We start from the raw sequence: 57,671 nt of genomic DNA on the forward strand, positions 1-57,671 counted from the left end.
CGGCATCGCCCGCCTGCACAACCTTGCCCTCGCCGGGTGACGGGGAAACGCACAGGTCATCCAGCATGCCGGAGATCATTTACGGGACAACCCTTAGCCCTGTCCGCGAAGTCCCGCCTGCCCGGCCCCGGCCCCTCGGCCCCGGCACCCGCCTCCCCGTACGGCTCCGCGAATCCCGCACAGCCGAACCCGCGACATCACCAAGCACCGTCCGCAACAATGGAGTTCGTCGAGGTCACACACCACGGGGGAGCGAGCAGCGCCATGGACGGGTTGATGGAGTTCGAGACCGCCGGCGGCGCGCGCGTCGTCGTGGAGGGCGTCGACGACGAGTCCGGCGCCCGGCTCGTGTCGCGCGGTGACGGCCCCGACCGGGCGACCCGCACCTTCGAGAACGCGCTGGACGGGGTCCGCGCGGCGGCGGACTCCGCGTTGCGGGTCTTCCGGGACGGGTCGCTCAAACCGGACACCGTGGAACTCGAATTCGGCGTGAAACTCACCGCGGAGGCCGGAGCGGTGATCGCCAAGGGGTCGACGGAGGGGCACCTGGTGGTGAAGCTCAGCTGGTCACCCGGGCGGGTACCCGCGGATCAGGAGGCCGCCGACCGGTCATGAGCAGCGCTGCCTGGCACGCCCGGATCGTCTGCGGGAACGAGGTCGGCGCGGGCTTCCTGGTCTCCCCGCGCCGCGTGGTCACCTGCGCCCATGTCGTGCGGTGGAGCGGCAGATCGGCGGTGACGGTGGCCTTCCCCAACAGCAGGGAACTCAGCGCGCTGCCGGCCGCCGTGGCCGTCCACGGCGGCTGGTCCGGCGGTGCGGCCGACCCCGGTGACCTGGCCGTCCTGGAGCTGGACCGCGAAGTACCGCTGGCACCGGCCGAGTTCGCACCGCCCGGCGCCGAGCTGGGCGACCCCGCCCCCACCCTGGTGGCGTACGGCTTTCCCAGGGGGTACGACGAGGGCATGCTCGCCCGGTACCAGGCCGTGCCCGGCCCGCTGGTCTCGGACGAGTGGCGCCAGCTGGAGGCCGTGACGGCCCACGGGCAGCCCCTGGCCGCCGGGTTCAGCGGCGCGGCGGTGACGCTGGCGGACGGCCGGGTGGTCGGCATGGTGTCGACCGTCGCGAGCGAGCGGGACATCCGGGTCGCCCGGATGCTGCCGACCCAGGTCATGGCCCGCTATCACCCCGAACTGGGCGAGCGGGTGCCCACCCCCGACCACCACCCCGACGCCGTACGCCGGCTGTACACCCTGGTGCGCCGGGCGGTGGCGGAAGGGCTGGGCTGCGACGCGAACCGGCTGTACGTCGACGCCGTCGGCCCCTTCGGCCCGCCGCTTCCCGGGCCCGGCTTCACCTCGCTGGGCGCGGCCGCCGGGTATGTGCAGTGGGAGGTGCCCGGCGCGGAGGCGGTGACCCGGTTCGCCGAGCGGCTCCAGGAACTGCTGGACCCGCCCTCCCCCAAGCCCGCCGCGGCCACCGCGGCTACCCGTACTGCTACCGCTGCCGGTGCGACTGCCGCTGCCACTGCCGCCGTCTCGTCGTGGTCGCCGATCCTGGTCGAGATCGACCACAGCGGCGCCGGCGCCGACCAGGTCACCGTCGAGGTGTCCGCCTACCGCGAGGGCCAGCGACGGCGTGTGGGCTCGGAGCGCCTCGCGCGCGGCGCCGTCCGGGAGTACGTCCAGCGGCACATCGACGACGCCTTCGCCCAACTCGCGCCCGGAGCCGAGGAGTTGATCACCTTCGCACTCCCTCGTGAGTGGCTGAACGAGCCGGTGGCGCGCTGGGAGTGCGGCGCGGCGGACTCCACCCCGCTGGGCTGCGCCTATCCTCTCGTCGTCGTGGACCGGTCCCGGCTCCGCAGCGGGCAGCTGCGTCATCGGCTCGCCAAGAAGTGGCACAAGCTGGACGACCGTTCCCGCACGCAGCTGCACCGCGTGGACTGCGGCTCCCCGGAGCGCGCGCCGAGCCTGCGCAAGCGGCTGCGCGACGCGGACGCCGACCTGGCCGGCTACTCCTTCCCGCCCAACGCCGCGCGGTCGCACTTCGAGGCCGGACTCAACACCCCGGTGCCGGTGCTGCTGTGGCCGCGCACGGGCTGCGTCGACGCCCAGCACGAGGGCCCCTGCTCCGGCGCCGCGTTCCTCGACGCGCTCAGCGCCTCGGTCGCCGACGTCCCGCCCACCGAACTGCCGCGCCGCGTCCGCGAGTTACGGGAGACCGCGGACGCGGACGACGATCCGGAGCGGCACTGGGCGACGGACGTCCAGCTCCTGTGGGACGACCCTCGCTGCTTCCCCGAACCCGCCGCCAGCCTGCACTCCCCGGTCGCCTGAGCCGCCGTACCCCACGGAGAAGAGACCCATGCCCCTGTGGCCCGTCTACACCGGCACCAACGAGCCGCACGACGGCATCACCCTGCTGCCGCCGCCCCCGCCCTGGCGTGCCTTCAACGGCGGCCCGGTGCTCGATCCGCCGGACGCGACCGCCGACGCCGACGCCGTCTCCCCGGACCGCACCCACCGCGCCGAGACGTACCGGGCCACGTCACAGACGGTCCAACTGGTCAACGCCGCCCTCTACTTGAGGCGCCCGCTGCTGGTGACGGGCCCGCCCGGCACCGGCAAGTCCTCCCTCGTGTACGCGGTCGCCCGCGAGCTCGGGCTCGGCCCGGTCCTGCGCTGGAACATCACCAGCCGGAGCACGCTCCACGACGGCCTCTACCAGTACGACCCGCTGTCCCGGCTGTACGCGGCCCGGAACGCACCCGCGGCGGAGGCCGGCATCGAGGACCATCTGCGCCTCGGCCCGCTCGGCACCGCCCTCCTCCCTTACGCCCGCCCCCGCGCCCTTCTCATCGACGAGATCGACAAGAGCGACCTCGATCTGCCCAACGACCTGCTGAACGTCCTGGAGGAGGGACAGTACGAGATCCCCGAGCTGATCCGCACCGCCCGCGAGACCCCCACCGCCGAGGTGATGATCGACGGCACCGACCAACGGGTGGCGGTGGAGGGCGGCCGGGTCCGCTGCCGGACCTTCCCGTTCGTGGTCCTCACCAGCAACGGGGAGCGCGAGTTCCCGCCCGCCTTCCTGCGCCGCTGCGTCACACTGCGCCTGCGGCAGCCCGACGACCGTCATCTCGCCGACATCGTCCGCGCCCACTTCGACGGGGAGCCCGACGCCTACGCACAGACCCTGATCAGCCGGTTCCTGTCCCGGGTGGGCGGTGGTGACCTGGCCACCGACCAGCTCCTCAACGCGATCTACCTGGCCCGCTCCTCCGGCCTGGACATCGACTCCCTGGACGAGCTGGCCGAGCAGCTGATGCCGTATCTGAGTGAGGCGTCGCCGACCGATGCCTTCTGAGCGCGCCGGTCGGCGCCCGCCGCTGGTCCGCCTGGCCGACGTGCTGGCCGAGGCGTCCGGCGGGGTGCGCCCGACCCCGCTCGAACTGGCCGAACTCCTGTGGCTGGCCCGCCACATGGAGCCCGCCGAGGCGGCCCCGGAAGCCGCCGCCGAAGAGGTGCGTGCCCCTGACGCCCCCTCGCCGACACCGCCTCCTCCACGGGAGCAGCCGCACGACGGCACCCCGAGCCCACCCCGGCCCACGCCCGTGGCACCCCCGCGTGCCCCGCTCCACCTCCCCCCCCCGCAGACGCCGGCCCCGGCCCCGGCCCCGCCCGCCGTCCCGCACGCCACCCTCCTGGCCCCCGCGCCCCCGATGCTGCGCCACCCGCTGGCCCTCCAGCGCTCCCTGCGCCCGCTCAAACGCCGTACCGACGCGCCCGACCGCCTCGAACTGGACGAGCGGGCCACCGCCGACCGCATCGCCCGGCTGGGCGCCGCCCCCGAGTGGTGGCTGCCCGTGCTGCGCCCGGCACGGGAGCGCTGGCTGCGGCTGAACCTGGTGTACGACGCCGGCCCCACGATGGCGGTGTGGCGCCCCCTGATCCGTGAACTGCACACGACGCTCGCCCAGTCGGGCATCTTCCGCACGGTCACCGTGCACCGCGCCGACCCCGACGGCAGCGTGCGCCCCGGCACCCCGACACCCACCGACGGGCGCACGGTCACCCTTCTGGTCAGCGACTGCATGGGCCCGCAGTGGCGCCAGGGCCCGGTCGGCCCACGCTGGTTCGGCACGCTGCGTCGCTGGGCGCACCGGATGCCGCTGGCCGTCGTACAGCCCCTGCCGGAACACCTCTGGCGGGACACGGCCCTGCCCGCCGCCCCCGGCCGGCTGTCGGCACCGCATCCGGCGGCGCCCTCGGCCTCCCTGGTCTTCCTGCCGTACGACGAGCCGGAGGCCGAGCCCGACGGCGCGGTCGCGGTGCCCGTGCTGGAGCCGGGCCCGGACTGGCTGGCGAACTGGGCCTCGCTGGTCGCGGCGCCGCGCGGCCGGGAGGTCCCCGGGGCCGCGGCCCTGCTGCACGGACCGCCGGGCGACTCCGACGACCGTACGGACCTCACCGTCCTGTCCCCCGAGGAACTGGTCCTGCGCTTTCGCGCGACGGCCTCCCCGGAGGCGTTCCGGCTGGCCGGCCATCTCGCGCTGGGCCGCCCGGACCTGCCGGTCATGCGTCTGGTCCACGCCGGCCTCGAACCGCGCCCCCGCCCCCAGCACCTCGCGGAGGTCATCCTCAGCGGCATGCTCACGGGCGTGCCCGGCCCACCCGGGTCGTACGCCTTCCGGGACGGGGTGCGGGAGCTGCTGCTGCGCAGCCTGCCGCGGACGGCACGCGAGCGGACGACCGAACTGCTGGCCCACGTGGGCGGGTTGATCGACGAACGGGCCGGCGTGGCACCGGGCGAGTTCCGGGCGTCGACCCCGGCGGCGTCGGGTACGGCGACCGTGGCGGACGCCGAGCCGTTCGCCACGGTGCGTCCGGAGAGTGTGGAGGCGCTGGGCGGAGGCCACCGGGCGCCGGTTCCGGAAGAGGGTTCGGGTTCAGGACCGGGACCCGCCCCTGAACCCGCGACGGAACCCGCGACGGAACCCGCTCCCAGGCTCGTGGGCGGCCGTTACCGGCTGCTGGAGAAGCTGGCGCCCTACTCGGAGCAGTGGCGGGCCCAGGACACGGAAGCGGACCGGATCGTGACCGTGCGGCTGATCAAACCGGTCACGGTTCCCGACTGGCGGGCCGCGTTCCACCGGGACGCACAGGCACTCCGAGACCTCGACGACCGCCATGTGGCGACCGTGCACGACTTCGGCTTCGACGCGGACTCGGCCTACCTCGTCACGGAGCACCTGGACGGCATCGACCTCAACTCCCTGGTGGCGGGCAGCGGTTACGATCTGCCGGCGCCCCTGATGGTGTCCGTCGCCGCCCAGCTCACGCAGGCCGTCATGGCCCTCCACGACGCCGGTGTCACCCACGGCGGCCTGATCATGTCGCGGGTCGTCCTGCTGCCCGACGGAGCACTCAAGCTCGCCCCGACGGGTCGGCCCTCGGGGACGATCGCCGAGGACCGACAGGCACTCGGCGCGCTGCTGTTCCAGCTGGCGGCCGGCTCGTCCCCTCCGAAGGGCTGGCTGCAGCCCGACCGACTGGTTCATCTGCCGCCCGTCCTCCGGGCACCGTTCGCGGAGGCACTCACCGCACTCATGTCCGCGGACCGCATGAGGGAGGGCCTGGACCGACTCGTCGAGCTGAGCCGGTCCCCGCTGCCCCGTGAGTCGTACGACCAGCTCCGCTACCAGGTCCTGGGCCCGCTGCGGGCCGGGTTCCCGGACCACCCCCTCCATGTGCCGCCGTCCTGCGCCGCCATGCTCGCCATGCTGCTGTTCAAGCACGGCCGCGCCGCGACCCACGACGAACTCAGGGACGGGCTGTGGGACGCGGACGACAGGCCGGCGGACACCAGGGCCGAACTGAGCAGGATGGCCTCCCGGCTGCGGATCTCACTGGGCTCCGGCGCCCTGGCCTCGCACTCCGGCGGCCGTTACGCCCTGCACACCAGCGTGGACTACGTGGACATCGTCCACTGCGACGAACTGGTCCGCCGGGCCGACGAGGCCCGCGGGGCCGGTTCCTTCGCCGACGCCCGCGCCCTGGTCACCGAGGCGCTGAGCCTCTGGAGCGGCGACGACGCCCTCGCGAACGTCCCCGGACCCGCCGCCCGCACCGCCCGCACCCGCCTCCAGCAGCTCCGCCTCGGGCTGCTGCGGGGGCGCGCCGAACTCGACCTGGAACTCGGCGAGTTCGAACGGGCCGCCACCGACCTCGCGGAGCTGCTGCGGCTCCACCCGGCCCGTGAGGACTTCCGTCGCCTCTACCTCATCGCCCTGCGCCGCCAGGGGCGCGTCGAGGAGGCCCTGGAGGTGTACGAGGAGTACGAGCTGTCCGGCGGGCAGAACCCCGAACTGCTGGCCCTGGGGCGGGAGTTGCGTGACGAGTTCGGCGACGCCCCGGACGGCTCGGCGGACGGCGCCGCGTACGACGAGCCGTCCGACACGGCCAACGGCACGGCCACCGACACCGACATCGCGTACGGCTTCGTCGCCGCCCCCGACGAGCTGCCGGAGGGCTTCGTCCCTCCGGAGGACGACCACCCGACGCTCCGGGAGGAGCTGTCCGAGCACGTCCCGCTCCCCCAGGACTACGTACCGGACAGCCTGTTCGCCGTCGAGGACACGCTGTCGGGCGGGCAGGTCGAGGACGCGTACGACGAGCCCCCGCCGGACCTCGATGTCGAGGAGGAGCCGGACACCGACCAGCGTGACTGCGTCGGCTTCGAGTTCGTGGACGGTCCGCCGACCGACGAGGCCCGCGCCGAGCTCCGCCGCCTGGTCATGATCCTGGTCGAGGCGAGCGGTTTCGAGACGAGCGAGTATCTGCTCAGGGACACGGACCGCGGCTTCACGCTGCTGCTGCGGCCGTACCTGGACGGAGCCCCTCTCCTCCGGGCGACGGTGGCCGGGCTGCCGGAACTGCTGGGCCGCCTGGAGGGCCGGCGTCTTCGGGTCGACTTCTGGCAGGCGCGGTTCGGGCCGGCCGAGGGCGAGGTGCACAGCGACCGGCCCGACACCGAGACGGTCACTGCCGCGCTGAACGTGTCCGGGCTCCAGGCGATCATCGCCGTCTCGGAGTTCTGGCACTTCGTGGAGGTCGCGGATAGCTCCCTCGCCGCGGACCGGTTCACGCAGCTCAGCGACGCCACGGGGTGGTACACCACCGTTCACCCCGCCGAGGTGCCCGACCCGTCCGCCGCGACCGTGCTGATCGACATGACCGACATGCTGCGCAGTCCGGCCTTCGCCCGCGCATCCGAGCCCGGGACGCCGACCGGCAGGGCGGTGGCCGGCCCCTTCCCCATGCCGTCCGACGGACAGATCCCCCTTCCCCTGGGCGAATCCAAGATCGTCGTCTCTCTGCCCGGCGGCGAGCTGGTCCCCGCGGACTATGCGGTCGTCCTCTCGGCACCCAGGCACGTCCGCGCGAGGTGGCACTACTTCGAGGTCGACCTGACGGAGCGTCGCCTCGCCCCCGAGGGCGTTCCGGGCGTCGAGGTGAGGTGGCGCGTCAGGGACCCCGTGACGGCCGCGAGCAGTCCGGACCTGGACGTGCCGGAACTGCTCACCGACACACTGCTGGGTGCGCGGGGCTCGTACGGCAACGAGCTCAGGCAAGCCCTGGGTGACAGGCCCGTGCCCGGCTACCTCGTTCACTGGTCCCTCCCGACCGTGTTCCGGACCGCCGCCGTCGGCACCCTCGCGCACTGGACGCGCCCCGTCGGTTCCTCCAGATCCTCAGCCTCTCCGTCGGATCTGATCGTCCGCGCCGACTGCGTGCTGCTCGGCTTCGACGGAGTGCTCACCCGGTTGTACCCGGCGGACGAGGAACGGCAGGTCCTCCGGGACGTCGCCCGTCTGATCCTGGAGGAGCGGGATCCGGAAGACGCCCTTTCCGGGCGCCCGCTGCTGGAGCGGGAGGGTCCGCGTCACCCCCTGGAGGGGTACGCCAACACCCTCGACCTGCTGCGGGCGTTCGCGGGACACAAACTGGCCGACGGGATGCGCTTCAGGATTGACCGGCACGACGTGCTGGCAGCCGGCACCGCGCGCCCCATCCCCTCGTCCAGCCAGTTGGTCAACGCCCTGCACGCGGGCGGCGCCCGCCCGGCCGTGGTGACCGACCGGGCGCGGCTCGCCGCCGTGACGCACCTGGAGTGGCGCGGGCTGACCTCCCACGTGCCCGGCGGTGTGTACGGTCGCGGCGCGGATCTCACCCGCCTCATGCCGGACCCGTATGTCCTCCAGCAGGCTCTCGACGGGCTCGGTGCGCGCGCCGCCGACTGTGTGCTGATCGGGTCCACCGTCGCCGAACAGATCGCCGCCCGTGCCGCCGGCGTGCCGTTCATCGGCTTCTGCCCGGACGAACAGACCCGGACGCGGCTGCGCGGGACGAACAGCGAGGTGCTCCTCGTTTCCAGCCTCCGTCCACTGCTCACGGCCGCCCGGTACCGATGAGCCCTGTACCGAGGATCCACGTATCGCGGACCCGCCAGATCCTTACGGGGGACCCGCACCAGGCATAACAGACAAACCCCCATTCAGCCGCACCCCACCCGGCCCCCTCCAGAAGGCGCCCCCCACTACACAGACCGCACGATCGATGTCAAGGAGGCCCGCCGTGCGGCGGCCCCGCAATCACGACCCACATCCCAAGCGAGGCCCGCCACCCACCCGGCGGACCCATGGTCTGCGTTTTCGGGAGGACCCCCCATGACCGCCACGCTGGAGCAGCTCCGCCGCTGCCACTTCGCCGTCGACCTGGGGGCGGCCCGGACGCGCGTCTACGTGAAGGGCGCCGGACTCGTCGTCGACCAGCCCTCCGCCGCCGCCGTCAACACCCGTACCGGCGCTCTCATCGCGGTCGGCGAGTTCGCGGAGAAGATGACCGGCCGCACCCCGGACTACATCCGCGTCGTCCGGCCCGTCTCCGGCGGCACCGTCGTCGACATCGAGATGGCGCAGCGGATGCTGCGGCACCTGCTCGGCGACAAGATGCGCCGCGCCCTGCGCCGCAAGCCCTTCCTGCGGGCCGCCGTCTGCACCCCGCACGACGCCGACCCGCTCGCCCAGCGCGCCGCCATCGAGACCCTCGTCGGCCTCGGGGCCCGGCGCGTCGAACTGGTCGACACCCTCATCGCCGCCGCGGTCGGGTGCGGTCTGCCCGTCGAGCAGCCCGAGGCCAGCATGATCATGGTGTGCGGGGCGGCCGCGACCGAGGTCGCCGTGCTCTCCCTGGGCGCCATCGTCACCGCCGAACGCATCCGCGTCGGTGGCGAGGCCGTGGACCACGCGATCGTGCAGCATCTGCGGCACGAGCACGAGCTGATGCTGCCCAGCCAGAACGTACGCCCGCTACAGCTCGCCCTGTCCGGCAACGGGCTCACACCTCAGGGCCCGGCCTCCACGGAGATCCACGGCCGCGACATCTGCACCGGCCTCGCCCGTTCCGTCCAGGTCGACACCGCCGCCGTACGGGACGCCATCCAGACCCCGCTCACCGGCGTCCTCGACAGCATCGGCAAGGTGCTGCGCGACTGCCCGCCCGACCTGGTCGCCGACCTCGCCGACCGCGGGATCATGATGGTCGGCGGCAGCGCGCTGCTGCCCGGCTTCGACGAGATGCTGCGGCAGGCCACCAGCATGCCCGTGCACATCGCCGAGCGCCCCGACGTCTGCGCGGTCCAGGGCCTCGGCACCATGCTGGAGGGCAAGGTCGAGCCCATGGAGCTGGACCCGGCCACCTGAGCCGCGCCCGGCCCCCACGTCCAGTACGGCCCGTACGTCCGATACGGCTAGTACGGCAGAATCCGCCCCGAGGGCGTGCGCCGGTCGATCTCGCCCCTGGTGTCGCGGGGAGCGGCGGGCCGGCGGGTGACACGAACGCGAACGTGGGTCTGGCGGTTCATGGCGCCCTCCTCGTATCTCGGGTCCGTTGCGACCAGCCTTCTCTCCGCAACCTTTCGGCACATCGTGCCCACGGAGGCACTTGTCATGCCTCCGCGGGAGGAGCGGATAGGTGCGGAGCTGCTTCCCCGGGATGAGCGGCGCCCCTCAGAGGCCGCGCGCCGCCTCGCGCTGGCCCCGGCCCGGCAACAGGCGCACGCTCGTGAGTAGGGCCCCCATCCCCGTACGGAAGTGATCTCGATGGCAGACAAGAACAAGGACTGGACCGTCCGGATCCACATCACCGAGGACGGCGACGACACCCGCGCCGAGGCCGTGCTGACCACGCAGGAAATGTCGCAGGGCACTTCTCAGGACACGTCGACCATCACCGGCCGGGGCGTGGCCCACCGCAATCCGATCGACCGGCCCATCCCCGAGATCGGCGACGAACTCGCCGCCAGCCGCGCCCTGGAGGACCTGGCGATCAGGCTGCACGACATCGCGTCCGACGACATCGTGGAGCTGGCCGGCCCGGTCGACCAGGGAGGAAGCCGGGCCTGGGAGCGGCCCTGAACACGCAGTCCGGGCGGTACGCCTAGGGCCGGTCCACCCAGCTGTACCGCCGCTCGGGCCGCCCCGCCTGCCCGTACCGCAGCGACACCTCCGCCTGTCCCGTGACGCTGAAGTGCTCCAGGTAGCGCCGGGCACTGACCCGTGACACCCCGAGCCGGGCCGCGCACTCGGCGGCGGAGAGGCTGCCGTCGACGGCGCGCAGCTCCCGTTCGATCAGCTCGGCGGTCTCCACGCTCATGCCCTTGGGCAGGCTGGCCGCCGTGACCGCCGGCGCCGCTCCCCGCGCCAGCGCCCGGTCCACGTCCGACTGCCCGCTGACCACCGCCGCGTACAGGTTGCTCCGCCGCGCCGCGTACTGCTCCAGGCGCGTCCTCAGATCCCCGGCGTCGAACGGCTTCAGCAGATAGTCGACGACACCCTGGCGTACGGCCCCCCGGACCGCGTCGGACTCGCGCGCCGCGCTGATCACCATGACGTCGCAGTCGTGCCCGGCGGTGCGCAGCCGCGGGATGATCTCCAGCCCGAACATGTCGGGGAGGTAGAGGTCGAGCAGGACCAGGTCCGGTTGCAGCTCGGCCACCGCGGTGAGCGCCTGCTCCCCGCAGTTCGCCGTGCCGATCACCCGGAAACCGTCGACGTCGTTGACGAATCCGCGGTGGATCCGGGCGACCATGAAGTCGTCCTCCACGATCAGCACATCGATCATCGGACTCCCTCCGTCATCTGACCCCCTCCGTCGCTCGGTCGGCCGGACGGCCGACGGACATCCGGGCGGTGAACATGGCACCCGCCCGCGTGTTGGCCACCGACACCTCACCGCCCCGGCGTTTGCACACCAGCCGGGTGAGCGCCAGGCCGATCCCCCGGTCGCCGCCCTGCGCGGCCTTGGTGGTGAACCCGTGTGAGAACACCTCCTGCGCGAGCTCGGGCGCCACCCCCGGCCCCGAGTCCCGTACGACGATCTCCACGCTGGAGGCGTCCTGGCGCAGTTCCACCTCGACCCACGCCTCGTGGTCGCCGTCCCCCGCCCCGGTCCCGCTCGTCGCCGCGTCCACCGCGTTGTCCACGAGGTTGCCCAGCACGGTCGCCACGTCCGCGGAGTCGGTCGGCTCCAGCCGGTCCAGGGCCGTGCGCTCGGAGATCTTCAGCAGGACCTTGCGTTCCGCGGCGAGCGCCGACTTGGCCATGAGCAGGGCGGCGACGGCCCGGTCGCGGACCCGGCTGGTGAGGTTCAGGTCGAGCGACTCGCGGTGTTTGCGCAGGGCGCGGACGTACCGTACGACCTCGTCGTGCTCGCCGATCTGGATGAGCCCGGAGATGGTGTGCAGCTGGTTGGAGAACTCGTGCGCCTGGGCGCGCAGCAGTTCGGTGGTGCTGCGGAAGGAGCCCAACTCCCTTTCCAGCTGGGCGAGTTCGGTGCGGTCACGCAGGGTGGTCACCGAGCCGAGGCGGCGGCCGTCCTTGGCGACGTCCATGCGGTTCATGACGAGGACGCGGCCGCGGCGCACGACCACCTCGTCGCGCCGCGCGAGATCGCCGGACTCCCCCTCGGGCGCGGTACCGGCCAGAACGTCGTACAGCCGCCCCTCGATCCCCAGGTCGGCCAGGCTCATCCCGACGCAGTTCTCGGGCAGGTCGAGCAGCCCGCGTCCGACGGCGTTCACAAGGGTGAGCCGCTGCTGCGGGTCGAGGGCCACCACGCCCTCGGCGATCCCGAAGAGCATCGCCTCCCGGTGTTCGGCGAGGCCGGCGATCTCGCGCGGCTCCATACCGAAGGTCTGCCGTTTGATCCGCCGGGCCAGCAGCCAGGAGCCGGCCACTCCGAGGACGCTGGCGACGCCGAGGTAGACGAGCAGATAGGACGAGGCGCCGACCAGCCGCTGCCCGACCGACGGCGAGGCCCGCCCGATCATCACGGTGCCGAGATGCTCCCCGGCCTTGAGGCGGCGGGCCTGGTCGGTCTCCGCCCGGAGCACCGGCGCCTGCGCCACCAGCTCGGTGACGCCGTTCACCGGCAGCTCGCCGGACCAGCCACGGCCGTCGGCGACCTGCGGGCCGTCGGACGGCATCCGGGTGCCGACCAGGGTGGGGTTGGTCGAGGCGACGATCTCGCCGTCGGCGTCGGAGACGGTGGCCGAGGTGACGCCGGACCTGGTGAGCGTGGACTGGAGCAGCGGCGCGAGCATCTCGGCGGGGGCGGGCCGGACGAGCTGGGTGCGGACGAGGGGGTTGCCCGCCATCTCCTCGGCGAGCGCGGTCACCCGGCGTCCCTCGACCCGGTCGAAGGTCGCCTTCGACTGCGCCAGCGAGACCGCCGCGACGGCGGCCAGCACGATCACGACAATGGCGAGCTGCCATACGAGCAGCTCACCGGCGAGCGTCTGGCTCCGTCTTTGTCGTGCCGTTATGACCACTATGAACTCAACCTTCAATGGTCACAGAACCGAGACGGGGTGTCTCAGGAATCGCACAATCATGGCGCCGGATCCGGCCGAGCGAAAGAGATGAGCCATGAGAACTCGACGAGCCGCGGTTGTCGGAGCTCTTGCCGCCGTTTCGATGGTCGCGGTCAGCGCCTGTGGCGCCACCGCCGACAAGGAGGAGGGGAGCGGGGGCGGGGACGGGAAGCCCGTGACGGGGCTGCGCCTCATGGTCCCGAACACCCCGGGCAGCGGTTACGACCTCACCGCCCGCACCGTCACCCAGGTCATGCAGGACACCGACGTCGCCTCCGGCGTCCAGGTGTTCAACCTGCCCGGCGCCAGCGGCACGGTGGGCCTGCAGCGCCTGGTGAACGAGAAGGGCAACGGCAAGATGGCCATGCAGATGGGCCTGGGCGTCGTCGGAGCCTCGTACACCTCCAAGTCCGAGGCGACCCTGACCGACACCACGCCGATCGCCAAGCTGATCGAGGAGGCCGGCGCGATCGTCGTGCCGAAGAACTCCCCGTACAAGACGATGGACGACCTCGTCACCGCCTGGAAGGAAGACCCCAAGAAGCTCGCCGTGGGCGGCGGCTCGTCGCCGGGCGGCCCCGACCACCTCCTCCCGATGCAGCTGGCGAAGGCCGTCGGCATCAAGCCGAAGGACGTCAACTTCGTCTCGTACGACGGCGGCGGCGAGCTGCTCCCGGCCATCCTCGGCAACAAGATCGCCTTCGGGGCGAGCGGTTTCGGTGAGTTCCTCGACCAGATCGAGGCCGGCCAGGTGCGTGTCCTCGCGGTGACCAGCGAGAAGCCGATCGACGCGCTCAAGGACGCCCCCACGCTCAAGGACCAGGGCATCGACCTGGTCTTCACCAACTGGCGCGGCATCGTGGCCCCTCCGGGCATCACCGCCGAGCAGAAGAAGACCTGGGTCGACTCGCTGACCAAGATGCACGACTCCGACGAGTGGAAGGAACAGCTGGAGAAGAACGGCTGGGTCGACTCCTTCGTCACCGGCGACGAGTTCGGCACCTACCTCTCCGAGCAGGACAAGGCGGTCGCCGACATCCTGGCCGAGCTCGGGCTGGCATGAGCTCCCCGCAGAATCCGGTGAATCCGGTGAATCCGGTGAATCCGGTGAATCCGGTGACGGAAGAGACCGTGGCGGACTCCCGTCCGCCACGGGAGGGCGGGGACCGCGCGCAGTACGGCGTGTGCGTGTTCCTCGCCCTGCTGGGCACCGCCGTGATCGTGGACGCCCTCGGCATCCCGCACATCACCAGCGGCACCGACCCGGTCGGCCCGCGCGCGGTCCCGCTGCTCCTGGGCGGCCTGCTCCTGCTGTTCGCGGTGCTGTACGCGGTGGACGTGGCCCGGGGCGGCCGCGGTGAGCCGGAGGGCGGCGAGGACGTCGACCTGTCGAGCGGCAGCGACTGGCGCACCGTCCTGCTGCTGATCGCGGTGTTCGTGGCGAACGCCCTGCTCATCGAGCGGCTCGGCTGGGTGATCAGCGGGTCCCTGCTCTTCTGGGGCACGGCGTTCGCCCTCGGCAACCGCCACTACGTCCGCAACCTGCTGATAGCGGTGACGCTCTCGCTCACGACCTTCTACGCGTTCGCGATAGGGCTCGGCGTGAACCTCCCCGCCGGTGTCCTGCAAGGAATCCTGTGAGGCCTGGCCCGTGACGGACAACCTGAACAACCTGATGCAGGGCTTCGCGGACGTGATGGATCCGCTGAACCTGCTGCTCGCCCTGGTCGGTGTCGTCATCGGCACCGCGGTGGGCGTCCTGCCGGGCATCGGCCCGGCGATGACGGTGGCGCTGCTGCTTCCGGTCACCTACGGCATGGAGCCGGTGCAGGCGTTCATCATGTTCGCCGGCATCTTCTACGGCGGCATGTACGGCGGCTCGACGACCTCGATCCTCCTGAACACCCCCGGCGAGTCCTCGTCCGTGGTCACCGCCATCGAGGGCAACAAGATGGCGAAGGCGGGCCGCGCGGCCCAGGCGCTGGCCACGGCGGCGATCGGCTCCTTCGTGGCCGGCACCATCGGTACCCTCCTGCTGGTCCTGATCACCCCGTTCGTGGTCGACTTCGCGGTCAGCCTGGGCGCCCCCGACTACTTCGCGCTGATGCTGCTGGCGTTCATAGCCGTGACATCGGTGCTGGGCTCGTCCCGCGTCCGAGGCTTCATCTCGCTCCTGCTGGGCCTGACGATCGGTCTCGTCGGCATCGACTCGGTGTCCGGCCAGCAGCGACTCACCCTGGGCATACCGCAGTTGGCCGACGGCATCGACGTCGTCGTGGTCGCGGTCGGCATCTTCGCGGTCGGCGAGGCGCTGTGGGTGGCCGCGCATCTGCGGCGCAAGCCGGCCGAGGTGATCCCGGTCGGGCGCCCGTGGATGGGCCGGAAGGACTGGAAGCGGTCCTGGAAGCCCTGGCTGCGCGGAACGGCGTTCGGCTTCCCCTTCGGGGCGCTGCCGGCCGGCGGCGCGGAGATCCCGACCTTCCTGTCGTACGCCACGGAGAAGCGGCTCACCAAGCACCCCGAGGAGTTCGGCAAGGGCGCGATCGAGGGCGTGGCGGGCCCCGAGGCCGCGAACAACGCGTCCGCGGCGGGCACCCTGGTCCCCATGCTGGCGATCGGGCTCCCCACGAACGCCACGGCAGCGGTGATGCTGGCGGCCTTCCAGTCGTACGGCATCCAGCCCGGCCCCCTCCTCTTCGAACGTGAGGCGAGCCTGGTCTGGGTCCTGATCGCGAGCCTGTTCATCGGCAACCTGCTCCTGCTGCTCCTGAACCTCCCCCTGGCCCCGGCGTGGGCGAAGCTGCTCCAGATCCCGCGCCCGTACCTCTACGCGGGCATCCTCTTCTTCGCGTCGATGGGCGCCTACGCCGTCAACGCCCAGCCCCTGGACCTGTTCCTCCTGCTCACCCTGGGCCTCCTCGGCTTCGCAATGCGCCGCTTCGGACTGCCGGTCCTGCCGCTGATCGTCGGCGTGATCCTGGGCCCGCGCGCGGAGTTGCAGGGCCGGCGCTCCCTCCAGCTGTCCGGCGGAGAGCTGTCGGGTTTGGTGGGCGGCCCGGTGTCGTACTCGGTCTATGCGGTGATCGCGCTGGTCCTGCTGTGGCCGCTGATCCGCCGTTTCGTGGTAAGTCCCCTGAGCGCGCGAAACGCCGCTGCCTGAGACGTCTGGAGTTCGAGATGACCATCCTGGTCGGCTACGTCCCCTCCCCCGAGGGCGAGGCTGCCCTGCGGGCAGGGATCGACGAGGCCCGCCGCCGAGGCGAGAAACTGCTGGTGGTGAACACCACCAGGGGTGACGCCCTGGCGGACCCCCGCTTCGCCCAGGAACCCGATCTGACCCATGTACGCGAGGACCTCGCGGCCCTGGGCGTCGACTTCGACGTCCGCCAGGTCCTGGGCGCCCGTGACGCGGCCGCGGAGATCATCGACCTGGCGGAGACGACGGACACGTCCCTGGTGGTGATCGGTCTGCGCCGGCGCAGCGCGGTCGGCAAACTGATCATGGGCTCGGCGGCCCAGCAGATCCTGCTGGGCGTGGGCTGCCCGGTCCTCGCCGTGAAGGCGGAGGGCTAGGCGATGATGCTGCGAATCTTCGGCTGGTCGTTCGCCGTCACGGTGGCCGGCCTCGTCTTCGCCGCGTGGCAGTGGGGCTGGGAGGCCTTCGGGATCGTACTGATCCTCTCGATCCTCGAAATCTCCCTGTCCTTCGACAACGCGGTCGTCAACGCCGGGATCCTGAAGAAGATGAACGCCTTCTGGCAGCGGATCTTCCTCACCGTCGGCATTCTGATCGCGGTGTTCGGCATGCGGCTGGTCTTCCCGGTGGTGATCGTCGCCATCAGCGCCCGGGTCGGCCCCGTCGAGGCGGTCCGGCTCGCCCTCGACGACCCCGACCGCTACCAGGACCTCGTCACCGACGCCCACCCGGCGATCGCGGCCTTCGGCGGCATGTTCCTGCTGATGATCTTCCTCGACTTCATCCTGGAGGACCGTGACATCAAGTGGCTGACCTGGCTGGAACGGCCGCTCGCCAGGCTGGGCAGGATCGACATGCTGTCGCCGTGCGTCGCGCTCGTCGCCCTGCTGGCCACCGCGATGACCTTCGCCACCCACGCCCACGTCAGCACGGGCCACGCGGACAAGGCGGCCACGGTGATGCTCTCGGGCGTGGCGGGCCTGATCACGTACCTCGTGGTCGGCGGCCTCTCGTCCCACTTCGAGAACAAGATCGAAGAGAAGGAGGAACACGAGCACGAGGAGGAGGAGAAGGCCAGGGCGGAAGGCAAACCGGTCTCGGCGGTCGCCCTCGCGGGCAAGGCGGCGTTCTTCCTCTTCCTCTACCTGGAGGTCCTGGACGCGTCCTTCTCCTTCGACGGCGTGATCGGCGCCTTCGCCATCACCAACCACATCTTCTGGATGGCGCTCGGCCTGGGCATCGGCGCCATGTACGTCCGTTCCCTCACGGTCTACCTGGTCCGCCAGGGCACCCTCGACGACTACGTGTATCTGGAGCACGGCGCCCACTACGCCATCGGCGCCCTCGCCGCGATCCTCCTGATCACCATCCAGCACCAGATCAGCGAGATCATCACCGGCCTGATCGGCGTCGTCCTGATCGCCGCCTCCTTCCTCGCCTCCGTCCGCCGCAACCGGGCACTGGCAACGGCGGAGGCCGAGAAGACGGAGGTGCCGTCCAGGACGTGACGCGAACGCCGTCACACCGTTCGTCGTCGGGGGGCGCGGGGTCCGGGACCTCACCGCGCCCCTCTTCGACGCCGGAAACGACAGAAACTCGCCGGCAGGGCACCCGGGAGCCGGTCGTCGCTGCGGCTGTGCGCGTGATCCGAAACATACGTGGTCTGCGACATAGGCGTTTTCGCCCGATTATGGCTAGCTGGATGTGCTTGCCTCGCGCACAGCGTCGCGTCATCGGACGCGCCGTCCTGTCGATCGTCCGCCCGGGAGACCCATGCGCCTGCGCGTCCCTGCCGCCCAGCGAAACGCCTCAGCACCCCGCATCGCCTCCATTCCGCCCCTCGCCCTGGCCGGCGGCGGCCTGGCCGTCGGTGTCGGCGGCCTGTATCTCGCCGGGCTGCTGCTCGCGGGCGGGGACATAGACGCCGGTACGACGGTGCGCGGGGTGAACATCGGGGGCCTGAGCCGAGCGGAGGCCGTCCGGAAGCTGGAGGAGCGGCTCGGGTCGGCCGGCTCCCGGGACCTCGCCGTGACCGTCGGTGACCGCGAGAGCACGGTCGATCCGCGGCAGGCCGGCATCACCTTCGACTTCGAGGAGACCGTCGACCGGGCGGTGCGGGCCGACGACATCGACCCGTTCACCGTGATCGGCGGGCTCTTCCGTTCGGGTGGCCCCGTCCAGCCGGTCGTACGCGTCGACGAGGACAAGGCCCACGCCGCCCTGGGAAAGCTGGCGAAGTCGCTCGACCAGAAGGTCCGCGACGGCGCCGTCACCTTCGCGGACGGCGAGGTCGACCAGGTCGCCCCGCACAACGGCTACGCACTCGACACGGACGCCGCGGTCGCCCCGCTGCGCGCCTCCTTCCTGCGCGGCGACGCGGGCGCCGTCACGGCCCTGCCCGCCCGCGAGACGAAACCCGAGGTCACGGCGGAGGAGGTACGACGGGCGGTGCGCGACTTCGCACAGCCGGCCATGTCGGCACCGGTCAGGCTCACGGCGGCCGACCGCCGTTTCACGATCTCCCCGGACGACCTCGGCGAGTACCTGACGATGCGGCCGGACGACACCGGCAAGCTGACCCCGAGACTCGACGCCAAGGGCCTGCGCGCCTCCCCCGCGGTGGCCCGCAACCTGTTCGGCCTGCCCGCGGAGCCCCGGAACGCCACGCTGCGCCTGGTCGGCGACCGGGTCGTGGCGGCCGACGACGCCAGGTCCGGCGTACAGATCACCGACAAGGCGCTCGGCAAGGCCGTACTGCCCCTGCTCACCAAGTCGGGTACCGCCCGCACCGGCGAGGTGGCCGCCCGTGTGACCCCGCCTGAGGTCACCGACGAGAACGCCGCGAGGCTGGGCCTGACGGAGAAGATGTCCTCCTTCACGGTCAACTTCGAGCCGGCTCCGTACCGCACGAAGAACATCGGCCGGGCGGCCGAACTGATCAACGGCTCCGTCGTCATGCCGGGCAGGACCTGGAGCTTCAACCGCACCGTCGGCGAACGCACCGAGGCCAACGGCTTCGTCGAGGGCATCATGATCCTCAACGACGAGTTCACCAAGGCGCCCGGCGGCGGCGTCTCCGCCGTGGCCACGACCATGTTCAACGCGATGTTCTTCGCCGGGGTCAAGCCCGTGGAGTACGGCGCCCATTCGTTCTACATCGAGCGCTACCCGGAGGGCCGCGAGGCGACGGTCGCCTGGGGCAGCCTCGACCTGAAGTTCAACAACGACTCCGGCAACGCGATCTACATCCAGGCCGAGTCCACCGAGACCTCGGTGACCATCACCTTCCTCGGCACCAGGAAGTACGACGAGATCGGATCGGTCACCGGGCCGCGTACCAACGTGAAGCAGCCGGAGCGGAAGGTCAGCACCGACGAACGCTGCGTCCCGCAGACCCCGTTGGAGGGATTCGACGTCACCGTGCAACGGGTCTTCGTCGCCGACGGCCGAGAGGTGAAGCGGGAGCCGTTCCGCACGCACTACACCCCGCGGGACGAGATCGTCTGCGAGTGACGCCCCGACACGAGCTACTCGGACGCACCCGGCCCGCCGAGTTCCCGGGCCAGCTCGTGAAGGCGTGGGCCGTATTCCGGGTTGGCGAGTGCCGCGGCGAACTGCGCGATGAGATAGGTCAGGGGATTGCCGGTGTCGTACCACTTCCCCTGAATCACCTGGCCGTACATGGCGCGACTGCCGGCATATGCATTGATGGCGTCGGTCAGGTAGATCTCGCCGGTCCGGTGCTCGTACCAGCGCTTGGTCTGCTCACGCAGCTCGTCGATGATGTCAGGGGTGACGACATAACCGCCGATGGCCGCGTAGCCCGACGGCGCGTCTCGCGGATTCGGCTTCTCCACCAGGCCGGTGATACGAAGGAGGCCGTCCCCGAAATCCTCCTTGACCACGGGCACGCCGTAACGCTGGGAATCGTTCGCGGCCATGGGCATCAGGGCCAGCACGGGGCAGCTCGTCGCTTCATAGGCCCTGATCAGCTGCTGTGCGCGAGGCACCCCCGCGACGAACACGTCGTCGGGCCACAGGACGAGTATCGGTTCGTCACCGAAGTTCCGCGCCGCGTTGAGAACCGGGGTTCCGTTTCCGTACGGGCCGTGCTGGTGAAGGTAGGTGATATGCCCGCTCCGGGAAAGCTCACCGACTTCCTCCACGGCGTCGGCGTAGGCGGTCTTGCCCTCCTTGCGCAGCTGAGCGACTAGCGCCGGATTCGGACGGAAATGATCCTGGATCAAACTCTTGTCGCCCGAGACGACAATGGTGATGTCGGTGATCCCTGAAGCCACGAGCTCCCGCACCGTGTGCTCGATGACCGGCTTGTCACCGACCGGGAGCATTTCCTTCGGCGTCGCCTTCGTCAGGGGAAGCAGACGCGATCCGAGCCCCGCGGCGGGTATGACCGCCCGGCGGATGGTCTTCGACATGGGGCCCTTTCGGCTCGATGGATCAGGCACTGTCATCGCTGTTCGTCTCCGCCAGGCAGGCAAGCAGGTCGCCGGGGCTGCGCAGCAGTAGGTCCGCCGGTGCGGCGGCATCGTAGAGATGTCCCCAACCCGCCGCCGCGCCGATCACTCCCGCACGGCGCGCGGCTTCGAGGTCGGTGGGCGCGTCTCCGATGTACACCGCGTTGTCGACGTCGACGGGAATGAGGGAGCAGGCCTTGCGGATGCCCGCCGGATCGGGCTTCGGTTTCCCGACCTCGTCTCCTCCTACCAGGACCGAGAAATGATCCAGCAGCCCCGCGGCTCCGAGGAGAATCTCCGCGGCTCGCCGACTCGCGCCGGTGAAGACCGCGAGAGGGACGGTCCCCTGAAGCCGTTCAAGGACGCTCTTGATGCCCTCACACGGCATGACGGCACCGGCACGCCGGGCGAGTATCCCGTGGTACACGTCGACTTCCGCATCACCGCACGGGCGTTGCAGCAGCTCGGTGAGCATGGACACGGGTGGGCCGAGCGAGTAGAGAGCGACGATCTCCGCCGTGCTGCGTACCGTTCCTCCCAGCACGCGCACGGTCTCGCTGAAGGCATCGGGGACGACCGACGCGGAGTCGATCAGTGTCCCGTCCATGTCCCATACGACGGCCGTGACTTGCTTCCGGCCCGGCGCCATCCGCAGCACCACGGAATCACCCGCACTTTCTGAGGTCGACCATTTCCCTACGCCACCGCTGCGGCGGCTCTGCGCAGTGTGGTGAACACATGCCCTGGTGTCTGCCAAGGGACGTCGAGTACGACTTCGTCGAAGCCCGCCTCCTGGGCGATGGCAACCGCTCGCGTCGTATCGTCCGCAGACCCGCCGGCGCAGTTGAGCTTCAGGACGCTGGTGAACCGGCCCGTTCGCCCGGCGTCCCGCCGTACCTCACCGATCTCCTTCAGGTGGGCGGCGAGAGTGTCCGTCTCCATCTGTTCGAGGTCGGCGACGGCGAGCCAGCCGTCCCCGGTCCTGGCGGCGCGTCTGCGGGCCGGCGCGCTCACGCCGCCTACTAGGAGGGGAGGGCCGCCCGGTTGAACCGGCATGGGATGCATCCACAGATCGGCGGGGATGGTGAAGTGGTCACCCTCCATCGCGCGGACGTGGCCCTGCCAGGCGTACCGCATGATCCGCATGCACTCCTCCATGCGGGAGCCGCGGTCCTCGAAGGAGTAGCCGAGCGCCTGCATCTCCTCGGCGAGCCAGCCGGCGCCGACTCCCAGGACGAGCCTCCCCGCGGAGAGGACATCGAGTGTGGCGGCCGTCTTGGCCGTCGCCACGGGGTGACGCTGGGGCAGGACCAGGACCGCCGTCCCCAACCGCGCGGTCGTGGTCACCGCGGCGACGTGGGCCAGACACGTCAGAGCCTCCAGTTGGGGGTCCCCAGCGGCCCACGTCATACGGCCGTCCGCACTGTACGGGTACCGCTTCCGGCTCTCCCCGACCATCGCCAGGTGGTCGTTCACCCACAAGGAAGCGGCGCCCTCGTCCTCCGCCCGGCGGGCCAGTGCGGCAAGCCCCGGGTCCCAGGCTGCCGACGAGGTCGTCGGCAGCGATACACCGATCTCCATCTACGCCGGTCCCTCCCCGTCGCTGAACTGCGACCAGGCCGCGCACGGCCCGAAGCGCCGACGGGGAGTGTCCCGCTCGTAGGGCAGGTGAGCTGGAAGGCTGATCAGCTCCATCTGCATTCCCCAGGGGGTGAGGAAGTAGAGCCACCGGTCGCCCGCGATGGGACCTGTTGTCACGGAGCGAGGATCTCCGAGGAGCTGAACCCCCGGCTGCTTGCGGAGATACGCCGCGGCCTCGTCGATGTCCCGGACGTAGAAGGCGAGATGGTGGCCCCCGTGATCGCTGTTCTTGGGCATGGTGCGGTTCTGGTCCGGCGCGGTGTACTCGAACAACTCGATGTTGGTGACCGGACCGAGCCGGAGCATCGCGATGTCGGCGGTGGCGCGGGGATGCACGTTGAGGGCCTCACGCATCCACTCGTCATCGTCCGAGCGGATGGTTCCCTCGCGGTAGAGCAGGTCGGCGCCGAGTACGTCGACGAAGAAGCGCACCGCTTCGTCCAGGTCGGGCACGGTGTACGCGATGTGATCGACGTTCGTGGCAGTGGGAATGCCGCGCGCGGGTGCCTCCAGGGAGGGGGCACGCGGGGGGAGACGGCGAGCCACGGCGTCCGGGACACAGGTGATGACGATGATCTCGGTCGTGGACAGGGAGAGGAGTCGTCCCGCGGTCCCGGCCGGAACGAGGACGACGTGGCCGGCCCTGACGGGGCTTTCACGTTCCTCCGGGTCCGCTCGGAACGTGGCGTCGCCGCTTACGACGTACCACAGGTACTCGGTGCCCGCGTCGGGATCCGAGCGGTGCACGCTGCCCTTTTCCAGGACCACGTGATCGATCGACTCGCATTCGCTGAACAACATTCCGCGGCGGGCGAGGGATCGCCAGTGCCTGGAGGCGCTGCCGCCGACCAGGGCTGTCGCGGCGCCCCTGCTGTCGGTCACGATCACAGCTTGTGGCCCCCCTCGATCCCCATCGGAATCTCGAAGCTGGCGCAGACGGCCTTGAGTCCTTCCGCGGCCGCGGTGATGCGCAGTCCCTCACCGCCCGCCGTGGTGACCGCGATGCCCGGGCGGATCGGGACATCGCCTGATTCGGCCGTGACGGTGGCCTCGCCGCTGAGGACGAAGAGGGTGTGCTCGGCGCCATGACCGGGCAGGAACTCCGACCCGCCGGGCGTCAGTGACAGCATGCGGATCCGCCGCAGCGGGCCCTGCAGGACGGGATGGGGGTCCACATCCCTCTCCTGCTCGAGATCGATGATCGTCGCCTTTCCGTGGGGAAGGGGCATGGGTGACACGGCCTTTCGGGTCGAGTGGGCGAGGGCCACGGTCTGCGGGGCGGGGACTTCCAGGGTCAGCCAGCTGAGCGGCCCCGGACCCACGTTCCGCAGACCGTGAGTGGCGCCCAGCCCGGTCAGGATCAGTTCGCCTGCCCGTACCGGCTTGGCGACTCCGTTGAGCAGCGCCTCGCCTTCGCCGCTCAGCAGCACGTAGACCTCTTCGGTGCGGCTGTGCAGGTGCTCGCCGCTGAGGCCGCCTGGTGGGACACAGGCCCACTCGACCGCTTCGTAGGGGCCGCGTAAGCCCGTTCCGCCCGCGATCGACCTCCACTGCGTCAGGCCCGCGGCTCCGTGGACCCCGTAGACCTGGGACGGCAACTCCAGGTCCGCGATGAGAAGTTCACTCGCCATCAAGGCCTCCAGCCATCAAGTCGTCGAGGGCGTGGCGGATTTCGTCGGTTGTCAGGTCGTTGACGAAGCAGGCGGCGCCGATGCCCACCGGGAGGGGCAGCCGCTGGAGCCCGTCCCGGTGGCGGACCGTGTCGTCCAGTGCCGCGGCCAGCCCGGCGACGTCACACACCGGGTGGTACTGGGGAAGGTTCATGCTGCGCATGACTCGGCCGATGCGCACCTGTTCGCCGAGCGTGAGCAGACCTCGCCGACGAGCGATCGAGGTAGTCAGGGCCATGTCAATATTGACGGCCTCGCCATGCAGCAGGTCCGGCAGAGCCTTCATCTCGATGGTGGGACTGAAGGTATGGCCGTAGTCGACGAGTCGTTCCAGGTTGCTTTCCCAGAGATTGGGCTGCAGCTCCTCGAGCATGCCCTGGACCGCACGTTCCAGTACCTCCTGGGCCACGTCTCCCTCCCCCTGTCGCGACCGCAGCCGCGAGGCCACCAGAGCGGGGCCGTGCTCCTCAAGCAGTTCGAACAGGCGAAAGTCCTTGACCAGGGCGATCTTCAGGATTTCAGCGAACCCGTTATGGAGGTGCCGTTCGGCGAGTGTGGTCAGGAACGTCTTGTCGAGGAGGGCCAGCGACGGGGCGAAGTACGTGCCGATCCGGTTCTTGTGGTTTTCGAAATTCACGCCAGTTTTGACCCCCACGCCGGCGTCTACGAGGCCGATGAGGGTTGTGGGAATGCGGACGTAGGGTGTGCTGCGCCGGTAAAGGCTCGCCGCGAACCCGACGATGTCGAGGAGTACGCCGCCACCGATGGCGATGATCGGCTCGTGCCGGCGTGAGATGCCGAACTCATTCAGGTCGCGGACGACGTGGGCCACGCTGTCCATGGTCTTGTTGCGCTCCTCCGCCGGGAGAACACAGAAGTGCGGGCGGAGACCATGGGCTTGGAAATATTGCCTCAGCCGGGCTCCGTAGTGTGCCTCGATACGGTCGTCGAGCACGATGAACCGGCGGTTTCCGGTGCGTTCGCCGGCGCCTGCGAGGGCGAGGTCCTCACGCGTGGGGTCGAGAAGATTGTCGACCATGCGTACTTCGTAGCGGACCGGTTTGGTGGCTTGCACGAGCCAGGTCGGCGCACTGTCGCCATGCCGGAAAAGTCCCGGGCCGCTCAGAGGATTCTGTATCTGCGGCAGAGAGGGGGCAAAGGACTGGGCGGTGCTCTCCATGGATGCTGATCCTTACCGGGGTGTGGGGGTCGATCGGGTACGTCCTTGCACGTGCTTGTCCAGGCCCGCCGTAGAAGAGCACGCCGTGTATGAGCTGCGCACTTCCGCGAGAAGCACAACGGCTCAGCGCCTTGTCACGGTTGCTCCATGATCCGGTGGCCCGACAGAATTCTGCGGTAGAGGGTGCAGTAGTCCAGGAATTCGCGGTCGATGAGAAACTGGCTCGCGCAGCGGCGTCGAGCGGCTTCCCCCATCTTGTTCCGGAGTGCCGGGTCTTCGAGGAGTTGCACGACAGCGCGGCCGAACGTCTGGAAATCGTGTGGATTGCGGATCAGCAGCCCTTCGATGCCGTCACGGATCTGGGCCGGTATTCCGCCCACGGCGCTGGCGACGATCGCCTTTCCCTTCCACATCGCCTCTGTGACGGTGAGCCCGAATCCTTCCCGCAGGCTCTTCTGCAGTACGACGTCCGCGCGCTGTTGCAGGGCGTTGACGACCTGCGCGTTGGTGTCGGTGTCCGTCAGGGAGAGGGTCACGACATGAACCCGCCTCCTTGTGGAGGGCGGAAGCCCCTGCCAGGCCTCTCGCAGCCTGTGGAGGATCTGGGCCCCTTCCGGATCGTCCGGGATGTCAGCGGGATCCGGGCCGGCGAGCACGAGGTGGGCGTCGGCCCGGACAGGGGCCACATATGTGGCGAAACCCTCCAGAACTCCGGCCATGTCCTTGAGCGGATCCCACCGGGAGACCTGGATCACCATGGGGGCGTCGGGCGGTAGGTGATCGTCTTGCAGGACGCGCGCCCCTCGGGTGTTCCGGGTCGGCCTGCCGTCGGTGGGGGGCTCCAGCCCGATGGCCCTGAGCAGTTCATGGACGGCGGGCGCCGCCAGCGGGCGGTTCTTCCGACTCGCGGGGTCGATCGACGGCCGCAGCACGAGGACCTTGCCGTCCTCCTGCCGCAACTGGGGCGGGGCGTATTCGGCAACGGAAAATCCGCAGACCTCCGGCGTGCGTAAGTAGGGCCGCAGGAATTGCCAGGTCTCGTCGACAATGCCTGACGCTACCGATGTCCCGATATGGCAGCGCCATGCCACGCGCAGTCCACGAGCAGCGAGGTGGGGCGCCAGGCCAAGGGTCTGCGGGTCATGGAGGACACATATGTCGTCGACCCCCACCCAGTTCGCGACTTCTTCTGCCTGGCGGCGCGTGGTGGTTTCGTATAACTTTCGCTCGACCTCCCCGAGGCTGCCGACCTCGTCCACGCCGCCATGCAGACGATGATGCAGTCGCTTCGTCACCGTGAAGAATTCCGCCTCGCCGTTCAGCACAAGCCACCGGGCACGAATCCCCGAGTCGTTGTGAAGTCTGACGGAGCTGTCGAGCAGCTCCGCCACACCACCGCCTGTTGCCGTTGTGTTCACGTGCCAGACAGTGCGGCCGGCCATGACGGCCGCCAGGCCGGGAGGAAGAGTTACGGGTGAGGAGACCGCACGGCCAGGATCGGGCTTGAATTCACTCACGAGCGATCCCACAGCATCTCACATTCTGGTGTCTCATTGCGGGCACAGCTTCAATCTCCGGTGCTGCCCCCCGAGTCTGAACGCCACCTCATTGAGAGGTATGCCGAAAAACCGAAAGAGGCTGGCGTGTGAATTTCACGCAAACCGCAGATCGCCACCTCTGAGCAAGCGGCGCGACAAGATCCACTTAGAGAGTAGTGAGCGCTTTCCTGCGGAGTCAAGTGCATACTCTCGGTCACCTTTCCCGGGCCCCTGGAGGCCTGAAGGCAGGAATCACCCGAGCCGTTCGGAATGTCGAACAAAGGGGGTGACATAGCTCCTTGGCCAGGGAAATTATCTACCCCCGAGCGAAAATCCATGGAGACCGAAAGGGGGTATATCGACCTTCCGGCTCAACGTCGTCGACCGTTCAACAATCGCCACCCCGAACAAGCGTTCGAGCACTTCGGGCCAATGTCTTCACCGGCGCTTGATTGAGGGCTGGCCCGAGCCGGGACGGCGCGACTAACGTTCGGGCCGCTCAGGGGTGACCCGGGCGTCTTGGTCATGGCAATAAGGGGGAGGCCATCGTTAATTCCCGGCGCGGCCGGCCGGCCGGCCATCGCGGCGGGGCGACTCGGCTCCGTGCGCGGACCGACGCGTTCCTGTCCACGCCGGCGACAGAGCGGGTGAGGCCCGTCGTGGGCAGACGCCCCCCGGGGAGACGGAGAGCTTCGCGGGTCGGCGTCCCGCTGCGCCAGGGCGAGGCCCCGGGCAGCCCTCGGTCGTGTCGCCCGGTCCTCAACCGCAGACGTCTGTCCCGTTCTTGAGGGCCGACGGGCCGCTGCTGTCCGCCAGGCGACGCCTGCGTCCAGGTCCGCGTCCAGTCGGGTCGGCTTCCGTCGGCCCCGTCGACCCCGTCGGCCTCCGTCACCTTTCGTCCGCGGCGACATCCGGCCGCGGCAGAACAGCTCGACCGCGTCGAAGCACCAGCCGGGCCGTAAGGCCGCCCGCGAGGCAGCGGGCCCGAACGACCCACAGCACGATGAACCGCCGCACAAGGAGAGACGTGTCCGAAAGCACGCAGGAACAGCCGGCAGAACGTGGCCCCTTACTGATCGTCGGGGCCAGCTCCGGATTCGGCTTCGCTCTCGCTCAGGAGCTGAGCCGACAGGGGGAGACCGTGATCGGCATGGCTCGGTCCGCCCCGCCCGTGGGGACTGCCTTCGACTACAGACAAGCGGACGTCACCGACGATGTGTCGCTGGGCTCGGTGATCGACAGCGTCGTCAAGGCTTACGGCACGCCGTACGGCTTGGTCTACTGTCCGTCCGACACCTCCGCGGTCGGGCACTCCTGGGAACTCGACCCCGAGGAGCTACGGGGGCTGTTCGATGTGACGTTGCTCGGGTTCGTCCGGGCCGTCCGCCGGGTCGTTCCCCTGATGCAGCGTCAGGGCGCCGGCAGTATCGTCCTCGTGGGTTCCCGTGCCGCACGAGTTCCCGTGGAGACCTTGGCCGGTTATGCCTCGGCCAAGGCGGCGGCGGAACAGTACACGCTGTGCCTGGCGCGCGAACTGGAGCCTTCCGGTATCAGCGTCAACGTCGTCGGGATCTCTGCCGACACACCGCTCGCGCGGGAGCATCTCCGGCTCCGCGCACGGACGCTTGACCGCACGGAGGCATACCCGGCACTGCCGGCGGTCGAGGACAATCTCGCTCTCGCGCGCTTCCTGCTCACTCCTCAAGCGCGGTTTGTCACCGGCCAGACCATCGAGGCCCGTCAGCCTCTGTGGACCTGAAGCGTGGCAGCGATACCGCGGCGATTTCGACGTCCCGGTTCTCTCACCGCTGTCAGCGCCTGAGTGACGGTCGCGCACGACGCCGACAGACCGTCACCCAGCGGCCGGGCGACAGTTCACGGATGTCTTCCCTGCCCGCCATGGCTCCGTCTGGTGCGCCGGCGCCCTCCGCGTGCCATGGCGGATCGTCCCGCCCGACCGGGATGCAATCCCTGTTCACCGTTCAAGAACGAAAGAGGCACGGATGTCCCGACAGTCCCACACCGTCACCGGATCGAGGTGCCTGGTCATAGGCGCCACCGGGGCCATCGGAAGCGCTGTCACGGAGCATCTACGGGCTGCCGGCGCCCTGGTCGTCACAACGGGCCGCGGGCCCCTCTCCGGCGGAGCGGCGACGCCGGAGGGGTCGCAGTCTCCGGTGCGGCACATCGAACTGGATGTGCGGGATCCGGAAGCTGTCGCCGGCACGGTCGATGAAGCCGCCCAGGCCATGGGAGGGCTGGACGCCCTTGTCTACTGCCCGGGCGTGGCGCACGTCGGGCCCCTGGACGGGATCTCCCCGACTCAGTGGAACGAGATTTTCGAGGTGAACACGAGAGGCTTCGGCCTGGCCGTCGCCGCTGCGCTTCCCTACTGGCGTGGCGATACGCCCGGGCGGGCAGTGGCCGTATCCAGCCAGGCCGCACGTCGCGGACAGGCGCTGATCGGCGCCTACTCCGCCTCCAAGGCCGGCCTTGAGGGGCTGGTCAGGGCCCTTGCCGTGGAACTCGCGAGCGTGGCTCGCGTCAACGCCGTCGCCCCGGGCATCGTCCCCACCGAAATGATCCACGAGGACTTCCGACGTCAGGCCGCACAGCAGGGGCAGCCAGTGGAAGTGATCGAGGAGAGAACTCTTGGCCGCATCCCCACCGGGAGTTTCCAGGACGCCGCGGCGGTCGCCGCCGCAGTGGGCTTCCTGGTGAGCCCGGCGGCGGCACACATCACCGGACAAGTCCTCGGTGTCGACGGCGGGATGACCGCGTGACCACGGGGAGCCGCCGATAAGGCGGGCCGCACCGGACCCCGGTGCACAGGGAGGCAACGCGTCCCCGGACCCGGCACAGCGGCAAGCCTGTCCGCGTGGACCGGCATGACCTGCGCCCTGGTCATGCGACGGCAACGTCCTGGCCGCTCAGCCAACTCGGCGGCCTGGTCCGCGAGCGGATTCGGCCCCGCCCGGCTGAAGGGGAGCCGGTCAGCCACGCCTTCGGCGGCCCGCGGTGCTCGCCGGACGCCCAACCGGCCCAAGAGACACGCCTGATCGCGACGGGACGCCGCTCGCCAAGGCGTGAACCGGCAAGGGAGCTCCCCCTTCTCCGCTGGTTCACAGCCCGACACGACGTATGCGAAAGGAACACATCATGGCAAACTCTCCGATATCACATGACCGTACGCTCCGTAGGGCCGCCGTGACGGGCGGGTCAGGATTCGTAGGCCGGAACCTCGTCGCCGCGCTGCTGAGCGCTGGAATCGAAGTACGGAGTGTGGACAACCGCCCCTCGGAGCCCGTACCAGGGGCATCGGCCGTGACAGCCGACCTGCGCGATCCTCAACAGGCGGTCGAGGCGCTCGCCGATGTGGACGTCGTCTTCCACTTGGCCGGCAATCCCAGCGGCACCGTCTCGGTGGAAGACCCCCTGCTGGACTTCTCCTCCAATGCCGTCGTCGGCATCAACGTCCTCGAAGCCGTGCGCCACCACGCGGGGACACGGCTGCTGTACCTCTCCACTGCCATGGTTTACGGGCAACCGGAGACGACCCCGTGCCATGAGAAGGATCCCTGCCGCCCGTTCTACCCCTACGGCGCGAGCAAGCTGGCCGTCGAGCACTGGCTGAACTCCTATGTGGCCGCCTACGGCATCGACGCGAGCGCTGCCCGGGCCTTCGTGGTGTACGGCCCGGGAGAAGACCCTCGCCGTGCCGGGGCCGAGCCGGGCCAGTTCCTCAGGTGGCACCTGAACGGCGCCCCGATCCGCATCACCGGAGACCCCGACACCAAGATCAGGGACTTCGTGCACGTGGACGACCTGATCGCGGGCCTGTTGGTCGCCGCGAGGAGAGGAGAGCCCGGCGCTGTCTACAACGTGGGGTCCGGAACCAGCGTGTCCCTGCGCGAGTTGGTGAGCGTCATCGAGGCGGCGACCGGACGGAGCGCGGAGGTGACGGTCGACGAGCGGGACCTGACGGACAGCTATGCCCTCGTCGCCGACATCAGCGCCCTTCGCGAGCTGGGATACGAGCCGCGGACCCCGCTCGGCGACGGCATCCAGCGGCTCGCGGCCGCGATGGGGCCCGCCCCCGCCCTTCCTGCGCTGAGCACCGTGTTGTCCGCCACGAATCACTGACGTCGCGTCCATCCGGACAGAGCCGCCCCGGAAAAGCCGCCCCGGACAGAGCCGCTCCGGAACAAGCCGACAGGGAGAAGAACCGTGCACACCTCAGGCCTCCCGGCCGCTGACAGCCGCTCCGTCGTCCCGCAGGACGAACCCACGGGCTGGTGGCGGGATGCGGTGATCTATCAGATCTACATCCGCAGCTTCGCCGACTCCAACGGTGACGGCATCGGTGACCTGCAGGGCATTCGCAGCAGGCTCGGCTACCTGGCCGGCCTGGGAGTGGACGCGCTGTGGATCAACCCGTTCTACCCCTCTCCGCAGGTGGACTGCGGCTACGACGTCGCGGACTACCGGGACATCGACCCGGCCTACGGCACGCTGTCCGACTTCAAGGAACTCCTCCAGGACGCCCACGCCCACGGGCTCCGGCTGATCATCGACATCGTGCCGAACCACACCTCTTCCCAGCACCCATGGTTCACCGAGGCGCTGGCAGCCGCTCCCGGCTCCGAGGCGCGAGACCGCTACCACTTCCACCCCGGCAAGGGCGAGGGCGGGAACCTTCCGCCCAACGGCTGGCAGTCGGCCTTCGGCGGCGGCCCCGCCTGGACCCGCGTCACGGACGACAGCGGCCGGCCCGGCCAGTGGTACCTCCATCTGTTCACGCCCGAACAGCCCGACCTGAACTGGGAAAACCCGGAAGTACGGGCCGACTTCGAGAAGACCCTGCGGTTCTGGCTCGACCTGGGCGTAGACGGCTTCCGTATCGATGTGGCCAACGCGATGATCAAGGCTCCCGGCTATCCCGAAATGGTCGACGGACCAGACCCGGACGACGGGTCATCGCCCTGCTGGGACCGGGACGACGTGCACCACATCCACCGGTCGTGGCGCCACGTACTCGACTCCTACCCCGGCGAGCGGATCGCCGTCGCGGAAGCGTGGGTCCCCACGGTCCAGCGCCTCGCCATGTACCTGCGGCCCGACGAGCTCCATCAGGCATTCAACTTCGACTACCTCAAGGCCGAGTGGTCCGCCCCTCAGCTCCACCGCATCATCAGCGACTCCGTCACCGGGCTGGGCGCCGTGGGCGCGCCCGCCACCTGGGTGTTGTCCAACCATGACGTGGTACGGCATCTCACACGCTTCGGCGGCGGAACCGTCGGTCTCCGCCGGGCGAGGGCCGCCGCGCTCCTGATGCTCGCCCTCCCCGGTTCCGCGTACGTCTACCAAGGCGACGAACTCGGCCTGCCGGAGGTGACGGAGCTGCCGGACGATGCCCGACAGGACCCCGTGTGGCTGCGTTCCGGGGGAGCCAACCCCGGGCGAGACGGGTGCAGGGTCCCGCTGCCATGGGCCGGCCGGAACGCTTCCTACGGATTCGGCCCGGCGCACTCCGACCGCAGCTGGCTGCCTCAGCCCACCAGTTGGGCGGACCTGACGGTGGAAAAGCAGGAAGCCGACCCGGGATCCATGCTCAGCCTGTACACCCAGGCGCTGAAACTGCGGCGTGGGCTGCCGCGCGCGGACGACGGAACGCTGGAGTGGACGGACACATCAGCGCCGGACTCCGGTCTCCTCGTCTTCCGTCGTCCGGGCGGATTCATATGCACCGTCAATTTCGGTCCGCAGGACATCGAGATCGAGCGCCCGGGCGACCTGCTGCTCTCCAGCTCGCCCATCGACGGCACATCGCCGCGGCCGCTTCTCCGGGCTGACACCACAGCCTGGTGGAGCGACGAACGGGGGGACACCCGGACCCAGCAGTGACCGGGTGCGCCCGGCGGTGCCCTGACGCATGACCTGCAAACGGCCCTTCCGGGCTCACCAAAACTTCTAAGGACGCCCCATGACCAAGCCTGTTCTGAGCGTGGTTGTACCCGTCTACAACGTGGCCGAATACCTCAAGGACTGCCTGGACTCCTTGAAGGCACAGTCACTGGAGGCCATCGAGGTCGTCGTGGTCGACGACGGTTCGACAGACGGCAGTCGTGAGCTGGCCCGGGATCTGATATCGGATGACCCGCGTTTTCGGCTGGTGGAGACGAGCCACGGGGGCCTGGGCAGGGCCCGGAACATAGGTGTGGCGGCCTGCGGAGACACCGAGTACCTGGCTTTCGCGGACAGCGATGACCTGGTCACGCCGGATGCCTACCTGAAGATGGTTTCCCTGCTCGAGTCGAGCGGCTCGGACTTCGTCACAGGAAACGTGCAGCGGCTCACCGGCACGGAATTGACGCAGGCATGGCAGTACGAGCAGATAAAGACGACCCGCACCTCCGTGCACATCACCGAGGACCTGTCGCTCCTCACGGACCGCGTGGCCTGGAACAAGGTGTTCCGGCGCTCATTCTGGGATGAACGCCAATTGTCCTTTCCGGAAGGCATGCTCTACGAGGACTCACCCGCCATGATCCCAGCCCATTTCATGGCGAAATCCGTGGATGTGCTGCACGAGCATGTCTATGTCTGGCGGGTCCGTGCCGGCTCGATCAGCCAGCGGCTCACAGACCACCAGGGGGTGGCCGACCGAATCGCGGGATGCCGGCACGTCAGCGAGTTCCTGGCTCACGCAGAGGACGGAAGGTGGGCGAAGTTCAAGCCTGTTTACGATCGCTCGGTCCTCGTGGATGACCTTTTCGACTGGCTGAAGACCATCCCGATGAACAACGAAGCGTTTCGTGCGGCATTCCTGGACGAGATGGGGAGTCTTATCGAGAGCTTCGCGCCGGGAACCCTGTCCGGCCTGCCCGAAGATCTGCGACTGCGCTGGACTCTCGTACAGGAAAGGAAAATGGAGGAACTGTTGGAGGTACTTTCTCCGGTCCGCGAATAATCCTGCCGAGTCGCGCCCGCCACCAGTCACAAACGGTCTCCGAAAGAGACCACAGTCCGCCGCCGAGCAGGAGCACCCGACATGAGCCGCGCCGGATCCAACATTCCCGGACCAGACGTACAGCAGCATGAACCTCACCGCCCCGAGGCCGAGACCGCGGCGGCGCCCCCGAGCGCCCTGCGCCTGGCGGTCAGTCGTGGGTTCGTCACCCTGCTGTGCGCCACCGCGGTTCCCGTGATGCTGCAGTCGTTGGTGTCCTCTTCTCGAACGCTGATCGATTCATTCCTGGTGTCACACCTGGGCACGGACGAGGTGGCAGCCATCGGCTACGCCGGCCGGGTCATCTACGTCATCATCATGGCGACCCTGGGCATGGCTGACGGCGGGGCAGTCATTGTCGCCCAGTTCTGGGGAAACGGAAGTCACGAAAAGACCAGACAGGCGACAGCGATCAATGTCGCCGTCGCCGGCAGTGTCGCGACGGCCGCCTTCGTCATCTGCTTCACCGGCTCGAAATGGATCGCCGGGCTGGGTACCGACGACCCCTCCGTCGTCGCACTCAGTGCGGGATACATCAGGATCGCCAGCGCGATGATCATTCCCTTTGCCGTCATTTCGGCACTCGCGGCGACTTTGCGATGTCTCGGCGAGGCAAAAGTGGCGATGCGGTGCACGCTGGCAGGCGCGGTAATCCATATCCTGATAGCCTACGCACTCGTATTCGGCGTCGGCGCCATACCTGCGCTCGGACTGAGGGGAGCGGCCTGGGCGACCGTAATCAGCGCCTACATTGAATGTCTTTTCTATGTTGTGTACATTTACGGCACACGGCATCTCATGGCCTTCGGGTTGCGGGACATTCGGGACGGCCTCAGAAACGTTCTGCTGAAGAAGATTCTGGTGGTCGGCGGTCCGGTCTCCCTCAGTTCGGCCGCCTGGGCATCCGGAATCCTTGTCTACGCCATGCTCGTCGGCCAGGGCAGCACGCAGAACCTGGCCGCGCTCTCCATGGTCAGCACCCTGGAATCCGCAGCCATCGCCGTGATCAACGGCGTCTCGACCGCGTCCGCCGTAATCGTCGGAAACAGCCTCGGAGAGAACAGAGAGCAGGACCATACGTGGCGCACAAGTAAGGCGCTGCTCATCTGGAACACCGCCATCGCCTTCACCTGCGGAATCCTGCTGCTCCTCACCAGCCTCTTTGTGGGGGTCATCTATTCGGACGTCGACGGGGAAACCATCTCCCTCGCCCGGGACGCCACAGTCGTACTGGCTGCGCTGTTCATATTCCGCGCGATGAGCATGACCCTGCAGAATGGCCTGCTGAGGGCGGGAGGCGACACGCTCTACATCCTCTATGCAGATCTCTCGTGTCAATGGATCGTGGCCATACCCCTCACCTACTTCGCCGCGATCACGTTGCACCTCCCTTTCCCCGTCATCTTCGTCGCAATTTACACCGAAGAGATCGCGAAGACGGTGGCAAGTAGCTACCGCGTTTACCGTCGAAAGTGGATGCGTAGATTCATCGACTGACCGGCCTCCACGTAAGGATATTCTAGCTTCCCGAGATGGGATCACAGTGCCTCGAATCATTCATTTAGGCTGCGGGCTGTGTGCCGCAGCACAGCTCGGCAACACCTCGACGCCGCAAGAAGGTGAGTGGCGATGGGGATGAGAATCGCGGAACGCGGGGTTGCATACCCCGTGTCTCAGTGGCGCAGAGACTTCGACAATGGGCTTGATCTCAGCCGGAACGAGCTGGTACATCCCCGGGCGGAGGAAATTGCGAGCGCTATATACGCCGCGACACCTCCGAAGCTGTTCAGCCGTTATCCGGCGAGGATGGAATCGATCCTCGGACTGGCTGAATATTTCCACGTGCCGGCCGATAGGCTGGTGTTGACGCCAGGTTCGGACGCCGCCCTACGATTGATCTGCACGTACTACAATCGTCGGACGGAGGGTGAGGGCCTGCTAATTCTGCAGGACCCGAACTACGTGGCCTGGGAGTCGACCGCGAATATTCTCGGTCTACGGCTCAACCGAATCACCGCCGACCCCGGCAACCTGGCCGAGCAAGATCATCGGCTGCTGAGAGCCGCCCGCGAGAGCACCGGCGCCTTGATCGCGGTGAGCGTGCCGAACGGCCCCCTCGGTGGGGTCCTCTCGTCCGACTACATCGACGAGCTGGCCACGGTGGCGCGGGACCGCGGACACATTCTCGTCCTGGACAGTTGCTACCAGGCATTTCACGGCCCCGTGGCCGAGCAGTTCGCGCGCGCCGGCGGGTCGACGATCGTGGTTCAGTCGATGTCCAAGTCCCATGGGCTGGCCGGGGCGAGGATCTCGATCCTCTGCGGTGACCCGTCACTCATCGACGAACTAGACGCGGGTCCCCTCGAACACGCGGTGGCCAGCACCTCCGTGCTGGCCACACGAATGGCGATCGAATATCACGACATGTTCGAGGAAATATGGCGTGAGATTCGACTGGTACGTGGCCGGACCATGGACCGGCTACGCGAGTGGGGATTCGATCCGGTGCCCTCCGGCGGGAACTTCGTCTCCGTACCGCTCGGCACGGAGGAAAGGGCCGCGAACTGCACGGCCCGACTGATCGAGTCCGGCTATCGGATCAAGAACCTTGCCGACGTGCCCTCGCTGGCCGGATATGTGCGGTTCGCGATCACGGACGAACAGACCAACAACGCCTTCCTGTCGGTACTGCGCGATGTCTTGCCGGTCCCGACCGACCCCAGTGGCGGAGTCCTCGCCACTGAATCAAGTTGACCATGAAAATCGAAGGGGGAAACACAGTGAGTGAAGTCACGCCCATCAACGTTCTGCTGGTCGGTGGATGCGGCCACTGGGCGGCGAAGGAAAACCATATTCCGGCGCTGCTGCAGATGAAGGAAGAGGGCACTCCGGTCAGGGTCGGCGCGATCTGCGATCCGCGTAATCCCTATCGCGAGGGAATCGACGCCGCCGGCATGGAGCCGCTGTCCACGTTACTGCGGCTGGACAGCCCGAAGTGGCTGAACCCGGCGGGAATGGATTCCGACGCGGTACATCGCGAGATAGACGCCCTGCACGCCGAGGAGCCGTTCGACGCCATCATCATCGCCTGCGACCCGGTGCACCACATGGTGTACCTGCGTTGGGCCGCCGGCCGAGGCGTGTCCGCACTCTGCGACAAGCCGATCGTGTGCGCGGAGAACGCGTCCTGGGACCCGGCGAGCGCTCTGCGCATCGAAACCGACTACGAGGACCTGCTGCGCATGATCGCGAAGCAGGACAAGGCCTTCCACATCGCGGTGCCCCTGCGCCGACGGGCGAACGACGCCTACCTGAAGGTGGCCGGGGAGATCCAGGACGTCTACGACAAGCACAAGCAGGGCGTCACCAGCATCAACCTGGTGAAGAACGCCGGTATGTACCGGTTCCCCTCCGAGTACAACCTGGGCAACGCACACGGCTACCGGGCCGGGGTCGGTTCGCTGGCGTTCTCCAGCTACCACTTCATCGATGTGCTCGCCTGGTACCTGTCGGTGGCACCGGGCAAGGCGACCCAGCTTTCCCTGACGATGCCGTATCTGCGGCGGCTCGGTGAGTACCTCAAGACCGACGAGGCGGTCATGCTCGGCAGTCTCCTCGGCGAGGAGGGGATCGCCGACGCGCCGGTCGAGTTGCCCCCGGAGGTGCTGCGTACCGAGGTCGACTTCGTCTTCCACGCCGAGCTGCTGGACGAGGACGACACCAAGCTGGGTCTGATCACGTACTCGTGCTTCAACAACACCTACTCCCACCGTGCGACCGGGCTGAGCGAGCTCGACAGCACGGACCTGGTGCCGTTCCGGGAGAAGGGCCGAATGTCCCAGTTCGTCATGGACATCAACCAGGGGAACCTGCAGCATCTCGTCATGCGCAAGAACGATGTCGTCGGCGAGGACTACGAGATCGCGATCCAGCGCCGACGCAACCCGCGCATCAGTGACGAACCCCGTCAGGACTGGCTGTTCGCCAACGCCCACGCGGGCAGCCAGATCACTCCCCAGGACCTCACCCGAGGGTTCCTGCGGCTCGCCGTGCGCCAGGAGGTGCCGGAGGAGATCCGTCGCCAGATGTCGTTCCTGCACGAACAGCGGCTCAGCCACCACCTGTTCTCCGGCTTCTACCAACTGATAGCCCGGAACTTCGTAGACAGCACTCCGGCTCGGCACACGGTCCGGCTCACCTGAGCCAGCCGGCTTGGTCCACCGCGTGGTGACCGTCGGCCCGTCGGATGCCCACATACCGAACATGAAGGGACTGATATGCGGGTCGATGCCTACCGAACCGTGCTTGCCCGACCGGGAATGGGGCCGCTCTTATTGCTCGGCCTGTTCGTCAAGGTCGCCGTCGTCGCGATCCCGGTGGTGATCAACCTCCACGTGGTGCTCGGGCTGGGGTACGGATTCGGCGCGGCAGGGCTGGTGGTCGCCGCGTGGACGATCGGTTGCGCGATCGGCGGTCCACTGCAGGGCCGCGTGATGGACAAGCGCGGCGTACGCCCGACTCTCGCCGCGGCCGTGGTCTTCCAACTCGCCTTCTGGGGACTCGCGCCGACGATGTCCTACGGGATGCTGATCGTCGGTTCGGTCGGCTCCGGCCTCCTGAACGTCCAGGGCTTCTCCATCGTGCGCCTGGGCGTCGCGGTCTCGCTGCCGGAGACCCAGCGGCACGCCGGCTTCGCCCTGGACTCCATCACCTCCAACATCTCCTACATGGTGGGCCCCGCGCTGGGGGTGCTCCTGGCGACGAACATCTCGACGTCCGTGTCCATGCGAGCCCTGGGTCTCGTCGTCGCCATCGCGGGCACAGCGCTCGCGGTGCTCAACCCTCAGGTCCGCGACACGACGAAGAGCGACACCGGCGACTCGGTGCGACTGTCGTTCCGGGAGCGGTTCGGGGGCATGGTCTTCCCGGTCATGGCGGCGACGATGGCGACGACTTTCGTCATCTCGGGCTACGAGATCGCGATCACCGGCTCGCTGCGCGAGGCGGGGCAGGTCCAGTGGGTTGGATTCGTCATGACCGTCTGCGGGGTCTGCTCACTGGTCGGAGCCCTCGTCTACGGCACGCTGTCCCGGCCGCCGTCCGCGGGCGTCATCGCGCTGTCGCTGGGCCTGACGACCGTTCCGGCGGGCCTGACCGCCGACTGGCGCTGGCTGTGCCTGGCGATGATCGTGCCCGCGCTGCTGGTCTCACCGGCGTTCGCGGCCACGGCCCAGGCGGCCAGCGTGTTGGGCCCAGCCGGTCAGCGCGGTTTCGTGATGGGCGTTTACAGCGCGGCGCTCACCCTCGGCAACAGCGTCGGCGCGCCGCTGTCGGGGGCGGTCCTGGACAACACGAGCCCGTTCTGGGCGTTCACCGTGATCGGCCTGACGGGCGCCGCGCTGGCCGGGCTCGCCCTTCTCTCCGGGCGCAGGTTGTCCAGGACCCGCCTCCCGGATCCGCACCAGGCAACCACCACGGCCGACACACCTGCTTGATTTCCTCTTCGACCCTTGGAGAACTTGGTGCAAACCAACGGTTACGTACTCGTCGTCGACGCGTTCGGCCCCGCACGATTCTTCCCGCCGGAATTCCGCAAGGCCGGCTACGAGTGTGTTCGGGTCCAGAGTTCCGGTGAAGTGCCGCGGGTCTACGCGGGTTCTGTGGACCTGAGCCTCTACGCCGACAACATCGTCCACTCGGGAGACTTCGCCGAAACGCTGCGCGCTGCGGGCGCCTACGCGCCGGTCGCTGTCGTAGCGGGCAGCGAGTTCGGTGTGGAGTTCGCCGACCGGCTCAGCGAAGCACTCGGCCTGCCCACCAACGGCACTGCTCTGAGCCCTGCCCGCCGGGACAAGTTCAGGATGATCGAGACGATCAAGGCGGCGGGCCTTCGGGGCGCTCGCCAGCTCCTGGTCTCCGACGAGGAAGAACTGCGCCAGTGGCACGAGGAGTCGGGCGGCAGGGTCGTGCTGAAGCCGCTGCGCAGCGCCGCCAATGACGGCGTTTCCTTCTGCGAGACACCGCAGGAGAGCGTGGCCGCGTTCCGGAAGATACTGGGTTCGGAGAACGTCTTCTCCGAGGAGAACACGGGTGTGGTGGCCCAGGAATACCTCTTCGGCCCCGAATACGTGGTCAACACGGTCAGCAGGGACGGCCGGCACCATGTGTGCGACGTCATCGGCACCACCCGGATCTCCGTCAACGGCATGCAGGACATCTGCAACTCGGTCTATCTGATGCCCCGCCGGGGGGAAGTCCAGGACCAGCTCGTCGAGTACGCGTTCCAGGTGCTCGACGCACTCGGGGTGCGCCATGGCGCGTCGCATCTGGAGATGAAGCTGACGAGTACCGGCCCCGTGCTGATCGAGATGGGAGCTCGGATCGCGGGCGGCGATCTGCCGCACTACGTACAACTCGCCACCGGCGAGTCGGCGTTGGACTGGACCGTCGACGCCTATGTGCGGCCTGAGCGGTTCTTCGCTCGATGCGACGCCGACTACCAGATCGATCGCCACCTCGCGTCGGTGGCACTCGTGTCCCCGAGTGCCGGCACCCTGCGCTCCTTGCGGCACCTCGAAGCGATCAAGAACCTGGAGAGCTTCCACGAGCTTCGCCAGTTCGTGCCCGTGGGCGGACAACTCGTTCCCACGACGAACGACTCGAGTTACGTCGGCTTTGTGATTCTGCTTCACCAGCACGAAGAGATAGTGATGCGGGACATCGGCACCGTCCACTACCTGGATGGTGAAGGGATGTACGAACTGTGAGTGGCAGCACGCCGCACGTCGTCGTCATCAACCGTTGGCGTGAGCGATACGCCCTCTACGCGGATTACCTGGACCACGAAAGGCACCAGGTCACTTACGTCTCGACCGAGGTCGGGCTGCGGTCCGTGCCGGACTCGGCCTCGGAGGTCGTGGTCGTACGAGCCACGGACGACCTCGAATCGGTCCGTGCCGCGGTGCGTGGGCTCGTCGACCGTCATGGTCCGCCCACGGCGATCGTCGCGCTCAAGGAGGACGATCTGCTGGTCGCCGCCGCCCTGCGCGAGGAATGGAACTGCCCGGGGCAGCGGATTGGGGACCTGGCTCACTTCCGCGACAAATACCTGATGGCGGAGCGGGTCGCCAAGGCCGGGCTGGACCTGCCCGCTTTCGCCATCGCGAGCGACGAGTCCGACGTCCGGGCCTTCGGCGCCACGCACGGCTGGCCCCTGATCATGAAGCCCCGGTCCGGAAGCTCTAGCGAGGGCGTCGTACGGCTCGACGGACCCGCGGACCTCGCCGCCTTGCGTTTCTCCGGCGAACCCATGATGGTGCAGGCCTACAACCCCCACCAGATCTACCATGTGGACGGCGTTTTCACCGGGAGCGCGATTCCGCTGTGGCGGGCGTCCAGATACGTCAACACGTGTCTGGGATTTCGCGAGGGAACCTTCCTCGGTTCGGTCGAGGAGGACAACGCCGAAATCAACCGGGCCATCAGAGAGGGTGCGGAGCATTATCTCCGCGCGTTGTCCGACACCCCGGTCGTCTTCCATCTGGAGCTGTTCGTCGACACATCAACGGGTGCTCCCAGGTGCAGTTTCCTGGAGGTCGGCGCCCGGGTCGGAGGCGCGGAGATCCCGTTCATCTGGCGCGAACTGCACGGCTACGACCTGATGTCCGCGGCGTTCCAGCTGCAGATGGGCCTGCCGGTACCGGACCCTCGGACAGTCGACCGCGCCGAGATCGGCGGATACCTGCTGATCCCGGCCCCGGCGGAGCGCCCGTGCCGGATCACCGACGTGCTCTCGATGCTGGGCACGGTGCCGGGGTTGTACGCGGAGGCTCTGCTGAAGGTGGGAGACGTCCTTCCAGCGGCCGACGCCTACTACGAACACGTCGGTGGCCGCTTCCGTTTCCGGGGCGAGACCAGCCACGAGGTGGAAGCCGCGCTGACGGCCACGGCGGCGACCTTCAGGGTGTCGGCCGCCACGGCACAGACGGCGGACCGGAGCGGGTGAACTGCCCGACCCCTGGCCCGGTAGCAGAACCAAGGCGATTCGATAAATGCCCTCCCTCTCCCCATAGGATGATGCATATATGAGCCCTACACTCCTGAAACTCGCTACCTGGAACATCGGGGGCGGGATCCTCGGGGAGTCTCATCAGCGCGACGGAATCCCGTCACTCGACTACTATGCCTCGGTACTCAAAGAGCACGTGCCCGACGTGGTGTGCCTGCAAGAGGCTCACGACTACGACGGACGCCAGGAAGGCCAGTCGGAATACCTGGCGCGATGCGGTGGGTATCCATACGTCGCGTCATGCCCCACCAGCGAATCACACATGGCGGAGAACGCCTCCCTGGCACTCGGCATCCTGTCCAAGTTCCCCATCAAGGACGTGACCTACAAGCAGTTTCCCAATTTCCGACTGGAGGGCGCCAGCCCGAATGGTGAGCCCTGGAAGCTCCACGACAAGGGCTATGTCGTCGCATCGATAGATCTGGACGACAGGACGCTCGGCCTGATAAACGGGCACTGCTTTCCCCTGCATCGATTCGGGGCGAGCCCCACCGAGCCGATGTTCACGCCGATGTGGGACATGCTCACGCAAGATCTGCTGGAAATCGGCGATTCCGGCACAGCGTTCGCGGCCCTTGACGCAAACTATGGACGGATAGAAGAGCTACTCAAGGAGGCTCTACTTCCGGGAAAGTACCTGAGCGCGTTCGAGGGAACCCCCACGACGCCCAAGGGCGTGCAGAACGACCACATTCTCTACGGGCATGCGATGCGGCTGCTCACCACGACGGTAGCGGCGACCGAGTCTGACCATTCATATTGCCAGGTGAGTGTCCTGGTGTGATTCCGGAGCCACGCCGGTGGCGCCGACCGGCCCTGGCAGGCCCTGGGGAGCCCGGGGTGTGGCGGGAGAGGACGACCTTCTGCAGCGGGCTGTCGGCGTGCAGGTCGACCAGGGCGGCTGCCACGGCGGCACGGTAATTGCCCGTGTCGGCGACGGCCAGGCCGATCCGCCCGGCCGGCTCGGACGCGGACTCGCCGCCCGCAGTGACGAGGCTGACCAGGCGGTCGAGGCCCTCGGTGCTGACGGACCGCACCAGCACCCCGTGCCGGCCGGCCCGTACCTCGTCGCAGGGCACCATGAGGTGCAGCAGATCGCTGTCAGTGCCCGGGGTGCATCCGGCGAGCGCGATCCCGAGTTCGAACGCCGCCCAGCCGTAGGCCCGCCAGCCCTCCACCTCAAGGGCGGCGAGCCGTTCTTCCACCGCGGACAGGCTCCGGGCCCCCGCATCGAGCCGGACGGATGCCAGAGCGCCCCCGGCAAAGGACCATTCGTCCAGGCGCTCGTACACCACATAGGGGTCGAACAAGCCGCTGCGGGCCAGCCACACCATCAGAGCGAGCGGCTCCTCCGTCGGAGGCAGGCGCACTTCCCGGTAGCGGTGCGGGGCGGTCATCGCGCGGCCTCCGTCTCCGGCCGACGGCCGCGCACACTGATCAAAGGGTAGGAATTGACCGCGAACGCCGGATCCTGGATCAGGGCGTAGAACCGGGCCAGTTCGTCGGCCGTGATCCCGTCGGCGGTCAGCAGCCCGGCCACCTGCTCGATGTTGGCGCGGTGCAGGCAGGCGCCGGTGCTGCCTCCGGGCCACGACTCGGCATAGGTAGTAGCGGTGACATCCTCCAGCCCGGCCGCTCGCATGGCTCCGTACACTCGACGGCCCCACCGCGGGTCGGCCCCGGCCTTCTCCAACTGCGCCCACAGAGCGGCCAGTACATGCTCGAACAGATCGGCCGCACCCTCGTCGGGAACCGCGAGGAGAGGGATCCAGGAGCAGTCGAACTCCTCCAGCACCAGCCGGCCACCCGGCCTCAGCGCGGTCACCAACCGCTGAAGCACACGCAGCCGCTGGGGCAGGTGCAGCAGCACCAGCCGGGCGTGCACCAGGTCGTAGTACTGGCCCGGCAGAGGGTCGTGGACGATGTCGTGGCGCAGCAGCCGAACGTTCGCGGGGCGTGGCCGTGGCGCCGCCTCAGCCCAGCGCGGCTCGATGTCGGTCACGGTCACCTCGCCGTCCGCGCCGACCTGTTCACCGAGCCAGTCCCCCAACGAGCCACCGCCCGCGCCGACTTCCAGGCACCGCCAGTTCTCGGTGAGACCGGCGAGTTCCAGTTGGCGGCGCGAGAAGGCGTCGTAGCACGACTCCAAGGCGATGAGGCGGGCCTGCGTCTGCCGGGCGGCGTTGTCGAACAAGTAGCGGGACATGAGGTCTCCGGATGGGTGTGCGCTGCCCCCGCTTCACATGTTCACGTAGTGAACGGGAGGAAAAGCAGGGCGCGACGATGCCCAGCCTCCGTGGCACGCACGCCCGGCGTATCCACGGGAGCGCCACGGAGCCGCGACGCCGACGGCGGGATGCCGAGCCCGGTCCGGTCGGCGTCTCCGGCATCGAGTGGCAGCGGTGTCCGGGCGGGCCCGCTCCGACGGGGTGGCTCTTCCCCCGGACGGCTGATCCCCCGGCGGGCGGCCACGCACTCCGGCATGATGCCTGCATGGTGTCGGGGGGAAAGGCAGAGGCCGCCGCGTCCGAGGGACGGCTGATCGGCGGGCGGTACCGGCTGGGCGAGCAGCTCGGCGCGGGCGGCATGGGCGCGGTGTGGGCAGGACTCGACGTGCTCGTCGGGCGGGAAGTCGCCGTGAAGGAGGCGTACGTCGCCCAAGGGCCGTCACGCGTCGAACGGATCCTGCGCGAGGCGCGCGCCGCGGCCCGGGTGAACCACCCCTCAGTGGTGACCGTCCATGACGTGGTGATGGAAGACGGCCGCCCCTGGATCGTCATGGAGCGCGTACACGGCGAATCCCTCGCGGCCCTCCTGGAACGGCAGAGGTCCCTGCCCGAACGCGAAGCGGCACGGATCGCCCTGTGCGTACTGGAGGCCCTCTCCGCCGCCCACGCCCGCGGTGTCCTGCACCGCGACGTGAAACCGGGGAACGTGCTGCTCGGCGCCGACGGTCGCGTGGTCCTCTCGGACTTCGGCATCGCGTACATCGCGGGCGAGGAGTCCCTGACCCGGTCCGGCGAGTTCATGGGGTCGCTCGCCTACACCGCGCCGGAGCGCATGGGCGGCAGACGCCCGGGCCCCGCCTCCGACCTGTGGTCGCTGGGCGTGCTGCTCTTCCAGATGGTGGAGGGGTGGTCACCGTTCCAGCGGGAGTCGGTGGAGGGGACGGTCGGTGCGGTGCTCACGGCAAAGACGCCGGAGACGCGGCGAGCGGACGCGCTGGCCTCCGTCATCGCCGACCTGTTGTCCAAGGAGCCAGACGAGCGGCCTGAGGCGGACCGGGTCGTGAGGGCGCTGCGCGGCGCAGCGGGCGAGGGTGCCGGCCGACACGACGTTCCGGCCAAGAGCGGCGGCAACGGCCGACGACCGTGGCTCGGGGCCGCCGCCATCGCCGCAACCCTCGTGCTCGTGTTCCTGGCGACGGACGGCTGGCCGGGCGGTGGCAGGAAACAGCCGAGCGCCGACAGCTCACCCACGTCGTCCCACACGGCCTCCCCCACACCTACGGTGACCGCCGCCAAGGGCTATGTCCATGTCCGGGAAGACGAGTTCGGACTCGAAGTGCCGGCCAGATGGCAGCGGCACGCCCAGAACACCGACGGGCAGTACCGCTATACGAAAGGCTCGTACGAGCTCCTCGTCGTCCCCGGCCGGGACAGCGTGAAGGCGTATCCGGACGGTCTGATCGAATACCAAAGGAACGACGAACCCGAGCTGCAGCCCTACCGCGAGGCGACGTGGAGCACGGCCTCGGGCTTCCGCCTCGTCGAGGTCGGCGACCGGACCTTGGCAGAAGGGCAGTTCACCTGGCAGAAGGACGAGCGGGGACAGGAAGTGTTCGCACGGAACCTCGTCCTCCTCGTCGACGGGCGCTACCACGTGGTGCTCGTTCGCGGGCCGGCGAGCGAACGGGAGACCGTGGGGCGGATCTACGAAAGGGCCGCGACGACGTACGTGGCCACAGAGAGCGAGACCTAGGAGGCATCCCTGTCTCCCTGGAAGGCGTCGGCACCTCGGCGTGCCGCCTACGCCAACTCCTCATCGCTGCCAGCCTGTGTGAGCAATGGCGCGACCGCGTGCCCTCGGCCGTGTGACCCGCGGTCAGCGTCGTCGACGGGTTCACCGACCCGTAGTAGGCCGCCCGGTAGGCGTTGTTCGCGGCGAGGAAGCTGAACGCCTTCCGGCTGGTGAGCACCGCCTCCGGTTCCGGGGCGCCGATGTCGTCCAGGTGCTGGATCCACCGCAGCTCATCCGCGATCGGATCGGACTCCGGGTCCCACCACGGCCGTGCGGCGGCAGGCATGTTCTCGGCACATCGCCAGCGGCCAGCTCCAGCCTCGACCGGAGCGCCTCCACATGCCGCTCGACATCGTCGTACAGCAGCTCGATCAGCCGGTCCTCTCCCCAGCTGATGAGAGGGTCTCGAAACCTTCTAGTGCGGGTTGTTCGGAGGCTGCCCCAGCACCACCTGTCCGGATGGGCGTTGGGTCAGCAGCGGCAGATGCTGGATCCATGAGCGGCCCGGCCGGGGTGGAGTGTGGAGGTTCACACCCCGGCCCGGGTCTCATCGGATGTGCTTCGCCGGCTTGGTGGCGGCGTTGAGCAGGTACTCCAGGGGGCCGCGGCGGAAGAAGCGGGACCAGATCGCGGCGAACAGGATGGCTCCGAGGACGTACATGATCAGGGGCAGCCAGGACTGCTGGGTGCCGGTTCCGGCGGGCGTGGACAGTGCCGACTGTGCGAGGAAGTGGCCGACGTAGGCGGTCAGGGACATGGTGCCCACGGCGATGACCGGCTTGGCCAGGCGGCGCAGTCGCGGCAGACGGTCCATCGCCACCGTCGCGCCCACGATCACGAGGATCGCGATTCCGACGCTGCCGATGATGTCGAACGTGGTGCCGCTGTGCGGCCCGGCCTTCAGCAGAAACGACGCGGGCATGTCGGGGAACGACCCTGCATCAGCGGGCATCGACCCGCTGCCGGTGGGCATCGAACCGGAGCCGCCGGACGACGACCCGTCTTCCGCGAGGCTCCGCAACGCGCCCTTGCCGGCGAGCAGCAGGGACATGCCGTAGGCGGCCGCGGTGAGGGTGGCGCCGAGCGCGGCCAGGCGCTTCTGGATGGTGCCGCAGGAGAGGTCGAGGCGGCCCAGCGCCATGCCCGCGATGACGAACGACATCCAGGTGAGCGCCGGGTAGAAGCCGGTGAGCAGCAGATCGAGGACGCCGACCTCGCTGAGGTGGCGGAGCGGGTCGTAGGTGTTGATGCTCTGCTGGACCGACGGGGTCAGCAGCGAGGTGAGGGCGAACGCCAGCTGCGGTGTGACGAGGGCGAACGCGGCCGCGATGATCGCGAGGGTCCTGGCGCTCAGTCGCACCAGGGGCAGGGCGAGGAGGAAGTAGACGCCGTAGAAGCCGAGGATGATCACGCCCCCGTACTCCATCGCCATCACGGTGCCCAGCGCCAGCAGGATCACGGCGCGGATCGCGATGCGGGCCCTCGCCTGCCGGCCCGCCAGGCCGGTCTTGGGCTCGCGGCGGTCGGCGAGCAGCATCAGTGAGAACCCGGCGAGGGTGGCGAACAGGACCGACGAGTGGCCGTCCGAGATGTATCGGATCCAGCTGCCGACGCCAGTCGTGGCGGACAGCGGGGGGCCGATGTGCACGACGTACATGCCGAACACCGCCAGCGCGCGGGCCAGGTCCACCCCGACGAGGCGTCCCATCGAGGGACCGGGCGAGGCCGGGGGCTCGGGGGAGGTCCGGGGCGGCGGAGGCGAGTTCTCCTGCGGAGCTGATGTCTCCTGCGGCGGCTGTGTCTGTGTCATACGGAGAACCTCGCGTGGACGTCCGGGGGCGGACCATCCGGCAGTCTTCGGGCTCTCCCCCGCCGATCGGCGGGTACTGCCCTGCCGACAGGCGGAGTCTCGTCCTGACCGGTCGGTCCGGTGCGACCGGACGGGCGGTGTTGTTCGGCCACTTGGCGGGGGTGGACCCGACGGTTGCCGGATGGGCCCGTGGCGGCCGGGCTTGAAGGCTGGAGGCATGACAGACCGCGCCGACACAGGGAGCGCGAGGACTGCCCCGGCACTTCGGCCCGCGTACCGGGTTGTGACGCCACGACACCGCAGAAGAAAGGAACTTCGTGAACACCGCATCCGCTCCGACGACGGATGAGCCGTCCCTGTCCGCCCACGGGCTGTACGCGCGGCTGGCGGCCACCCAGCTCCTGGCCCCCGCGCGATGACCCACCCCACGCAAGGTTGTCCGGTCGTCCACTGTCCCAGTCCCGGCCGGACAACCCCACGCACCGGCACCCACGGAAACCAAGACCGCGAAAGCCCGCCTGTGCGCACCGAGTCCGCCATCCGTTGCGGACGTGGGCTATGGGACTGGCTGGCCCAGCCGACTGCGCTGTTCGGCGGCGTGTACGGGCTCCTGGTGTCGAGTTCGGCCGTTGCCGCGCTCACGCAGTTCGGCGAGGTGACTCGGGCGGCGCGCATGGACGACGCCGTGTGGGTCCTGTTCACCGCCCTTGCCTCGGCCCTGGCTCATGGATACGCCCACCAGATCACTCACCGCGATGCTCAGGGCCATCCCGGCATACGGGGAGTGGCGCGCGCAACCTCGCCGAATGGCCGCTGGTAGTGGCGGCGTTGCCCACCACACTGCTGCTGTGGGGGGCGGGCCTTGGCTGGTGGCACTCCACAGGCATCGAGTACGTCGCCTTCGGAATCAACACCGTCCTGCTCCTGGGCTGGGGCCTGCTCGCCTCCCGGGCCGCAGGCCGTACGTGGGGACGAGCCGTCAGGATCGGCGGTACTGACGCGCTCTTGGGAGTGGCCTTCGCTTTGGTCAGCACCCTGCTGAAGTGAGGCGGCGATCAGGGCTGTCGTGCGCTGCCGGTTGAGGCTCACGTGTGAGCCGCGTGAGCCGCAAGCCGACAGAACAGCATGTCAGTCCGCGCTCAGGGGAACCCACAGCCGCACCCGGTAGCCGCCCTGAGCAGTCGGGCCCGCGTCCAGGGTGCCGTGCAGGATCTCGGCCCGTTCCCGCAGGCCGACCAAGCCCTGCTGCGAACCGGGCAAGGAGAGGGAGGGGCGCGTGGGAGGGGTGTTGGTGACGGTCACTCCGATACCGTCCCCGTCCTGCCACAGCTCGACGCGAGCGTTGGCGCCGGGGGCGTGCTTGCGGACGTTGGTCAGCGCCTCCTGAACCGTGCGGTAAAGGGCGCGTTGGGCAGGCGTGCCCACGGTGGGCGGCAGCTCACCCGTCAGCTCCGTGTGAGTGCCGCTGGATTCCACCAGTTTGCGCAGGTCGGCCAAGGTGGGCTGCGGCGTCAGCTCAGTGGATTTGCCGCCCGAGGCACGCAGCAGCGTGACCATGGTGCGCAGCTCGTCGAGGGTGGTGACGCTCAGCGAACGGATCGTGCGGGCGGCCTCCTTGGCGTCCGCGTCCTTGGCGGCGACCTGCAACGCCCCGGCCCGTACGGCGATCAGGCTGACCTGGTGGGAGACCACGTCGTGCATCTCGCGGGCCAGCTGGGCGCGTTCACGGGCGAGCACGGCCTGGGCGTGCAGGGTCCGCTCGTGCTCCCTGGCCTCCTCGACCTCGGCCAGCCGCCGCGCCAGGTCCCGTCGTGCCTGGAGAAGCTGGCCGAACAGGACCGGGGCGACGCTGGTTGCCAGGCCGTACACGAAGAAGACCAGGGTCATGGTCCGGTACTCCGCGGCCAGGGGCCACGGAGTACTGCTCGCGACGGCGGCCAGGACGACGCACACCGCGAGGAGACGGCGGTTGCGGGAGCGTTCGGCCAGCGTGAACAGCGCCGCGAGCACAGCGACGGCGACATCCTGCATCAGCGCGATGGGCAGGGTGAGCAGGAAGACGCCGAGCGGGAACCTGCGCCGGAAAGCCAACGCGGCGCAGCCGACCGCGGCCAGCGTGACCTCGAGACGCGTGTGCTCCCACATGTCCACCACCAGCACGTCCACGGCCGCCACCGCCACCAGGACGATGTCGACGACCGGCGCGGGAACCCGCTGCCACACGGCACGTGCACGGCTCATCGGCCGGCCTCCGACCGCGGGCGCTCGTCGAGCAGCCCGGCCCGCTGCGCCAGCAGCGCGGCCTGCACCCGGCTCGTCACCCGCAGCTTCGTGAGGATCGCGCTGACGTGGTCCTTCACCGTGCCCGCCCCCAGGTGGATGCGCGCCCCGATGTCGGCGTTCGACAGTCCCTCCGCCACCAGGACGAGGACGTCGCGCTCCCGCGCGGTGAGCAGCCGGACCCGCGCGGCCTCCTCGTCGACGGCCGCCTCGGTGCCGGGGTGGCTGTGCAGCAGCGTCCGCGACGCCTTGGGCGACAGCACCACACCGCCCGCGACCAGGGTCCGCACCAGGTGGGCAAGCTGCTCCGGCTCCGTGTCCTTGAGCAGGAAGCCGGCCGCGCCGGAGTTCAGCGCGGTCAGGATGTACTCGTCGGCGTCGAACGTGGTCAGCATCGCCACCACCGGCGGATCCGGCATCGTCCGCAGCTCGCGCAGGACGGTGAGCCCGTCGACGTCCGGCATCCGGATGTCCAGCAGCACCACGTCCGGCCGCTCCCGCCGGACGGCCTCCACCGCGTGGCCGCCGCTCGCGGTCGCGACGACCTCGATGTCCTCGGACGCGCCCAGAATGAGTTCGAAGCCCGAGCGGACCAGTGCCTCGTCGTCGACCACCACTACCCGGATCACGCGCTCCGCCTCACCTTCGTTCATGCCGTCCGGCCCATGTCGACTCGACCCTAAAGCCACGTAGAGCTCTTGCGGCCCGGCGAGCGGCAGCTCCAGCCACACGGCGGGGTAGCACCCACCACTCAGCAGGGACACGGCAGCCTTCTGCCGGATAGTCCATGATCGGCCCGGGTCTCCAGCCTGAGGGTCATGGCCCATCACCCAGACTCCCCGCCGCTTACGGCCGACGCGCCGTCCCCCCGAACGCGAGCGCGGCGAGCCCTCGACCGGCGCGCCCGGCGTGGGCCGGCTGATCGGGCTGGACCTGGCCCGCGGCCTGGCCGTCTTCGGCATGTACGCGGTCCACGTAGGCCCCGCCCCCAGCCAGGGCGGGGTCATCGGCTTCCTGATGGAACTGGCGCAAGGCCGCTCATCCGCCCTGTTCGCCGTCCTGGCCGGCTTCGCGGTCGCCCTCATCACCGGCCGCCGCACACCGAAGACCGGCCTGGCCGGCCGGCAGGCCGTCGCCAAGGTGATCATCAGGGCCGTGATCCTGCTGGCCCTTGGCACCGCCCTGCCCTGACGGGCACCCCGGTCGTGCCGATCCTCGCTTTCTACGGACTGTTCTTCCTGCTCGTGCTGCCGCTGTACCGGCTGGGCGCCAAGCCACTGGCGTTGATCGCCGCAGGATGGGCCCTGGTAGGCCCGCAGCTGCTGTACGCGCTGAAGCCGGTGGTCGGCGGCCGCGTGTTCCTCTCCTACGGCCAGGCCGACGGCCTCGTCTCACTGTTCTTCACCGGCGGTTATCCGGCCCTGACCTGGGTCCCGTTCGTGATCTCGGCGGCGGGCGGGCATACCTCCGTTGAGGGGTGTGCGGCCGCCGCCGAGCCCTGCCGGTTCTGGTGCCAGGTCCCGTCGGTGGAACCAAGCCCACCCGCGCCTGCACACCGGATCACGTCACGCCTGAGCAGTGGCCATCGATGCCTCTCGATGGACGGGATGAGCAGGAGCACCGGTGCGGCTGTAGTGGGGCGCGACCCGCCCAGTCCGGCCCGTCCCGCCATGTCTGCCGGTCCTTTCCGGGCCGTTTCCAGTACGGGCCGTTCTCGCGTCCCAGCTCGGACCGCACCCCATTCGGGCGGCCTCCGTACCCAGCGGCCGACCCAGCAGAGCCGCCTACTCGAAGGTCCCTGGCAGCACTTCTGAATCCTCGCGTCCAGCCAGCGTCCAGAATCCGGCACCCAAGGACTCGTACGCGCCACCCGCGGGAACCTGCCCCGTCGTCAGACCACGAAATTCGCGCAGGTCAGAGCGATGCGGCCTAACACCGACCACAACGGAGCCGAACTCACGAGCAGCGGATTCAGTTCGTTCAAGCAAAGTTGACGATCCGACAGGACAAAATGAACGTTTCCGCAGGTCAGGGACCTGCACAGGTGGGGCGGGTGGGACTCGAACCCACGGCCGACGGATTATGAGTCCGCTGCTCTAACCGGCTGAGCTACCGCCCCATAGCGGCGTGTCGCGTACATGTGTGCGCGCCGTCTGCCGCAGCATAGCCGCTCATACGATCTCCTGCTTCGTATGGTCGACTTCGCATGCCCAGAAGGACTCCGCCACGACCTGCACGGTTCCACGACAGGTGATCAGACATGAAAAAGGACCCCTACGGGGTCCTCGTTCAGCATGCTCCCCCGACTGGACTCGAACCAGTAACCTGCCGGTTAACAGCCGGCTGCTCTGCCAATTGAGCTACGGAGGACCGAGCTCCCCCGACTGGACTCGAACCAGTAACCTGCCGGTTAACAGCCGGCTGCTCTGCCAATTGAGCTACGGAGGAATGCCTCGTTGCATCGAACGCACCTACCTGGGTATTCGCCAGAGGGCGTGCGCTCGCTGCGACACATACATTAGCGCAAGCAGGGGGGTGCTCCGCCAATCGGTTCCCCCCGGCACCGACGCCGCACCAGGGACCTACGCAAGGGAAGGGTGGCCGCCATGCGCTACCGGCTCACGTTCGTCATCGGACTCGCCGTCGGCTACGTCCTCGGCACACGCGCCGGACGCGAGCGCTACGAGCAGCTGAAGAAGACCGCCCGGGACATCTCCCAGAACCCCGCGGTCCGCAACACCGCCGAGTCGGCCGCCCAACAGGGCCGCCACTTCGCGGGCAAGGCCTACCACACGGTCAGCGACAAGGTCTCCGACCGAGTCCCCACCTCCGTAGCCGACCGAGTCCGCGCACTGCGGGAACGCAGCGCCCACAACGGCGGCGCGGAAGACGACTGGGGCACGAGCAACACCTAGCGGCACTTCTGGACGCCGGTGACCGCCACGCTCCAAGGGGCGCGGGGCTGTGTCGGTATGCGGCTCCGCCGTGGGACGCGACCAGCCACAACGAACCCGCGCCCGAAAGCCGCCCCGAACCGCCACGGCGCCCACGGCCCGAGCCAGCGCAGCGCTACGGCACAATTTGGGCCATGGGGATAGTCGCCGGGTTGGACAGTTCGCCCGATTTCACGCGCATCGTCGTATGCGACACGGACTCAGGGGCCGTGCTCAGGCAGGGGTACGCCCCGCATCCGGTGGACTCGCCGGACGGCGGCGGCTCCCGCCCCTCCGACGTCGATCCGCAGGCCTGGCTGCTGTCCCTGGGGGAGGCAGCCGGCGGCGGGCTTCTCGAAGGTGTGCAGGCCATCGGCGTGTCGGCGCAGCAGAACGCGGTGGTCCCGCTCGACGCGCAGGGCAACACCGTGCGCCCGGCGATGGTCGGCGGCGACAAGCGGGCGCAGGTCGCGGCGGCCGATCTGGTCGACGCGCTGGGCGGCCGGGAGGCGTGGGCGCAGGCCGTGGGGTGTGTGCCGCAGGCCGCGCAGCCGGTGACCAAGTTGCGCTGGCTCGCCAAGACCGAGCCCGAGCACGCCGTACGCTCCGCCGTCCTCATGCAGGCGCACGACTGGCTGGTGTGGCAGCTGCTCGGGCGGCCCGTGAGAAGGACCACAGATCGGGGCGGGGCCTCCGGGACGGGGTACTGGTCCGCGGCCACCGGCGCCTACCGCAGCGATCTCGTCGAGCTGGCGCTCGGCCATCAGGCGATGCTGCCCGAGGTGATCGGGCCGGCGGAGGCGGCGGGTACGACCCCCGAAGGGCTCCTCATCTCGGCGGGGACGGGCGAGACCATGGCCGCCGCGTTCGGGCTCGGGATCGGGCTGGGCGACGCGGTCGTCTCGCTCGGCGCCTCCGGGTCGGTGATGGCCGTTCATCCCGAGGCGCTCGTCGACAGTTCCGGGATGATCACCTCCCTGGCCGACGCGACCGGCATGCACCTCCCGGTGGTCACCACCCTCAACGCCGTGCGCACCCTGCGCGGCGCCGCCGAACTTCTCGGCGTGCCCGACCTGGAGGGTCTGTCCGACCTGGCGATGAAGTCGACGCCGGGGTCGCACGGGCTCGTACTGCTGCCGTATCTGGAGGGTGAGCGGACGCCGAGTCTGCCGCACACCGCGGGCACGCTGACAGGGCTGCGGCGGGAGTCGATGAAGCCGGAGCATCTGGCGCGGGCCGCTTTCGAGGGCATGCTGTGCGGGCTCGCGGACGCGCTGGACGTGCTGCGCGGCCGGGGCGTCGAGGTGCGGCGGATCTTCCTGCTGGGCGCGGCGGCCGAGCTGCCCGCGGTGCAGGCGGCGGCGCCGTCGCTGTTCGGGACGCAGGTCGTCGTACCGCAGCCGGCGGACTACGCGGCGATCGGCGCCGCCCGGCAGGCAGCGTGGGCGCTCGGGGTGTCGCAGGGCACCCTCGACCCGCGCACTCCGCCGGTCTGGCAGGGCGCGGCCGCGCAGGTCCTGGAGCCCGGCGAGGAGCTGGCGGTGGGGCAGGCCGTGCGGCAGCAGTTCGTGTCGGTGCGGGACCAGACGCATCCCGGGGCGTTCCGGTCGTAGGGAAGGCCAGGGAGGGCGGAGCGGAACTTAAGAGACCGGTAGGAGTCGTACCCGTAAGGCCGTACGGAGTCGCGCTGACGGCTTAATCGGTTGAGGTAACGCGGGTGGAGTGTTCGACGATAGGGGCCAAGGGCAACCAATCGCCCCCATCGCCGATCCGCCCACTCCGAGAGAAGCAGCGTGCTCATACGACTTCTGCGCACCTATCTCAGGCCCTACCGAAAACCCCTCGCGTGGCTGGTGCTGCTGCAGTTCCTGCAGACCTGCGCCACGCTCTACCTGCCCACGCTGAACGCGGACATCATCGACCAGGGCGTAGTCAACGGCGACACCGGCTACATCCTGTCCTACGGCGCCCTGATGATCGGCATCTCGCTGGCGCAGGTCGTGTGCAACATCGGTGCCGTGTACTACGGCGCCCGGACCGCGGCGGCGCTGGGCCGGGACGTGCGGGCCGCCGTCTTCGACCGGGTGCAGTCGTTCTCGGCGCGTGAGGTCGGCCACTTCGGCGCGCCCTCGCTGATCACCCGGACCACCAACGACGTCCAGCAGGTGCAGATGCTGGCGTTGATGACGTTCACGCTGATGGTGTCGGCGCCGATCATGTGCGTGGGCGGCATCGTGCTCGCCCTCGGCCTGGACGTGCCGCTGTCCGCGGTGCTGGTCGCCGTGGTGCCCGTCCTCGGCATCAGCGTGACCCTGATCGTGCGGCGGCTGCGGCCGCTGTTCCGGACCATGCAGGAGCGGCTCGACACGGTGAACCGGGTGCTGCGCGAGCAGATCACCGGCAACCGGGTGATCCGCGCCTTCGTGCGCGACGAGTACGAGCAGCAGCGCTTCAGGAAGTCCAACACCGAGCTCACCGAGATGGCGATGGGCACCGGCAACCTGCTCGCGCTGATGTTCCCGATCGTCATGACGGTGGTGAACCTGTCGTCGATCGCGGTGGTCTGGTTCGGGGCCCATCGCATCGACAGCGGCGGGATGCAGATCGGTGACCTGACCGCGTTCCTCGCCTATCTCATGCAGATCGTGATGTCCGTGATGATGGCCACCTTCATGTTCATGATGGTGCCGCGCGCGGAGGTGTGCGCCGAGCGCGTCCAGGAGGTCCTGGACACGTCGTCGAGCGTGGTGCCGCCGGTCGCGCCGGTGCGGGAGCTGCGCCGGCACGGTCATCTGGAGATCCGGGGCGCCGGGTTCCGCTACCCGGGTGCCGAGGAAGCGGTGCTCAAGGCGATCGATCTGGTCGCGCTGCCGGGTGAGACGACGGCCGTGATCGGCTCGACGGGCAGCGGGAAGTCGACCCTGCTGGGGCTCGTCCCCCGGCTGTTCGACGCGACCGACGGGCAGGTGCTCGTGGACGGGGAGGACGTGGCGGACCTGGATCCCCGGCTGCTGGCGAAGACCGTGAGCCTCGTGCCGCAGAAGCCGTACCTGTTCGCCGGGACGGTGGCGACCAACCTTCGCTACGGCAACCCTGACGCGACGGACGAGGAGCTGTGGCACGCGCTGGAGGTGGCGCAGGCCAAGGGGTTCGTGGAGCGGCTGGAGAACGGGCTCGACTCCCCCATCGCGCAGGGCGGCACGAATGTGTCCGGCGGTCAGCGGCAGCGGCTCGCGATCGCCCGCACCCTCGTGCAACGCCCGGAGATCTACCTCTTCGACGACTCCTTCTCCGCCCTCGACTACGCCACCGACGCCGCGCTGCGGGCGGCGCTCGCACGCGAGACCGCCGAGGCGACCGTCGTCATCGTCGCCCAGCGGGTGGCGACCATCCGGGACGCGGACCGGATCGTCGTGCTCGACGAGGGGCGGGTCGTCGGCACGGGCCGGCACCACGAGCTGATGGCGGACAACGAGACATACCGGGAGATCGTGCTCTCCCAGCTGACGGAAGCGGAGGCTGCCTGATGGCCGGGCCGATGGGGCGGATGATGGCCGGCGGCGGCCCCGACCAGCACTCGCTGGACTTCAAGGTGTCGGGCAGGCGGCTCGTCGCCCAGTTCAAGCCCGAACGGCTCACCATCTACGCGCTGCTGCTCTGCGTGGTCGTGAGCGTGGGCCTGTCGGTCGCCGGGCCGAAGATCCTCGGTGAGGCGACCGACCTGGTCTTCTCGGGCATCGTCGGGCGGCAGTTCGAGCCCGGGATGACCAAGGAGCAGGTCCTCACGGCGATGCGGGAGCGGGGCGACGACCAGATCGCCGACATGCTGCGCAGCACCGACTTCACGCCGGGCGAGGGCATCGACTTCGGCGCGGTCGGGAACGTACTGCTGTTCGCGCTCGTCGTGTTCCTCGTCGCCGGCCTGCTGATGGCGGTGGCGACGCGGCTGGTGAACCGGTCCGTGAACCGGACCATGTACCGGATGCGCGAGGACGTGCAGGCGAAGCTGTCGCGGCTGCCGCTGTCGTACTTCGACAAGCGTCAGCGCGGCGAGGTGCTGTCCCGCGCCACGAACGACATCGACAACATCGGGCAGACGCTCCAGCAGTCGATGGGGCAGCTCATCAACTCGGTGCTGACCATCATCGGGGTCCTGGCGATGATGTTCTGGGTGTCGTGGCTGCTGGCGCTGGTCGCGCTGGTGACCGTGCCGCTGTCGTTCTTCGTCGCCACGCGGGTCGGCAAGCGGTCACAGCCGCACTTCGTGGCGCAGTGGCGCTCGACCGGCAAGCTCAACGCGCACGTCGAGGAGATGTACACCGGGCACACGCTGGTCAAGGTGTTCGGGCGGCAGCAGGAGTCGGCGCAGCAGTTCGCCGAGCAGAACGAGGCGCTGTACGAGGCGGGCTTCAAGGCGCAGTTCAACAGCGGTGTGATGCAGCCGCTGATGCTGTTCGTGTCGAACATCAACTACGTCCTGGTGGCGGTCGTCGGCGGTCTGCGGGTCGCGTCGGGCTCGCTGTCGATCGGTGACGTGCAGGCCTTCATCCAGTACTCGCGGCAGTTCTCGATGCCGCTGACGCAGGTCGCGTCGATGGCGAACCTCGTGCAGTCCGGTGTCGCCTCGGCGGAGCGGATCTTCGAACTCCTGGACGCGGAGGAACAGGAGGCCGATCCCGTGCCGGGCGTGCGGCCGGAGGAGCTGCGGGGCCGGGTGGCGCTGGAGGAGGTCTCCTTCCGGTACGACCCCGAGAAGCCGCTGATCGAGGACCTGTCGCTGACGGTGGAACCCGGGCACACGGTCGCGATCGTCGGTCCGACGGGTGCGGGCAAGACGACGCTGGTGAACCTGCTGATGCGGTTCTACGACGTCTCGTCCGGGCGTATCACCCTCGACGGGGTCGACATCGCGCGG

At 69.1% G+C, this 57,671-nt stretch carries 47 protein-coding genes and 3 tRNA genes (1 of these 50 running past the window's edge); 33 read left to right on the top strand and 17 right to left on the bottom strand.

Going from position 1 to position 57,671, the window contains the following annotated elements; genetic code table 11:
* Positions 1 to 264: 264 nt before the first annotated feature.
* From ADK36_RS32840 to ADK36_RS32865, 6 genes are all read left to right on the top strand, one after another.
* Positions 265 to 615, top strand: a complete 351-nt coding sequence (locus ADK36_RS32840; RefSeq protein WP_048587126.1) for a CU044_2847 family protein — start codon at positions 265 to 267, stop codon at positions 613 to 615.
* A complete protein-coding gene (locus ADK36_RS32845; protein WP_048587115.1) occupies positions 612 to 2,336 on the top strand; it encodes a trypsin-like peptidase domain-containing protein in 1,725 nt (574 codons plus the stop codon). The genes ADK36_RS32840 and ADK36_RS32845 overlap by 4 nt, the downstream gene beginning before the upstream one ends.
* A gap of 28 nt (positions 2,337 to 2,364) precedes the next feature.
* Positions 2,365 to 3,369: an AAA family ATPase gene (locus tag ADK36_RS32850; protein WP_053200051.1), complete on the top strand. Its 1,005-nt coding sequence runs from the start codon at positions 2,365 to 2,367 to the stop codon at positions 3,367 to 3,369.
* Positions 3,359 to 8,476, top strand: coding sequence for an SAV_2336 N-terminal domain-related protein (locus ADK36_RS32855; protein ID WP_063784888.1), 5,118 nt, complete (start codon positions 3,359 to 3,361; stop codon positions 8,474 to 8,476). The genes ADK36_RS32850 and ADK36_RS32855 overlap by 11 nt, the downstream gene beginning before the upstream one ends.
* A 255-nt stretch (positions 8,477 to 8,731) precedes the next feature.
* Positions 8,732 to 9,766 carry a rod shape-determining protein gene (locus tag ADK36_RS32860; RefSeq protein WP_048584388.1) on the top strand — a complete coding sequence of 345 codons (1,035 nt, stop codon included), beginning with the start codon at positions 8,732 to 8,734 and terminating at the stop codon, positions 9,764 to 9,766.
* Positions 9,767 to 10,165: 399 nt separating this feature from the next.
* Positions 10,166 to 10,480: a DUF1876 domain-containing protein gene (locus ADK36_RS32865; protein ID WP_048584444.1), complete on the top strand. Its 315-nt coding sequence runs from the start codon at positions 10,166 to 10,168 to the stop codon at positions 10,478 to 10,480.
* A gap of 22 nt (positions 10,481 to 10,502) precedes the next feature.
* Here the strand turns inward: ADK36_RS32865 and ADK36_RS32870 are convergent, their stop codons facing one another.
* Positions 10,503 to 11,186, bottom strand: a complete 684-nt coding sequence (locus ADK36_RS32870) for a response regulator (RefSeq protein WP_048584389.1) — start codon at positions 11,184 to 11,186, stop codon at positions 10,503 to 10,505.
* A 13-nt stretch (positions 11,187 to 11,199) separates the two neighbouring features.
* Entirely contained in the window at positions 11,200 to 12,894 is a 1,695-nt protein-coding gene (locus tag ADK36_RS32875) for a sensor histidine kinase (RefSeq protein ID WP_199830296.1), read from the bottom strand.
* Between the two features lie 145 nt (positions 12,895 to 13,039).
* On the opposite strand from ADK36_RS32875, the gene ADK36_RS32880 reads away from it, so the two are divergent.
* From ADK36_RS32880 to ADK36_RS32905, 6 genes are all read left to right on the top strand, one after another.
* Positions 13,040 to 13,999 (top strand): Bug family tripartite tricarboxylate transporter substrate binding protein, encoded by a 960-nt coding sequence (locus ADK36_RS32880; RefSeq protein WP_425315340.1) that lies wholly within the window; start codon positions 13,040 to 13,042, stop codon positions 13,997 to 13,999.
* A gap of 53 nt (positions 14,000 to 14,052) precedes the next feature.
* Positions 14,053 to 14,577, top strand: a complete 525-nt coding sequence (locus tag ADK36_RS32885) for a tripartite tricarboxylate transporter TctB family protein (RefSeq protein WP_234329962.1) — start codon at positions 14,053 to 14,055, stop codon at positions 14,575 to 14,577.
* 34 nt (positions 14,578 to 14,611) lie between these two features.
* Positions 14,612 to 16,096, top strand: a complete 1,485-nt coding sequence (locus ADK36_RS32890) for a tripartite tricarboxylate transporter permease (protein WP_048584446.1) — start codon at positions 14,612 to 14,614, stop codon at positions 16,094 to 16,096.
* 17 nt (positions 16,097 to 16,113) lie between these two features.
* The gene (locus ADK36_RS32895; protein ID WP_048584392.1) at positions 16,114 to 16,509 is read left to right on the top strand and encodes a universal stress protein; all 396 of its coding nucleotides are present in this window, start codon (positions 16,114 to 16,116) and stop codon (positions 16,507 to 16,509) included.
* A gap of 3 nt (positions 16,510 to 16,512) precedes the next feature.
* On the top strand, positions 16,513 to 17,640 hold the full coding sequence (locus ADK36_RS32900) for a DUF475 domain-containing protein (RefSeq protein WP_048584393.1): 1,128 nt from the start codon (positions 16,513 to 16,515) through the stop codon (positions 17,638 to 17,640).
* A 265-nt stretch (positions 17,641 to 17,905) separates the two neighbouring features.
* A complete protein-coding gene (locus tag ADK36_RS32905) occupies positions 17,906 to 19,645 on the top strand; it encodes a VanW family protein (RefSeq protein WP_053200053.1) in 1,740 nt (579 codons plus the stop codon).
* Between the two features lie 14 nt (positions 19,646 to 19,659).
* Here the strand turns inward: ADK36_RS32905 and ADK36_RS32910 are convergent, their stop codons facing one another.
* From ADK36_RS32910 to ADK36_RS32940, 7 genes are all read right to left on the bottom strand, one after another.
* The gene (locus tag ADK36_RS32910) at positions 19,660 to 20,568 is read right to left on the bottom strand and encodes a UTP--glucose-1-phosphate uridylyltransferase (protein ID WP_048584395.1); all 909 of its coding nucleotides are present in this window, start codon (positions 20,566 to 20,568) and stop codon (positions 19,660 to 19,662) included.
* 22 nt (positions 20,569 to 20,590) lie between these two features.
* Entirely contained in the window at positions 20,591 to 21,256 is a 666-nt protein-coding gene (locus ADK36_RS32915) for an HAD family hydrolase (protein WP_063776917.1), read from the bottom strand.
* A 47-nt stretch (positions 21,257 to 21,303) separates the two neighbouring features.
* The gene (locus ADK36_RS32920; protein WP_048584397.1) at positions 21,304 to 22,188 is read right to left on the bottom strand and encodes a TIGR03619 family F420-dependent LLM class oxidoreductase; all 885 of its coding nucleotides are present in this window, start codon (positions 22,186 to 22,188) and stop codon (positions 21,304 to 21,306) included.
* Positions 22,189 to 23,130: a VOC family protein gene (locus tag ADK36_RS32925; RefSeq protein WP_234329963.1), complete on the bottom strand. Its 942-nt coding sequence runs from the start codon at positions 23,128 to 23,130 to the stop codon at positions 22,189 to 22,191.
* Between the two features lie 2 nt (positions 23,131 to 23,132).
* Positions 23,133 to 23,879, bottom strand: a complete 747-nt coding sequence (locus tag ADK36_RS32930; RefSeq protein WP_048584398.1) for a cupin domain-containing protein — start codon at positions 23,877 to 23,879, stop codon at positions 23,133 to 23,135.
* A complete protein-coding gene (locus ADK36_RS32935; RefSeq protein ID WP_078916494.1) occupies positions 23,869 to 25,098 on the bottom strand; it encodes a sedoheptulose 7-phosphate cyclase in 1,230 nt (409 codons plus the stop codon). Before ADK36_RS32935 ends, ADK36_RS32930 begins: the two co-directional genes overlap by 11 nt.
* 134 nt (positions 25,099 to 25,232) lie before the next feature.
* Positions 25,233 to 26,615: a glycosyltransferase gene (locus ADK36_RS32940; protein ID WP_159391223.1), complete on the bottom strand. Its 1,383-nt coding sequence runs from the start codon at positions 26,613 to 26,615 to the stop codon at positions 25,233 to 25,235.
* A 1,048-nt stretch (positions 26,616 to 27,663) separates the two neighbouring features.
* Between ADK36_RS32940 and ADK36_RS32945 the strand changes: the two genes are divergently transcribed.
* The 12 genes from ADK36_RS32945 to ADK36_RS33000 all read left to right on the top strand — a co-directional run bounded on the left by ADK36_RS32945 (position 27,664) and on the right by ADK36_RS33000 (position 42,497).
* Positions 27,664 to 28,395, top strand: coding sequence for an SDR family NAD(P)-dependent oxidoreductase (locus ADK36_RS32945; RefSeq protein WP_048584400.1), 732 nt, complete (start codon positions 27,664 to 27,666; stop codon positions 28,393 to 28,395).
* Positions 28,396 to 28,639: 244 nt separating this feature from the next.
* Positions 28,640 to 29,419 carry an SDR family NAD(P)-dependent oxidoreductase gene (locus ADK36_RS32950; protein WP_053200057.1) on the top strand — a complete coding sequence of 260 codons (780 nt, stop codon included), beginning with the start codon at positions 28,640 to 28,642 and terminating at the stop codon, positions 29,417 to 29,419.
* 376 nt (positions 29,420 to 29,795) lie between these two features.
* Entirely contained in the window at positions 29,796 to 30,779 is a 984-nt protein-coding gene (locus ADK36_RS32955; RefSeq protein ID WP_048584402.1) for an NAD-dependent epimerase/dehydratase family protein, read from the top strand.
* Between the two features lie 84 nt (positions 30,780 to 30,863).
* Entirely contained in the window at positions 30,864 to 32,540 is a 1,677-nt protein-coding gene (locus ADK36_RS32960; RefSeq protein ID WP_053200060.1) for a glycoside hydrolase family 13 protein, read from the top strand.
* A 79-nt stretch (positions 32,541 to 32,619) separates the two neighbouring features.
* Entirely contained in the window at positions 32,620 to 33,606 is a 987-nt protein-coding gene (locus tag ADK36_RS32965; protein WP_053200061.1) for a glycosyltransferase family 2 protein, read from the top strand.
* Between the two features lie 81 nt (positions 33,607 to 33,687).
* On the top strand, positions 33,688 to 35,142 hold the full coding sequence (locus tag ADK36_RS32970; RefSeq protein ID WP_053200063.1) for an MATE family efflux transporter: 1,455 nt from the start codon (positions 33,688 to 33,690) through the stop codon (positions 35,140 to 35,142).
* Positions 35,143 to 35,280: 138 nt separating this feature from the next.
* Positions 35,281 to 36,399, top strand: a complete 1,119-nt coding sequence (locus tag ADK36_RS32975; RefSeq protein WP_338060804.1) for an aminotransferase class I/II-fold pyridoxal phosphate-dependent enzyme — start codon at positions 35,281 to 35,283, stop codon at positions 36,397 to 36,399.
* Between the two features lie 26 nt (positions 36,400 to 36,425).
* A complete protein-coding gene (locus ADK36_RS32980) occupies positions 36,426 to 37,847 on the top strand; it encodes a hypothetical protein (RefSeq protein ID WP_048584407.1) in 1,422 nt (473 codons plus the stop codon).
* A gap of 117 nt (positions 37,848 to 37,964) precedes the next feature.
* Positions 37,965 to 39,140: an MFS transporter gene (locus tag ADK36_RS32985; protein WP_159391225.1), complete on the top strand. Its 1,176-nt coding sequence runs from the start codon at positions 37,965 to 37,967 to the stop codon at positions 39,138 to 39,140.
* A 27-nt stretch (positions 39,141 to 39,167) separates the two neighbouring features.
* Complete coding sequence (locus ADK36_RS32990; protein ID WP_048584409.1) at positions 39,168 to 40,412, top strand: ATP-grasp domain-containing protein; 1,245 nt, start codon at positions 39,168 to 39,170, stop codon at positions 40,410 to 40,412.
* Positions 40,409 to 41,650, top strand: coding sequence for an ATP-grasp domain-containing protein (locus tag ADK36_RS32995; protein WP_053200068.1), 1,242 nt, complete (start codon positions 40,409 to 40,411; stop codon positions 41,648 to 41,650). Before ADK36_RS32990 ends, ADK36_RS32995 begins: the two co-directional genes overlap by 4 nt.
* Before the next feature lie 79 nt (positions 41,651 to 41,729).
* Complete coding sequence (locus ADK36_RS33000; RefSeq protein WP_053200070.1) at positions 41,730 to 42,497, top strand: endonuclease/exonuclease/phosphatase family protein; 768 nt, start codon at positions 41,730 to 41,732, stop codon at positions 42,495 to 42,497.
* On the opposite strand, the gene ADK36_RS33005 is transcribed toward ADK36_RS33000, so the two are convergent.
* Positions 42,433 to 43,110, bottom strand: a complete 678-nt coding sequence (locus ADK36_RS33005; protein WP_048584412.1) for a hypothetical protein — start codon at positions 43,108 to 43,110, stop codon at positions 42,433 to 42,435. The genes ADK36_RS33000 and ADK36_RS33005 overlap by 65 nt on opposite strands.
* On the bottom strand, positions 43,107 to 43,919 hold the full coding sequence (locus ADK36_RS33010; protein WP_053200072.1) for a methyltransferase: 813 nt from the start codon (positions 43,917 to 43,919) through the stop codon (positions 43,107 to 43,109). The genes ADK36_RS33005 and ADK36_RS33010 overlap by 4 nt, the downstream gene beginning before the upstream one ends.
* Before the next feature lie 287 nt (positions 43,920 to 44,206).
* Here ADK36_RS33010 and ADK36_RS48300 point away from each other — a divergent pair, with 287 nt between their 5' ends.
* Positions 44,207 to 45,694: a serine/threonine-protein kinase gene (locus ADK36_RS48300; protein WP_053084727.1), complete on the top strand. Its 1,488-nt coding sequence runs from the start codon at positions 44,207 to 44,209 to the stop codon at positions 45,692 to 45,694.
* 586 nt (positions 45,695 to 46,280) lie between these two features.
* Here the strand turns inward: ADK36_RS48300 and ADK36_RS33020 are convergent.
* The gene (locus ADK36_RS33020; RefSeq protein WP_234329964.1) at positions 46,281 to 47,543 is read right to left on the bottom strand and encodes a DUF418 domain-containing protein; all 1,263 of its coding nucleotides are present in this window, start codon (positions 47,541 to 47,543) and stop codon (positions 46,281 to 46,283) included.
* Positions 47,544 to 48,063: 520 nt separating this feature from the next.
* On the opposite strand from ADK36_RS33020, the gene ADK36_RS50620 reads away from it, so the two are divergent.
* Positions 48,064 to 48,363, top strand: a complete 300-nt coding sequence (locus ADK36_RS50620; protein WP_234329965.1) for a hypothetical protein — start codon at positions 48,064 to 48,066, stop codon at positions 48,361 to 48,363.
* Between the two features lie 8 nt (positions 48,364 to 48,371).
* A complete protein-coding gene (locus tag ADK36_RS50625; RefSeq protein WP_234329966.1) occupies positions 48,372 to 48,590 on the top strand; it encodes a hypothetical protein in 219 nt (72 codons plus the stop codon).
* Between the two features lie 81 nt (positions 48,591 to 48,671).
* On the opposite strand, the gene ADK36_RS33030 is transcribed toward ADK36_RS50625, so the two are convergent.
* Both ADK36_RS33030 and ADK36_RS33035 read right to left on the bottom strand, forming a co-directional pair.
* Entirely contained in the window at positions 48,672 to 49,784 is a 1,113-nt protein-coding gene (locus ADK36_RS33030) for a sensor histidine kinase (RefSeq protein WP_048584415.1), read from the bottom strand.
* Positions 49,781 to 50,476: a response regulator gene (locus tag ADK36_RS33035; RefSeq protein ID WP_030043109.1), complete on the bottom strand. Its 696-nt coding sequence runs from the start codon at positions 50,474 to 50,476 to the stop codon at positions 49,781 to 49,783. Before ADK36_RS33035 ends, ADK36_RS33030 begins: the two co-directional genes overlap by 4 nt.
* Before the next feature lie 256 nt (positions 50,477 to 50,732).
* On the opposite strand from ADK36_RS33035, the gene ADK36_RS51620 reads away from it, so the two are divergent.
* Positions 50,733 to 51,014 carry a hypothetical protein gene (locus tag ADK36_RS51620; RefSeq protein WP_425315338.1) on the top strand — a complete coding sequence of 94 codons (282 nt, stop codon included), beginning with the start codon at positions 50,733 to 50,735 and terminating at the stop codon, positions 51,012 to 51,014.
* A 14-nt stretch (positions 51,015 to 51,028) separates the two neighbouring features.
* Positions 51,029 to 51,637 (top strand): hypothetical protein, encoded by a 609-nt coding sequence (locus tag ADK36_RS51625; protein WP_425315339.1) that lies wholly within the window; start codon positions 51,029 to 51,031, stop codon positions 51,635 to 51,637.
* Positions 51,638 to 51,868: 231 nt separating this feature from the next.
* Here ADK36_RS51625 and ADK36_RS33045 read toward each other — a convergent pair.
* The 3 genes from ADK36_RS33045 to ADK36_RS33055 form a co-directional block, all read right to left on the bottom strand.
* Positions 51,869 to 51,942 (bottom strand) — tRNA-Ile (locus tag ADK36_RS33045).
* A gap of 178 nt (positions 51,943 to 52,120) precedes the next feature.
* Positions 52,121 to 52,193: transfer RNA gene (locus ADK36_RS33050), tRNA-Asn, on the bottom strand.
* Positions 52,194 to 52,198: 5 nt separating this feature from the next.
* Positions 52,199 to 52,271, bottom strand: a tRNA-Asn gene (locus ADK36_RS33055).
* A 158-nt stretch (positions 52,272 to 52,429) separates the two neighbouring features.
* On the opposite strand from ADK36_RS33055, the gene ADK36_RS33060 reads away from it, so the two are divergent.
* The 4 genes from ADK36_RS33060 to ADK36_RS33075 form a co-directional block, all read left to right on the top strand.
* Complete coding sequence (locus ADK36_RS33060; RefSeq protein WP_048584416.1) at positions 52,430 to 52,738, top strand: YtxH domain-containing protein; 309 nt, start codon at positions 52,430 to 52,432, stop codon at positions 52,736 to 52,738.
* A 173-nt stretch (positions 52,739 to 52,911) separates the two neighbouring features.
* Positions 52,912 to 54,369, top strand: a complete 1,458-nt coding sequence (locus tag ADK36_RS33065) for a xylulokinase (protein WP_078916498.1) — start codon at positions 52,912 to 52,914, stop codon at positions 54,367 to 54,369.
* A gap of 180 nt (positions 54,370 to 54,549) precedes the next feature.
* Positions 54,550 to 56,283: an ABC transporter ATP-binding protein gene (locus tag ADK36_RS33070; protein ID WP_048584418.1), complete on the top strand. Its 1,734-nt coding sequence runs from the start codon at positions 54,550 to 54,552 to the stop codon at positions 56,281 to 56,283.
* Positions 56,283 to 57,671, top strand: partial view of an ABC transporter ATP-binding protein gene (locus ADK36_RS33075; RefSeq protein ID WP_048584419.1) — the 5' portion only. Its footprint extends 591 nt past the window's final position; the window shows 1,389 of its 1,980 coding nt (coding positions 1-1,389); it begins with the start codon at positions 56,283 to 56,285; the stop codon falls past the right edge of the window. The genes ADK36_RS33070 and ADK36_RS33075 overlap by 1 nt, the downstream gene beginning before the upstream one ends.

This window comes from Streptomyces viridochromogenes (assembly GCF_001270495.1).
GTDB lineage: Bacteria > Actinomycetota > Actinomycetes > Streptomycetales > Streptomycetaceae > Streptomyces > Streptomyces viridochromogenes_A.

What these genes read in the sequence shown, in the direction of transcription:
- ADK36_RS32840 (WP_048587126.1), top strand. Translation starts at nt 265, where the DNA reads ATGGACGGGTTGATGGAGTTCGAGACCGCCGGCGGCGCGCGCGTCGTC.
- ADK36_RS32845 (WP_048587115.1), top strand. Translation starts at nt 612, where the DNA reads ATGAGCAGCGCTGCCTGGCACGCCCGGATCGTCTGCGGGAACGAGGTC.
- ADK36_RS32850 (WP_053200051.1), top strand. Translation starts at nt 2,365, where the DNA reads ATGCCCCTGTGGCCCGTCTACACCGGCACCAACGAGCCGCACGACGGC.
- ADK36_RS32855 (WP_063784888.1), top strand. Translation starts at nt 3,359, where the DNA reads ATGCCTTCTGAGCGCGCCGGTCGGCGCCCGCCGCTGGTCCGCCTGGCC.
- ADK36_RS32860 (WP_048584388.1), top strand. Translation starts at nt 8,732, where the DNA reads ATGACCGCCACGCTGGAGCAGCTCCGCCGCTGCCACTTCGCCGTCGAC.
- ADK36_RS32865 (WP_048584444.1), top strand. Translation starts at nt 10,166, where the DNA reads ATGGCAGACAAGAACAAGGACTGGACCGTCCGGATCCACATCACCGAG.
- ADK36_RS32870 (WP_048584389.1), bottom strand. Translation starts at nt 11,186, where the DNA reads ATGATCGATGTGCTGATCGTGGAGGACGACTTCATGGTCGCCCGGATC.
- ADK36_RS32880 (WP_425315340.1), top strand. Translation starts at nt 13,040, where the DNA reads ATGGTCGCGGTCAGCGCCTGTGGCGCCACCGCCGACAAGGAGGAGGGG.
- ADK36_RS32890 (WP_048584446.1), top strand. Translation starts at nt 14,612, where the DNA reads ATGCAGGGCTTCGCGGACGTGATGGATCCGCTGAACCTGCTGCTCGCC.
- ADK36_RS32895 (WP_048584392.1), top strand. Translation starts at nt 16,114, where the DNA reads ATGACCATCCTGGTCGGCTACGTCCCCTCCCCCGAGGGCGAGGCTGCC.
- ADK36_RS32900 (WP_048584393.1), top strand. Translation starts at nt 16,513, where the DNA reads ATGATGCTGCGAATCTTCGGCTGGTCGTTCGCCGTCACGGTGGCCGGC.
- ADK36_RS32905 (WP_053200053.1), top strand. Translation starts at nt 17,906, where the DNA reads ATGCGCCTGCGCGTCCCTGCCGCCCAGCGAAACGCCTCAGCACCCCGC.
- ADK36_RS32910 (WP_048584395.1), bottom strand. Translation starts at nt 20,568, where the DNA reads ATGTCGAAGACCATCCGCCGGGCGGTCATACCCGCCGCGGGGCTCGGA.
- ADK36_RS32915 (WP_063776917.1), bottom strand. Translation starts at nt 21,256, where the DNA reads ATGGCGCCGGGCCGGAAGCAAGTCACGGCCGTCGTATGGGACATGGAC.
- ADK36_RS32920 (WP_048584397.1), bottom strand. Translation starts at nt 22,188, where the DNA reads ATGGAGATCGGTGTATCGCTGCCGACGACCTCGTCGGCAGCCTGGGAC.
- ADK36_RS32930 (WP_048584398.1), bottom strand. Translation starts at nt 23,879, where the DNA reads ATGGCGAGTGAACTTCTCATCGCGGACCTGGAGTTGCCGTCCCAGGTC.
- ADK36_RS32935 (WP_078916494.1), bottom strand. Translation starts at nt 25,098, where the DNA reads ATGGAGAGCACCGCCCAGTCCTTTGCCCCCTCTCTGCCGCAGATACAG.
- ADK36_RS32950 (WP_053200057.1), top strand. Translation starts at nt 28,640, where the DNA reads ATGTCCCGACAGTCCCACACCGTCACCGGATCGAGGTGCCTGGTCATA.
- ADK36_RS32955 (WP_048584402.1), top strand. Translation starts at nt 29,796, where the DNA reads ATGGCAAACTCTCCGATATCACATGACCGTACGCTCCGTAGGGCCGCC.
- ADK36_RS32965 (WP_053200061.1), top strand. Translation starts at nt 32,620, where the DNA reads ATGACCAAGCCTGTTCTGAGCGTGGTTGTACCCGTCTACAACGTGGCC.
- ADK36_RS32970 (WP_053200063.1), top strand. Translation starts at nt 33,688, where the DNA reads ATGAGCCGCGCCGGATCCAACATTCCCGGACCAGACGTACAGCAGCAT.
- ADK36_RS32975 (WP_338060804.1), top strand. Translation starts at nt 35,281, where the DNA reads ATGAGAATCGCGGAACGCGGGGTTGCATACCCCGTGTCTCAGTGGCGC.
- ADK36_RS32985 (WP_159391225.1), top strand. Translation starts at nt 37,965, where the DNA reads ATGGGGCCGCTCTTATTGCTCGGCCTGTTCGTCAAGGTCGCCGTCGTC.
- ADK36_RS33000 (WP_053200070.1), top strand. Translation starts at nt 41,730, where the DNA reads ATGAGCCCTACACTCCTGAAACTCGCTACCTGGAACATCGGGGGCGGG.
- ADK36_RS33005 (WP_048584412.1), bottom strand. Translation starts at nt 43,110, where the DNA reads ATGACCGCCCCGCACCGCTACCGGGAAGTGCGCCTGCCTCCGACGGAG.
- ADK36_RS33010 (WP_053200072.1), bottom strand. Translation starts at nt 43,919, where the DNA reads ATGTCCCGCTACTTGTTCGACAACGCCGCCCGGCAGACGCAGGCCCGC.
- ADK36_RS48300 (WP_053084727.1), top strand. Translation starts at nt 44,207, where the DNA reads ATGGTGTCGGGGGGAAAGGCAGAGGCCGCCGCGTCCGAGGGACGGCTG.
- ADK36_RS33020 (WP_234329964.1), bottom strand. Translation starts at nt 47,543, where the DNA reads ATGACACAGACACAGCCGCCGCAGGAGACATCAGCTCCGCAGGAGAAC.
- ADK36_RS33030 (WP_048584415.1), bottom strand. Translation starts at nt 49,784, where the DNA reads ATGAGCCGTGCACGTGCCGTGTGGCAGCGGGTTCCCGCGCCGGTCGTC.
- ADK36_RS33035 (WP_030043109.1), bottom strand. Translation starts at nt 50,476, where the DNA reads ATGAACGAAGGTGAGGCGGAGCGCGTGATCCGGGTAGTGGTGGTCGAC.
- ADK36_RS33060 (WP_048584416.1), top strand. Translation starts at nt 52,430, where the DNA reads ATGCGCTACCGGCTCACGTTCGTCATCGGACTCGCCGTCGGCTACGTC.
- ADK36_RS33065 (WP_078916498.1), top strand. Translation starts at nt 52,912, where the DNA reads ATGGGGATAGTCGCCGGGTTGGACAGTTCGCCCGATTTCACGCGCATC.